Origin of the sequence: Bacillus sp. AP8 (genome assembly GCF_000321185.1) — a bacterium.
GTDB classification, from domain to species: Bacteria; Bacillota; Bacilli; order Bacillales; family DSM-1321; genus Bacillus_AD; species Bacillus_AD massilioanorexius.
Map to the genome: position 1 here is coordinate 1 of NZ_CAPG01000048.1, position 57,671 is coordinate 57,671.

Here is a 57,671-nt window from a genome sequence, read left to right on the forward strand (position 1 = left end):
TATAAAAAAAACTACGGAAATTATTTCCGCAGTTTTTTTATCAAAATTATACTTGTGCTTCGTCTTTATTCTTTTTCTTTTCTTTATATGTTTTCAAAACGCCTTTTTTCTTCAGCTCTTTTTCTTTTAAATCCACCCACAGTTGAGTAGCAATGAAGATTGAAGAATAAACGCCACATAATAGACCGATTAACAACGCAATAGAGAATGTTCGAATTGCTTCACTACCGAAAATACAAAGTGCAATAACAGCGACTAGTACTGTTAAGATTGTATTAATCGAACGAATCAATGTCTGGCGAATACTGATATTTGCAATTTCTTCAATATCCTCAATTGTTCGAAGTTGTCGTTTTTTCATTAGATTTTCACGAACACGGTCGAATGTAACAATTGTATCATTTATCGAGTATCCGATAATTGTTAATACGGCAGCAATAAAGGTCAAATCTACTTCTAATCGAAGAACACTAAATAACGTTATGATGAAGAAAGCATCATGTAATAAAGCTATAACGGCTGGTACACCCATTCTCCATTCAAATCGTACAGATACATATAGAATAATCCCAATAGAAGCGATAATAACAGAAATAAAGGCATTTTTCGCAAGCTCTTTACCTACTGTTGGAGAAACCGCACTTACATTTGGTTCATGTCCATATTTATCCTTGAAATAAGATTTCACTTCTAGAATTTCTTTCTTATCTAGCGTATCTACTGTTCGAATAACAGCTGTTTTATTGTTATCACCAGAGAAGACGATATCGTCACCTTTTATTTTCAGTTCATTCAAATCTGATTTAATCTGTTGCTCTGAAATAACTTTATTAGAAGTTACCTCTAAACGAGTACCACTAGTAAAGTCGATTCCTAAATTCAACTTAAATACGAACAAGAAAATAATCCCAATAATCGTTACAGCAACTGATAAGGAATAAAAGATCTTACGTCTCTTAACAAAATCAAACTTATCAAATTTAGTTGGTAAGTGTAAAGTATCATTGAAATCTTTTAGGTTGTGAATTTCTTTTTTATTCACACCGAACCAACCTGGACGTTTGTTTAGGAAGTTACTATTAATCCATAGTCCCATAAATAAACGTGTTCCGAATACATTTGTTAAAACACTCATGAAAATACTGATAATAAGCATTGTAGCAAAACCTTTTACAGAACTATTACCATAAAAGAACATAACAGCTGCAGCAAGTAACGTTGTAATATTTGCATCAATAATTGTACCTAACGAATGCTTATTACCAATTTTATAAGCCGATTTAATGCTTCTACCTACACGAATTTCATCCTTTATCCTCTCATACGTGATTATATTCGCATCGACGGCCATACCTACCCCTAATATTAAGGCAGCTATTCCTGGCAGTGTTAAGACAGCATGCATCCAATTAAATACTAACATTATTAAATAAATATAAACAGACAATGTAATAATCGCAATAATACCTGGGAAGCGATACACAGCTACCATAAATATAAAGATTGCAGCAATACCAATGATTCCAGCTAGAATTGTTTTATCTAAAGCAGTTTGTCCAAATTGAGCACCTACTGAAGATGAATAGATTTCTTCTAAATCAACTGGTAAAGCCCCTGCGTTTAGCATATTTGCTAAATTTTGTGCTTCTTTTATTGTAAAATTACCCGTAATTAAAACGGTATTTTGATCAAATACTTGGCTAACACGAGGAGCAGAAATTAAATTACTTTGCTCTTCTCCCTTACTTAGCGAGTTTTTACCTTCTTCAAAATCTAACCAAATAGCTAGTACATTTGTTGGTTCTGGCATAGAGGAAATCTTTTGAGTTACTTCTTTAAACTTTTTAGCATCCTTTAAAGTGACTTCAACAACAGGGCTACTTGTGTTTCCATCAAAAGTTTGCTTCGCACCATTTTCTTTCAAATCTTTACCTGTTAACATTTCTTTATCATTATAATCTCTGAAAGAAAGCTTAGCAGAAGTAGAAAGAATTTCTCGAGCGTTATTTTGATCTTTAACACCAGCTAATTGAACACGAATTCGATTCGTACCTTCAATTTGAATGCTAGGTTCACTTACTCCTAGTACGTTAACTCGTCGTTCTAGAGCAGCGACCGTGCTTTTTAAAACGTCATCCGTAACCTTAGAGTTATCTTCCGTTTTAACTTCATATAAAACTTCAAATCCACCTTGAAGGTCTAAACCAAGTTTTACATCTTTCAAAATTCCATTTGTTGTCGTTCCCATCACTGAAAAAATCAAAATGACAAGAAGAAGGAACGAAACAATTCTTGATCTTTTAACCATTATGTATAAGCCTCCTTAAAACTTTTAGGCCTGATCTTGCAGTATGAAAGAAATGATTATTATAGTTCATCAAATAATGATTTCATAGAGAAAGATATGGCACAAACAAAAAAGCAATCCATTTTCCATTTATTAAAACAGATCAAATTATATAGACATTTTTTTGAAATTCGTAATAAATCTCCTACATTATTATGATTCAATTTTTTTCGACTGTCAATTTTAGATTGTTATCAAATATGCGATTATTATGTAAATAAATCCCTAAAAGAATCTAAATCAGGTACATTATTTTTCTGTGCTTCTTTAAACGCTTCGACTGTTGCATAATGCATATACTCCCCTATTTTCACGGACAAAACATCATTTACTAACTGATGAAGTAACGCATCCTCGTTTGCTTTTTTCCATTTTTTCTTCGTCATAAAATCCCAAATATAGTCGTCTGTTACTTCTGTATATCCTAGTAGTATGAACTCTTCACGTTTACTTTGTAATGCCGGTTGTAATTTTGAACGATACTTTTCAAAACAATGACTTTTCTTCATCGCGTCCCTTTCTCCTTCATTTACAAGAATATACAGCTAGTTTGTCATGCTTTGTCCACCTTGTTGCATATAGTTAATAATAGATGATTATGACTATTTTGAGAAGGCAGGGAATACTAAAATGTCAAAGTTTTTTCAAGGTACCTTAATCCTGCTTACTGCCGGGTTAATCACTAGAGTATTAGGATTTATTAATCGAATTGTCGTTGCACGGGTTATCGGAGGAGAAGGTGTAGGCTTATATATGATGGCTCTACCATCTCTATTTCTTGTTATTACAATTACTCAACTCGGCTTACCAGTTGCCATTGCTAAATTTGTTGCTGAAGCAAATGCTGTAAGAGATGAAAAACGAATTAAAAAAATCCTTGTAGTTTCACTGAGTGTAACATTAGGTTTATCGGTAATTTTCACTCCCGCATTAATGCTTTTAGCTCCATGGCTATCACAAAATCTTTTTACAGACGATCGAATTTATTGGCCATTATTAACCATCACACCGATTATTCCAATTGTAGCTGTATCCGCTGTAATCAGAGGTTATTTTCAAGGAAAACAAAATATGAAACCTTCTGCCTATTCACAAATATTAGAGCAAATAATTCGGATTGCTCTAATCGCCTTTATGACAAAAGCTTTTCTTCCATATGGTATTGAATACGCCGCTGCAGCAGCCATGTTTTCTTCTGTAATTGGTGAGTTAGCTTCCTTAACTTATTTATTGACATTATTTAAATTAAAAAAGCATTTCAGATTTCGAAAAAACTTCTTTTTACAGGTATCAAATGGCAAGGAAACTCTTAAGCAATTACTAAGTATTGCCTTACCTTCAACAGGAAGCCGATTAATTAGTAATATTTCTTGGTTCTTCGAGCCTATCGTTGTAGCACAAAGCTTAGCGATTGCAGGTGTATCTACCGCTCTTGCAACTTCGCAATACGGTGAGCTTATGGGATACGCATGGCCACTGCTCATGCTTCCTTCTTTTATTACAATGGCTTTATCAACATCTCTCGTACCTGCTATTAGTGAGGCACAAGCTGTTGGAAATATTAAATTAGTGTCTCATCGTCTTCATCAAGCATTACGTATAACCTTTTTTACTGGCTGTTTAGCAATCGTCATTCTTTTCGTTTTTGCAGACCCTATTATGAACTTAATGTACGGAAAAACAAACGCGGCTATATTCATTACATATCTTGCACCTATCTGTATATTTGCCTATTATCAAATGCCCTTACAATCTGTGCTACAAGCATTAAATTTAGCCAGAGCAGCAATGATGAATAGTTTGATTGGGGCTATTGTTAAGCTTGCCTTAATTTTTATCCTTTCATCACAGCCACAGCTAGGAATAATGGGAACAGCTATGGGATTTGCGGCCAGCATTGTCCTTGTAACTTTTTTACATTTTGCAACTGTAGCTAAACGGATTCCGATTTTTTTAGAGTTCCGTAGCTATATATTAACGATTATCATCACTGTTATTTCAGGATGGACAGGTCATATGTTTTATAAATATATAGAGGTTACATCTTCGCTATATATCGCCATAGCCATTACAGTTTTGATCTTTATGACTCTATCTTTAATGTTAAAAGTGATTACTTTGAAGGAGATTCGATCTTTTCTACCTTTTAAACGTTAAGATTCCAACTCATCAATATAAAGTTCACCTTTATCTCCGAAGCTACAGTAAGAAATATTTTGTACCTGATTATAGCCTTGTTTTTGTAGCTGTTGCATTAACCATTCATTCGTTACATTCAAAAACGATAAATTTTCTTCTTGTACTTTACCATCAAGTATTAATGGAAGAGGTAAAGGTGTATTGTTCTTATTTGATGAGGAGGGCTTTTTCATAACAGATAATTCACCAGAAGGCTCCAAGATCGCATATTGAATGTCTGCTACGTTAAAAACATCTTTTTCTCGTAATTGCTCCAATAAATCATCAAAATTATATCTTTGTTTTCGCATTGCCCTTTCATCAATTTTCCCATTATTGATGATAATAGTCGGTGTACCATCAATTAGATTCCTGAATTTTTGGCTTTTTAATGAAATAAGAGACAATACAATTTGAATGATTAATAAAATAATCATAGGCAAAATCGCTTCAAATAACGGGAGTTTCAGATCATCTATTGCTACTACTGCTAACTCTGCAATCATCATAAAGACAATTAAATCTAGCACACTTAATTCTGCAATCTCCCTTTTTCCCATTAAGCGAAAAATAAGCAGAATAATAAAATACAGAAAAACCGTTCTTACAGAAATAAAAATCATACTTTCCACTTGTTAATTCCTCTCTTACGAAAATAATCATCATTAGTTTCCCACAGTTTTTGTAAAACATTACGCAATTATTGTTCTCCTATAAATGAAGACAGTTCTATTTGACTCAACCGCCTCATATGCTTGTACAAAAGGGAATTTTCATAGTTTAGAAAGGAGTTTCAATATGGAAACGAAAAAAATGGGATCTGCCATCCTTTACGGTACCATAACGATTTTTATATTTGCTCTAATTTTCAGCCTAATCTTTTCAATTTTATTACGCTTCACTGCTTTAACCGAATCTTCACTTTCATATATCATTTTAATTTTATCATTCATTTCTATTTTTATCGGAGGAATCATTTCAGGAGGAAAAGGAAAAAAACAAGGATGGCTGGTTGGTGGAGGCACTGGTTTATTATATACCCTCATCATTCTATTATTTCAGTATCTTGGCCATGACACTTCCTTTACAGCTAGAGAGTGGATTCAATCACTTTGTTATATTCTAATAAGTATGATGGGCGGTATCTTAGGGGTTAATATATCCGGAGGAACCGAGAAATAAGAACAGCGTAAACGCAGTTGTTACAAGGAGCAGAGGTTAAAAGCACCACTCCTGAGGCAACGCCTCTGTGACCTACATCCTGTAAGGCCTCCCGACCAACAGAAGACAAAAATAAAGAGGATGTCCAAAAGCAAAAAACTTTTGAACATCCTCTTTTTCATATCAACCAATAGTAGTACTCTTCTCAACAACATCACGAATTGCTGCGCGATCATATGTAAGACGGCTACCATCACCACATTTAATTACGATTGTACTTTCGTCAATCGAATCAACAAAACCATGTAATCCACCGATTGTAACGATTTTGTCACCTTTTTGAAGTTCATTTTGCATTGTTTGTACAGCTTTTTGCCTTTTTTGTTGAGGACGAATTAGTAAGAAGTAAAACAATACGAACATCAATAATAGTGGTCCAATCGTTGCTAATGTATTTGCCATAATTCCACTCCTTTCATTTAATAATATATAAGATTTTTAGAAATTCTTCGCATTCGGCTTGTTGAAACCATATTGTTCGAAAAACTCTTCTTTGAAGTCACCCAAACGATCATCCATAATCGCTTGACGGACTTGCTTCATTAAGTTTAACAGAAAATATAGGTTATGATAAGTAGTTAATCGAATTCCGAATGTTTCGTCACATCTTATTAAGTGGCGAATATACGCTCTACTGTAATTTCTGCACACATGACAATTACAATTTTCATCAAGAGGGCCAAAATCACGTGCATATTTTGCATTCTTAACGACTAAACGGCCATTACTAGTCATCAAAGTACCATTTCGCGCAATTCGAGTCGGTAATACACAGTCAAACATATCTACACCACGTAGTGCTCCATCTACTAGAGAGTCAGGAGATCCTACACCCATTAAATAGCGAGGTTTATCACTTGGTAATAGCGGAGTTGTATACTCTAACATTCTATTCATAATATCTTTTGGTTCTCCAACTGATAGACCACCAATTGCATATCCAGGGAAATCTAGTGAAACTAAATCTCTTGCACTTTGTTTACGAAGTTCTTCATATTCTCCACCTTGAACAATTCCGAACAACCCTTGATCATTTGGACGTTGATGTGCCTTCAAACATCTTTCAGCCCAACGTGAAGTTCTTTCAACAGACTTTTTCATATAATCAAAAGTAGCTGGAAATGGTGGGCATTCATCGAATGCCATCATAATATCCGAACCTAGAGCGTTTTGAATTTCCATTGCTTTTTCTGGTGATAAAAATAATTTATCTCCATTTAAATGATTTCTAAAATGAACACCTTCTTCTTCAATTCTTCGGAAATCACTTAAACTAAAAACTTGGAAACCACCTGAATCTGTAAGAATAGCACGATCCCAGTTCATAAACTTGTGTAAACCACCAGCTTCTTTAATGATATCATGTCCTGGTCGAAGCCATAAATGATACGTATTACTTAATATGATGCCCGCTCCAAGTTCTTTTAAATCCTCAGGTGACATTGTTTTTACCGTAGCTAGTGTTCCAACTGGCATAAAGCAAGGGGTATCAAAAGAGCCGTGAGGAGTATGTACTCTTCCTAATCTTGCCCCTGTTTGCTTACACGTTTTAATCAGTTCATAGCGAATTGCTGTCAAATTTATTTCTTCCCTTCTCTTTTTTCAACTTACATAATTAACATGGCATCGCCAAAACTAAAAAAGCGATATTCTTTTTCTACAGCTTTTTTGTAGGCAGCCAGTACATGTTCACGACCTGCTAACGCACTAATCAACATCATAAGCGTTGACTTTGGCAGGTGAAAATTCGTAATCATAGCATTAATAGCTTTAAATTCATAGCCTGGAAAAATAAAAATATCTGTCCAGCCACTTTCTGCGACAAAATGACCATTATGTCTGCTTGCAATTGTTTCTAATGTTCTAGTTGAAGTTGTTCCGACTGTGATGATACGCCCACCTTTAGATTTCACGGAATTTAATAAATCCGCTGTTTCTTCTGTCATATGATAATACTCAGCATGCATATCATGATCAGCAATATCCTCGACACTAACTGGTCGGAATGTCCCTAAACCTACATGAAGCGTGATAAAAGCAACATGCACACCTTTATTACGCACTTCATCTAATAGTCTTTCAGTAAAATGCAAACCAGCCGTTGGAGCTGCCGCTGATCCTCGCTCTTTAGCGTACACAGTTTGGTAACGGTCTTGTTCCGCTAATTGCTCTTTTATATATGGAGGAAGAGGCATTGTACCTAGTTGATCTAGTATTTCATAAAAAACACCATCATATTCGAATTTTACGATTCGACCACCTTGTTCTAACTCATCTTGACAAACTGCTTTAAGTGCACCATCACCAAAAACAATTGTTGTCCCTTTTCGAACGCGCTTCGCCGGCTTAACCAACACTTCCCAAACATCTTCCTCATCTTGCTTTAACAGAAGCATTTCAACTTTAGCCCCTGTGTCTTCCTTCATACCAAAAAGCCTTGCAGGTAATACTTTTGTATCGTTTAACACAATACAATCTCCCGGATTTAAATGTTCAACAATATTACTGAACACTTCGTCTGATGTTTCACCTGTTTGCTTATTTAATACCATTAAACGACTTGCTTCCCTATTTTTCAGAGGCGTTTGTGCAATTAATTCCTCTGGTAAATGGAAGTCAAATAAATCGACTTTCAATGTTGTCACATCCTGTTTTCATGTATGTCACTTTATCTAAGCTTTCCTATAATAAAAAGAATAGCAGATATAAGTACGCTAACTATTATACTCGTTACAATCGGAAAGTAAAAAGTTGCGTTTTCCTTTTTAATAACAATATCTCCTGGCAAACGACCTAGTTTAATAAACTGCATAAAAAAACCAAGAACCAAAAGCACGCCACCGATAATCATCAACAATTTTGGTAAGGAATTCATGATTCTGGTATCTCCATTCCAAAATGGTGATAAGCTGCTGAGGTAGCTATTCTACCACGAGGAGTTCGCTGTAAAAAACCGATTTGTAAAAGATAAGGCTCATACACATCTTCAATGGTAGTAGATTCCTCACCAATACTGGCTGCTATCGTTTCTACCCCAACTGGACCACCGCGGAATTTTTCAATAATTCCTTTTAATAGTTTATGATCAATATGATCTAACCCTAATCGATCTACTTGCATCAATTCTAATGAGTAGCGAGCAAGCTCAATCGTTATATCTCCTGAACCTTTTACTTGAGCAAAATCACGTACTCTCCTTAGTAAACGATTTGCAATCCTTGGTGTTCCCCTCGATCTTCGCGCAATTTCAAGTGCAGCCACATCATCTAACTCTGTTTGTAAAATTTCTGCTGTCCTTGAAACGATGCATTTTAATTGTTCCTCTGTATAATACTCTAACCGACTTAATACACCAAAACGATCACGTAGTGGTGCTGATAATGATCCTGCTCGAGTAGTAGCCCCTACTAATGTAAACGGAGGTAAATCTAGACGTACGCTTCTAGCCTGTGGACCTTTTCCAAGAACGATATCTAAGCAATAATCCTCCATAGCAGGGTATAATACTTCTTCAACGGTACGTGGTAAACGATGTATTTCGTCAATAAACAGTACATCTCCTGGTTCTAGAGCTGTTAGGATAGCTGCTAAATCACCAGGTCTTTCAATAGCAGGTCCAGACGTAGTTCGTATATTAACTCCCATTTCGTTGGCAATAATGGTTGCAAGCGTTGTTTTTCCTAATCCTGGAGGGCCGTAAAGAAGAACATGATCAAGTGTTTCTTGTCGCATTCTTGCAGCTTCAATAAATACTTGTAAGTTTTCTTTTACTTTACTCTGCCCAATGTACTGCTGAAGCTGCTGGGGGCGCAAGTTTTGCTCAAAGGATAATTCTTCTGACTCGACCTCTGATTGAACAATACGTTCTTCCACACATTCCACCTCCTATTTTAAAAGCAATTGTAACGCCATCTTAATATATTCTTCTGTAGTTTTATGTTCTTTCTGAAGAGCTTTACTAACTTTAGTTATTTCACGATCGGAATATCCTAATGCTTTTAGTGCTTCCATTGCTTCTTCTAATTCATCATTATTTCCACGATGAGTAGTTTCAAGTGCGTTATTAAATAAATTTGGGAAATAATCTGGCACGATATTTTCTAGCTTTCCTTTTAAATCTAATATCATTTGGGCAGCGGTTTTTTTTCCAACTCCCGGAAACTTAACTAGGAATTTATCATCTTCATTTTCTATAGCTTGGACTACTTGTTCAACTTGACCTGAAGCAAGTATAGCCAGAGCCCCTTTTGGTCCGATCCCTGTAACATTTAGTAGCTTTTCAAATAACGCTTTTTCTTCCTGTGTTTTAAAACCATAGAGTGCTATAATATCTTCTCTTACATAATGATACGTATAAACTTTTATCGTCTGATCACTTATAGAAAAAACAAAAGGATTAGGTGCCATTATCCGATACCCGATCCCACCATTTTCAATAACAATATAATGTGGTCCAACAAATTGAACCGAACCTTTAATATAATCGTACAAACTGCTTCGCTCCAATCTTTTTCTGTAAATCATTGTATCATAAATCACATAAAAAAAACCGAACAAGCATTTTTTTTATAAGAAAAGCATCAATCTCTCATTTCAATGATATTACTTTTTTTATAGTCTTTATTTCCTATAAATAAGTAGTAAGATCTCACTTTTACGTATCAACAGCAACTATCTTAATAAAAAAGCTTGATAGTTTAAAATTGAAACATCAAGCTTTTTGTCATTACTCCATATATTGTTCAAATACTTCTAACACAGATTCGTAATGTTTTTTATCTTTCACTGGTATACCTTCGACTAGCTCATTATGTTTTTTCGTTTCTAGCATTTCCACATCAATTTGAAAAAAGGATTGAATGACATCTGAATGTATAGGCTTCCCATTAAAAATCGATAAAGTACCATCCTCGGTAATTCCAAAATATCCATTTGCTTTTAACAATGGGGAAATATCATTAATTTTCTTTTGAAAAACAAGTTCTTTATCATTTTGCAAAACAAGCTCCCAATCTTTATATACTTCTTTAATTTCAGATACAGAGCCTACTTCCTTTACAATCGTCTCTTCTCCCATTTCTCCATCTAGGTATAATCTTTGTAAAGTTATTTTACGAATTTGATCTGCATATACAGAAGAATATTCACGTTCACTCCAAGCTGAAAACAAAAACAAGCCAATTACGCTGATAATAGCCGTTAAATATAGATGTTTACTAATACGTCTTTTGTGCATGGTTTCACCTCTAGTTTAACAATCTTTTTCATCATTAAACTAGGTTTCCCATTACAATGAATATTATTCTTGCGCTATATTTAATTTTACTATTGTGTTATAGTTCTTTGCTTTTAAAAGCTCTAATTCGTTCATTTTCCGTTAACGAGTGTCAAGATTCTAACTGTAGGTTTTATCTTTCTCTCTTTTCCGTCAAAAATCTCACGGATTTTAACCATTCATTTCTTGTTACAAATTAACTGCAATTAAAAATGGTTATTTAATCAGTTTGACGATATCTTTATAAATTTTCATTCTTTGCTTCGCTTCCTCAACAGTTAATTTCCAAACAGAATGGAGGTATCCTTGATCAAAGAATAAATCTTCTCTTACAATCCGATTCCACTCTCTAAATATATCTGTTGGAAATGTTAAGGCATATAAAAAAGCCGTATTCTCTTTGTATTTTTGGAGTTGTTTGTAACTCCATAATTCATTACTGTCACGAATATCTGGCATAATACGATTACAATATTGAAGATAATCAAGTAAAGGTGGCGCTTTACTAATTAAATCAAAATCAATTAAATACAAAACGCCATCGTTTCTATAAAAGAAATTATGGTGAGCTACATCACCATGTACGATACAATTTTTCTCTTTGTATAATAATTTCTCGTATTTTTCTAATCCTTTAAGTGAAAACTCTCCCCAATTAATCCATGATTGTAGATAATCAGACGAGACATATTTATTTATAATATGTTTGTTTCTCTTGAAATCTTTCAACCTTTCCTTCCATTTTTCTAATTGGTCAAAATGCTTTATAGATATTTCATCATAGAAATTACTTGTGGCATTATGAAAATCCTTAAGTATCTTTAACCCTTCTTTTCTACAGGTTAAAGATTCAAAAGTGAATTTATCTTTTTGGGGCTTAATATATTCAATCCAAGCATATATTTCACCATCATAAGAAAATGGAGCAAATTGATCAATAAAGTCATACGTACGATTAAAGCCATGTCGTTTTAATAACTTTGTTAGTTTTCTCTGAGCATCGTATTTTTTACGGCTTGAGAATCCCTTTACTACATATTTTTTGTGGTTCGTAGTTACAAAATATACATTATCTCTAACTTTCAATGCTTTTCTCAAGCCAGTACCACTATCCCTAGTACTTTTTAACAACCGACGGTGAAATTCATGACTTTCTTCGGAATATGAGCTACTCATAGGCTTTCATCCGCATATCTAGGCATCTTTAACGCATCTAGAGCATCCCCATCTTGAATTTGTTCTATATTCATTTCTTCTGCACTTAAATCAGTAGCATAATCGATTTCGTAGCTTTGAAAGTGCTTTTCTTCATAATTCATCATTTGATTATTTTGGTAAGGTTGCATCATAGATCTCATTTGATTTTGATATGGTTCTTGCTGCATACCATTCATTTGCTGAAACGACTGTGGTCGCATACCATCCATCGGCTGCTGATACGCTGATTGCCGCATACTACCCATCGATGCTTGATACATCGGTTGCTGCATACCGCTCATCGGTTGCTGAGATGCTGGTTGCTGCTGCATGCCACCCATCGGTTGTTGATACGCTGGTTGCTGCATACCACCCATCGGTTGTTGATACGCTGGTTGCTGCTGCATGCCACCCATCGGTTGTTGATACGCTGGTTGCTGCTGCATGCCACCCATCGGTTGTTGGTACGCTGGTTGCTGCTGCATGCCACCCATCGGTTGTTGGTATGCTGGTTGCTGCTGCATGCTACCCATCGGTTGTTGGTATGCTGGTTGCTGCTGCATGCCACCCATCGGTTGTTGGTATGCTGGTTGCTGCATACTACCCATCAGTTGCTGCGAAAACTGTTGTTGCATTGATTCCATTTCTATATTCATAGATTCTTGCATAGATGGAAAGTTCATATTTTGATTAGGATAAAATTTGGGTTGATTTCCATAATAGTCATTTGCAGTTTGATGCGGTGTTGGAGCCATTGATTCGGAATCTCCACAACCACAATCATCTTGATCTTCCATATGAACTTGCGCATGTAGTCCAGGGTGTGAAGATGACTCAAAATGATGATGTAAACCATGCGGTGATACTTCTGGTACGTGTCCCATGTACTCATGAGGAAACGGCATACCATATTGCTGGTGCATTTGTTGCTGTGAAGTTGGCATATTTGCTCCAGGCTGGTGGTAATACATGTTCGCATGTGGTTCACACATACTTGAGCTTTCCTCCATATACATTGGATGTATCATAAAGGATGGTGCCGGACCACAAAAATGATGATGCATCGGCATAAAGGGTGGACAAAAACCCGGTCCTGGCATCATTGGAGTTATTGGCACACACTCTTCTTGAGCTACTTGCATTTGTGGCTGATATGGCATTGGTGTTGGAGCAATGTTTGGTTGCACTTCTTTCACAGGTTGACTAACTGGTGCTGGTGGTTGTTCGACTGTCATATTGGCCATATTAACCATGTAATTATTATTCATTTCCACTTCAGGAATCACCGGAGAAGGCATTACAGGTTTTTGCTGCACGATAGGTGCTGCCTTTTTAGGAGTTGGTGCAATAATTGGTAATGGAACTTCTTTTACTGGAGTTGGTGCTACAATTGGCTTTGGCGTTTCTTTTACTGGAGCTGTTTTGGCAATTGGCTTTGGCGTTTCTTTTACTGGAGCTGTTTTGGCAATCGGCTTTGGTGCTTCTTTTGCTGGAGCTGTTTTGACAATTGGCTTTGGTACTTCTTTTACTGGAGCTGTTTTGGCAATCGGCTTTGGTGCTTCTTTAACAGGTGGAGTTGTTACGTTAGCTTTTGGTGCCTCTTTTATAGGCATAGTTTGTGTTCCTGTAATCGGTGCTTCTTTTTTAGCCTTTGATCCAACGTTAATAATTGTATTCGATTTAGTTGTTGATGGCGCTTTTCCAGAACCCATGCCAGGAATTTTAATTTTCATTCCAGGCATAATCATGTCAGGATTACTTAGCTGAGAATTTAACTTTTTTAACTCGTCAAATTTCACGCCGTACTTTTTTGCGAGTTTCCAAAGTGTATCTCCTTTTTGGACAATGTGTATCTTCACAATGCTTCCCTCCTATGCAAATGTCCATATATACTATGAAAAAATAGGCAAAATGCTAATCTTTTTCAAGAAAACTTATGCAAAGAGATGAACAAATATGTGTATCAGCTGCTTTCATTCAATACGTGAAGAGATAATTTAAAAAACACACTTTGAAATTATTGTAACATTAAATCACCATCGCAAACTGTCTATTATATCAATTCTAAATATTCATTAATAAAAAAGCGTTATATATCTCTTTCAAGAAAACAATCTGTTAAGCTATGTTATTACTTTTTATCGGACTGTTTTCTAAAGATTTTTGTTTTTTCGTCCAATTCGTTCACTTGGCGCTCAAAGTGCCAATCGCACGTCTCACGCCACGCGGAAAGCTAGTATCCTAGGGTAAATAAATAAAGGTGACTTCAAAACAGCTTTTTGCGAAGTCACCTTTTCTACATATATTAATATCTTTTTTGTGATGAAACTCTCTTTTTATTCGATGTAAATTTTTTTATAAGGATATAGCCCACTATAACAACCACTAATCCTCCAACAAGCGGAAATGAATATTCATCAAATATTTGACCAGCTTGCTCCCAATTTTCACCCAATTTTTTTCCTAAATACAGATAAAAATATGTAATAGGATACATCGCTAAAAAGGTATACACACTAAACTTCATGACATTCATTTTTGTCATCCCACACGGAATAGAAATAGCTGTTCGAACGACCGGTAAAAAACGAGCAAAGAAAGCTACTCCTGGACCATACTTCTCAAAAAATTGATCGGATGCTTTAATTTGCTTTTCATTCACTAAAAAAAACTTCCCGTATTTCACAACTAGCGGTCTACCACCATATCTTCCTAACGCATATAAAGTAAGTGGACCAAGAGTACCTCCCACTGTACCAGCTAATGCTAACAAATGAATATTATACTCTCCTTGTGATACCCAATATCCAGCCATCGGTAATACAATCTCAGCAGGAATAAACTCAAAACAAAGGGCTAATAAAACGCCAAAATAGCCAAATTGTTGAAAAAAATCTATGAACATTACAATATATTCTGACACGCCATCCCTCTCCTAAAATCCTAATCAAGATCTTTTCGTTTGACCTTCATAAATGTAATGATAAACAAGTAACAAACTCACTACAGTTCTAAAAGCCTTAATTTTATTGACAAAATTATTTAGAAAACAAATCTCAATAGATTTGCTTTCTTCCTTTAAAAGTTATAAGACAAATACCCTTCTAGCCATTATACACTTCTAAATTGAAAACCACTTTATTTTCGCATAATTTTCAACAAATTTCATCTTTTTTATATATTAGGAGTGTAAAATTTACAATTTCTTAACAAAAGTAAAAAACAAAATGAAAAGAAGTGTACCGTTTAAAAATCTGTTGGTACACCCCTTACAATTAAAAAGCAATGAAAATATTATTCCCTTTTAATATATTACGAACGTTCTAACATTCGATTGATTGCCAATTGTGCTTCTTCAGCAGTTTTCTGATCAACACGAATCACATTAACTGGATTATTTTCCACTATGCTATCTAAACTCCATAATAGATGTCTTGCATCAATTCGATTCATTGTTAAGCACGGACACATGTATGGATTTAAGGAAATAATAGTTTTATCACGATGACGATCAATAAGTCTTTTTACTAAATTCATCTCAGTTCCAATTGCCCATTGTGTGCCAGCAGATGCTTTTTCAATACAATCAATAATATATTTTGTACTTCCGTTATAGTCTGATAGTTCCACCACTTCCCTCGTACATTCTGGATGTACAAGCACATTAATGTTTGGGTATTTTTCACGTACTTGTTGAACGTTTTCAACAGTAAAATTTTCATGAACTGAACAATGGCCTTTCCAGAGAATCATTCTACTATTCTTTGCTTTTCCCTCATCTTGTAGTTCATTTTTGATTGGATCCCAAATAATCATCTGGTCGAGCGGAATTCCAAGATCCCATGCCGTATTTCTTCCCAAATGTTGATCAGGAAGAAAAAGAATTTTTTCCTTTTGACTAAAGGCCCATGTTAACATTTCTTTTGCATTAGAAGAAGTTACCGTAGCTCCACCATTTCGACCAACAAATGCTTTTATATCAGCTGTTGAATTTACATAGGTTAATGGAATAATAGTATCTCCAAATCTATGTTGCAATTCCTTCCATGCTACTTCCATTTGTTGAATATTAGCCATATCCGCCATGGAACAGCCGGCTCTCATATCAGGAAGCAACACCTTTTGATGCTCCTTTGTTAAAATGTCTGCTGTTTCAGCCATAAAATGGACCCCACAAAAAACGATATAAGATGCTTTAGCTTGTTTAGCTGAAATTTGTGCTAATTGCAACGAATCTCCAGTAGAATGACAATATTGTATGACTTCTTCACGTTGATAATGATGGCCAGGAATAAATAAATCATCTCCTAATTGTGCCTTTACTTCCTTAATTCGTTCATGTATTTCATTTTCAGACATTTGCTTATATTTTTCAGGTAGATGTGTCTGATTCATTATTTCTTCAAGCATACTCATGAATATTCTCCTTTTTTTCTAAAAAATTCACTTTTGCGCTAATATCAAGAGCTTTAGCCGAATGAGTTAAACAACCCAAGGAAATATAATTTACTCCTGTATTCCGATATAAATGTAAGGTTTCTAAAGTTATTCCACCAGAAGCTTCTGTTACAATATTTGCGGGAACTAACTTTACATACTCTTGAATCTGTTGCGGCGTGCAATTATCAAACATTATAACGTCAGCCCCGGCAGCGACTGCTTCTAATACTTCCTCTTTTGTAGATGTTTCTACTTCGATTTTTACCATATGACCGACTTCTTCTTTAGCTTTCGTAATAGCCTTTGTAATACCACCCATAAAATCAATATGATTATCTTTAATCATTACACCATCGTATAAGCCATAGCGATGATTACTTACTCCTCCACAGCGAACAGCATACTTTTCAAGCATTCGTAATCCTGGTGTTGTTTTTCTGGTATCACATGCTTTCGTAGAACTTTCTTTTAAAATTTGATAAGCCTTATTAGCTTCTGTTGCAATTCCACTCATTCGCTGAATAAGATTTAAAATCACTCTTTCTCCCATTAAAAGTGAAGATATTTCCCCATGAATTTCTGCTAATTTTTGTCCCACTTCAATTCGTTCACCATCCTGAACAAATAACATAACTTTAATTTGATCATTTATTACATGGAACCCCGTACGAATGACTTCCTCTCCACAAAAGATTCCACTTTGTTTTGCTAGAAACGTAAATTTTCCTTTTTCATTTCCTTGAAATAAAGCATTTGAGGTAAGGTCTCTTTCACCGATATCTTCTATAAAAAAAGCATGTAGTAATTCTTTAAGCTTTAACTTGTTCATAAACTACACTCCCTTCCATATCTATTAAGCTCATAACTATTGACGCATCCTGCCATTCTCGTTTTTCCATATCATAATCTATTCGAAAGTGTCCACCCCTACTTTCCTTACGTAGTAAAGCGGATTTCACTATACAGATGGCTGTTAACAACATAAATGCCGTTGATACTTCTTCTTTTGTTAACGAGCATAAATTATGGGACAGTATTTCTTCAGCACTGTACTGCTGAAGCCAGTTAAACATCTGTGATAACCCTTCTTCATTTCTAACAATTCCTACATATTTGAACATATTTCTCTTCATTTCCATAACATTCGGAAGTTTAAGAGATTGGCATACATCAAATGATTGTTCCATTCTAATCATTTGATGTTTAGGTAATTGCTGTATATAATTACCCACATCTTTCCCAAAAACCAATCCTTCTAGTAAAGAATTACTTGCTAAACGATTTGCTCCATGTACACCTGTACATGCTACCTCTCCTACTGCAAACAATCCTTGTACATTCGTTTGTCCATATTCGTTTGTTTCAACTCCACCCATAATAAAATGGCTGGCTGGTGCTACAGGAATAATCCCATCCTTCCAATTCAATCCATACTGTTCACATAAAGAACTAATGGTCGGAAATTTTTCGGAAAAATGATCAATTGAAGAAATATCAAGATATATGTCATTCCCTTTATTCATATACGAAAAAATCGTTTGAGCTACTACATGACGAGGAGCTAAATCTTTTAAATCATGGACTCCCTCCATGATTAACTTGCCTTCCGCTGTTACTAATTTCGCTCCTTCACCTCTAACAGCTTCTGACACTAACCCCCGAACTTTTCCATCTATATATAAACCAGTGGGATGAAATTGTATAAACTCCATATCTTTTAATCTAGCTCCTGCTTTTAGAGCTAGAGCAAATCCATCTCCTATAGCATTCTTGCCATTTGTACTAAACGGATATAAAGTTCCGCATCCTCCAGTTGCTAATACAGTTTGTGAAGCATAATACTTATTTATTCGACCTTCAGCATTCATGGAATAAACTCCTAAACAGCTTCCATCCTCTCCTAGGATTACATCCACTACCATTTCATTTTCTCGTATATCGATGTTAGAACTATATGCTTGATTTATTAAAAATTCTGCTAGTTCCTTCCCAGTTGAATCACCTTTACTATGTAAGATCCGCCTTTTACTATGAGCTCCCTCTAAACCATATAAAATTTGATTATAATGGTCACGATCAAATTGCATGCCTTGTGCTATTAATTCATTTACAACCTCTCCACCTTGAGAAACAAGGTGATGAACTGCATTTTCATTATTATGGAATCTCCCTGCTTCAATCGTATCTTGTAAATGGCTTGCAATATGATCACTTTTTGCGTGTACAGCAGCAATTCCCCCTTGGGCTAAATAAGTACTGCTGCTTCTTACATTTGTTTTCGTTAAAAGGACAACCTTTTTCGTTTTACTCGCGTGTAAAGCTGTTTGTAATGCAGCTACTCCACTGCCAACAAGTAAAACATCATAATTCATTTTATTCATCATTACCCTCCTAAACGACAGGTGTCTTGACACATATATTTACACATATTCTTTCATTTTTCAAGAAATATAATTAAAAAGCTATTTTCATAAACTGCGTTGCCTTAAATAAAAAGTACATACAAATCGAATTGAATTATACTCTAGAATGCTTACTTTCCTCAGGGCAGGTAATGAGCATTATCTGTGTATAATGAATTTTCATTCCTCGGCCGAACATTCTACCACCTAGCTTTAAAAAGTTACTTAAATATAAAGCGACGAATAAAAAGTAATCTCCAATTACTTTTTATTCGTCGCTTTGGCAACTACAGAGAAGCTATATATAAGAAGTAATTATGATCATAGTCATTAACCTACCTCTTTTTAATTATCTTTAATGATCCTATACGTATTAACGGCTTTTTTTCTAATAAAGTACACCCATACTGCATTTACTAATAAAAGACTGCAGGAAACAATGAATACAGCAGGTATTCCTAAGCCGCTAGCTATTTGTCCTCCACAAATCGGCCCTATAAAATTCCCCATGTATTGGGCTGTTTGATTAAAGCCAAATGCTTTACCAGTTAACTCATCTGGAACCACTTTCTTTAATAATGTATTTATCGCCGGAATTAGACCTCCTAAACCGAAACCAATGATAAATCGAAGAAATACTAGTTCCCAAACATTATGCACAATAGCATGTAACCCTAAAATGAAACCAACTATAACTAAACTAAACTGTAACACTTTTTGCGGCCCAATTTTGTCTCCTAATCTACCAAGAAAAGGAGCGGCTATTAAATTCGATACTCCAGATACTGCTGTCACGATTCCAGCTAAAAAAGCTAGATAAGAAACATTCCCTCCAAGATCCGCTACATATAACGATAAAAACGGTTGAATCGACATTAGTGCGGCTTGTAGTATAAATGTTGTTACGAAAATCCCACTTGTTATCTTCAAAAAAGCTTTTTTATCGATGCTTTGTTGAGAAATGTTACTACTTTTGGCTTTCACCATCGGTTTAAAATCTTCTTTAATGTATAAACAAACGAGAAAAGTAAAAAACAACATCGTTCCAGTTATCCAAAATACTTCTCTTAAACCGATTAAATCCGCAAGCAGTCCTCCTAATAATGGTCCAATTAATGTTCCACCAACACCACCAGTGGAAAGAAGACCTAGCGCCCAGCCACTTTTTTTGGTAGGAGCCTGGGAAGCGACTAGAATAATAGCCGCTGGAATAAATCCCGATACAGCCCCCATAAAAAAACGAAGTGCTACAAGTTGAAACGCATTTTGGGCAAATCCCATTAAAATCATTATAATCGCCATACCGATACTTGCTCGAATTAACATTGGCTTACGCCCAATTTTATCAGCTAATTTACCCCAAATCGGCGAAAAGATCGCCGCTGTTATAAAAGTACTGCTAAAAGCAAAACTAGACCAAACCTCAACATTATGATGTTCACCTAGCTGAGTAATATATAACGGAAGAAAAGGAATGACTAAGTTCATTCCTGCTGCTGTTAAAAAACATCCAAACCAACAAATATACAAGTTTCTTTTCCATGTACTCACTAAGAAGCCTTCTTTCTTTGAAAAGCGCAACCGCCTCGTTAGGACCAACGACTAAAATCCTATGTCCTATAGCAACGCTTTTTTGACCTATAAACTATCAGACTCCAATTAGCATAAGTCCCCTCCGAGGAACTGAAGCGTTGGAGCTAGACAATAAAACCCAACTGTATTCGATTGATTCTTTTTTATGAAAAAACTTTAAATCTATTATTTAGTTTCCTTCTCACTCTATTATTACATATGTAAAGAGAGCATTCAAAACATCAACTTTTGAATGCTCTCTCTTATTCTCTTATTTTTTAGCGTTTATATACAATTTACCTGCTGCTCTTTGGGTGGTTACATTTCCATAATCATCAGAGATTTTCACTTCAATCGCTGCCCCTGGAGCTTTTACATTTTTCGTTGCAGTATAATAACCCACATAATGTCCAGCTGATGTTTCTTTCATTGGAAGCTCAATAGCATTTGATGGATTACCTACATTTGTTAAAGGCATTAAAATTGAAAATTCTGCATCTAAACCTGGTTCGCTATCAAACTCAATTTTTACTGATTCACCACTTGTAAGGACTTTATCATCTGTTGGAACTAGGTTAGATACAGTTGGCGCTGTATACTTTACATCAATAGAAAGTGTCTCTTTCGCTTCATTTCCTGCTTTATCTTTTGCCAAAACTGTGATTTCATTTATACCTTCATCAAGAAGAAGTCTTAGGCTAAACTTACCATCTGTTACTTTAGCAGTTTGGCCATTTACTTGTACGACATCAAGATAATCATCAGCTATTGTTCCCGTAACTGTTGTTGACTCCCTATTTGTTTTTGTACCATTTACTGGTGCAGTTACAACTAGTACTGGTTTATCTTGATCTAGAGTAATTTTAACAGGAGCAGATGCATCAGTTGATCCATTTGATGCTGAAATTTTAGATGTTAAAACATTTTCACCTTTTTTCAATTTTACTTTAGTAGAATAGGTTCCTGCTTCAGTTGATGTTGTACTTGCTACTTTTTCACCATCATTGTAAACATCTACATTTGTTTTTGGTGCAGCATTTCCTTCAACAGTAACTTCATCTTGATTTGTAAAAGATTCATTACTTGGAGAAGTAATACTTGGTGCTGTAATCTCATAATTAACAGTCGCACGAATCATATAATTTCCTTCTGCTTCAGGAGATGGAGACCAAACTCCGCTGACACCTTGATAGCTCCGTTTTGCATTAGGGCCATCTTCATCTGTAGCAAGTCCAGGAGCATTTGGATTTGCTTTTGTTTGTGTATAAACAATAAAGAAATCACCATTTACCGTAATGCCATGCTCACTTAAATCAATATGCGTCCACGTTCCATCTCTTAATGCTGTTTCATTAAATGGTCCAGCAAGCTTTTTACCTGGTGTTCCATTTGTACCACTAGCATCATAAACGGAAACTTGGAATTCCGTTCCACCTGGATTTGGCCATTCTATATCCCAGAAGCGGAATAAAGCACCTGTTACATTTGCTTGCTTCTTCCCTTCCTCTAATGACATTTTAACCGCCCAACTATTTCCAGCAGCATTAAATGCACGAGCATTTTCCGCTGTTCCGTCATCATATTTAATTTCTCCTGAATAACCAATGAACGGCTTCAATTCAATATTATATTCAGAAGATTGACCACCTGCAACTGATACAGCTATTTCAGTACTATAATACGATTGTGCAGAAATCTTCAACGTATAATTTCCTTCATAAGCCTTAATAGAGTATTGACCACTATCATTCGTTACAACAGGTGTAACTGCAGCGTCTTCAACGACAAATACTGTTGCTCCTTCAATAGGTTGACCTGTTTGTTTATTAATAACAGTACCTGAAATAGTTCCTGATGGTGTTTCTTGTAACGTGAAATTAGCAGTACTTGTTCCATCCTGTGTTACATTTACAGATTTGTTTTGTGATTGATATCCATATGCCTCTGCCTTAACTGTATAAGAACCAGCAGCATGTGTTAATTCATAAGAACCATCTTGTGGATTTGTATACACGGAACGTCCAGATTCAAGAACACTAACCTCAGCTCTTATTGGAAGTAACATAGGAGTTGGTGTATCTTTTCCTGGTTCCTCTTTTATTGGTTCTTTTCCAATCACTGTTTGGTCTGGTTTAATTAGGCTTGGATCTACTTTTGGTTTAGCTTGAGTAGAAGGAGATTCCTTTTCAACTCCTAAAGATAAACCATTATTAGCTTTTTTCGTTGTCGTAATGGTTGTATCTGATAGCTGAACATCATCAATGAACCAACCTTGTTTTTGTACAGATCCATCTGAAGTTACGTTAAAACTAATGTAGATACGTTGACCAGCATAAGCACTTAAATCTACTTCACCATCAATCCAACCGTTTGATAGGTTATTAAATCGGGCTAACTGAGTCCAGTTCGTTCCATCTGTTGACACAAAAACGTGCCCAAAATCATAATTTTTCTCCAGTTCATACCAATGTTTGAATTGTAAATAGCTACTTCCTTCTGGCAGATCAATCGGAGGCATTTTTAAACTCATATTAGCTTTTGCTGCATATGTCCCAGACAAATTACTAGCATATACTTTTTCTCCAGAATGGGCTGCTTTAGGACCAACAGTTGGCAGACCTAACTCCCAAGCTTTTGTTCCAAATGAAGTCCACCCTGTTGTATCTCCCTCAAAATCTGTACTATAACCAACAGTAATTCCTGGTAACAACGAAACCGTGTAAGCATTTGATTCTATAGTATTACCGCCAAAATCTGTTGCAACAAACTTATAATCAATAGTATCTTCATTTAATACTGATCCAGGTATAGTCGCTACGTATGTTCCAGATTTGTAATCTCCTTCTGTTCTTTCAGTTGAAAGATCATTCCAAGTTCCATCTGCTTTTTTATACTTTAAAGTTACAGTTGAAACCGAAATATTATCTGAAGCAGTTGCTGACAATGTCAAATCTGTACCTTTATATGATTCTGAAACAGGATTATGAGTCAATGTAGGAGCTTCTGTATCTTCTCCTTCTTTCGTTACAGCTCCTTTAATCTTGCCTAAGCCGCTAACAATTGATGAAACAGCATCAAAAGCATTCACTAGCCCATGACCATATCCATTATTAGGAGAAGTTGGATAGGTACTATCCGTTAATGGAAGTGCAGTTGTTTCCAAAATTTCTTCAATCTCATCTACTGTTAAACTAGAATCTACTTGTTTTAGTAGAGCTACTACCGCAGAAACATGCGGTCCAGCCATAGATGTTCCATTCCAACCACCTTCATAGGAACTACCTGGGACAGCCGAACGGATGTTTACCCCTGGAGCTGATATATCAGGTTTTATTTCTCCATATGGAGATGGTCCCCTTAATGAAAATGACCCTACTTTATCATTTATATCCGTTGCACCAGTTGCATACGCCTCTGGATAGTTGGCTGGATTTGCTATCGATCCAGGGCCTCCTGGATTAAATAAAGTAGTATTTCCAGCTGAAAACTCAGGGAAAATTTCAGCTGCGCGCCATGTTTGTACCATAGGACGGAACCATTCATCTAGACCTGCTCCTCCACCCCATGAATTATTTACAACATCTGGAGCCTTTTCAGGATGTGGGTTTCCTGAAGAATCTTTCGGAGCTAAAATCCATTCTCCCGCCTCTAACAGATCAGCATCTGTTCCGCCATCTTCAGTAAATGCCTTAACTGCAATAAATTTAGCTCCAGGAGCAACACCAATCTGATTCGATCCATTTGCTTCAGAACCGACCATTGTTCCTGTTACATGAGTACCATGCGCGATATCATCATACGGAGTAGATGCATTTGTAGATGTAGCATCAAACCAGTTGAATTCGTGGTTTGGTGAATTCGGACTACTTGGATTGTAGCCACGATACTTTTCTTTTAATGCCGGGTGATCCCACTGAACACCTGTATCAATACTAGCTACAACCGTACCAGCACCATCAATACCCATTTCCCAGACTTGAGGAGCACCGACTTTCGAAATATTCCATTCTATGTTAGACGTTTCAGCTTTTGGTTGTACTTGTAGAGAAGCAGAACTTTTTGCATTTTTTTGTGTGGATCCTTTTGTAGCTTGTTCTTTTGTTTCTGCTGCTACAGGTTGAATTAGTTGTCTTGTTTCATTCGGTAAAACTTTCTCAACCTCAGGCATTAACGCTACTTGTTCCATAACTTCCTTTGTTGCTTTAACAGCAATCGCATTTACAATATAAAAAGATTCAACATTACTTGCATTCCCTGCTTTTTCTTGCTTTTTTAAATATTCGCGAATATTGTATTGAGATTCCAATGCCTTTGAACGAAGTTCTGTTACAATAGAAGATCTTTTGGCTAGTTTAGATTTTGAAGCTGATAGATTTAATTTATCCGAAGCCGTATCAGCTTTCTTGGCCACTTCCGTTGTATTTACTTGCTCTTTCATTTTAATTAAAAATGTAACTTGTTCATTGTTTTTAAATTGTTCTTTTAACTTAGATGAAATCTTTTTGGAGCCTACTACATTCACATTTGTCTTTACTGAGGTGTGTAGTGAATTAGTAGATTCTGCATTAAAATTGGTCGGAAATAACAAAGTTGGTACTAATACAGAAACTGCTATCAATGATGATAGTTTTTTACGCTTCTTCATCTTCATTTCCTTACCCCCTACAACCAAATTTTTGAAAACCCTCTGCCAAATTTCCCTCCTTTCTCTCTATTTTTCTATTGTTTTTTCATTAGCTGTAATTAAACCATATCTAAAAAATGAGGTCGAATAGTGCTATAATTTGACTGTTTCATAAGGGGTCAACTAAAAATGATTATTTCGAAGTGAACACTAGTTTTTATTGTAAGAAGAATGTAATAGACTAATATACAAAATCTTAAACATTTCACCATAATTCGTCATACCATTTAGCTCAAAAGCAATAAATATAAATAATTAATATACTTTGATTCTTAAAAAATAAGAAAAATGATATATACCTTCTTTATCTAATCATTATTAAACAACTTTTTACTTATTATATAATGATACGAAATAATTAGATTTAAAATAAAAATACTTAATAAACATGAAATGAATAGGAACTAGCGAATACTTTTAACCATAGAGAGGAGAAAATAAGAAAGTACAAAAAATAAAAAAGAATCAACATAAACTGACATTATCCGATCTCTCTACAAATTCTATTATGCTTTTTGTCCAAAAAAACCGTTGTAATTTTCAATGTTACTAATGGCTCCAATCCTTTTGCTTTCTACTGACAAGTGCAAGCCTTCTCGTTATTTCGGTTGGTCTTTCTTGCACCTTACACTCCAATCTTTTTAAGCTCACTTTATTCACTGAACTTATTTAAAATCGACAATTTTTTTTGAAAATAACCCAAAAAAAGACCGAAGTTCTTTCTTCGATCTTTTTTTCACATATTAAATTAGCTCTGTTTAACATGGTTGTATCTATCATTTAATGAAATAAAATCTATTCATTAAACTGTTTTCTTAATTGCTTAAACGGCTCTCTTGAGCGCTCTAAAACGTCTAATCCTACACTGAAGGACATACGAAAATGTCCGGGACGACCGAACCCTGTTCCTGGTACTAATAATATATTATAGTTTTCCGCCGCAAAATTACAAAATTCTATATCATCTGCAATAGGTGATTTTGGGAAAACAAAAAATCCACCTTGAGGTTCGATAAAGTCAAAATTTGCTTCTGTTAATATGTCTACTACTAAATCCTTACGAACACGATACTCCTCACAATCAGATACTAAATCATCCGTCATTGCAAGCACACGTTGTACAAATGCAGGAGCATTCACAAAACCGAGTGTACGATTACAATAAGTGAAAGCTGCAATTAATAAGTCATGACTAGGTATATCTTGATCTACTGCTATATATCCAATACGCTCTCCTGCTAACCCTAAATCTTTACTAAATGAACTTGCGTAAATAACACGATGATAAGCATTAAAAGGACTTTCATTTTTCACTTGATCGTACGTAAGCTGCGTATACGGAGCATCATAAATCATATAAATACAAGACTGATATTCTTCTTCTTTATCTTTTAAAAGCTTAGCTAGTCCATAAATAGAATCCTTTGTTAGAATCGTACCTGTTGGATTATGTGGCGTATTTACTATGATAGCTTTTGTTTTTTCAGTAATTTTTCCTTTTAATTGCTCTACGTCAATTTGAAAATCTTCGGCTAAATCACAGAATACTGGAGTCCCCTGTACATTTTCAACATAATATTTATATTCTACAAAATATGGTTTTAATATAATAATTTCATCACCAGGATTAACAATACTTTTAAGTACAACGTTAAGTGCACCTCCAGCTCCTACCGTCATTACGATAGAATCCGCAGTAAATGTTCGATCATAAAGAGTTTGTAAAAACTGTCCTACTTTCGCTCTTGCCTCGAATAACCCTTGATTCGAAATATATCCATGTAAATTCGCTTCTTTACTATTTGCCAATTTATTTAAATTTTCTTTAAATTCAACCGGCGGTTCGATAATTGGATTTCCTAATGAGAAATCAAATACTTTTTCTTCGCCATACTTTTGTTTAAGCTGGTTTCCTTTCTCAAATAGATCTCGAATCCAAGAGCCGCTTTGTAAATTTAATTCAATTTGATTAGAAATTAGACCCAATTGACATCTTCCTCTCACTACTCCATCCGTTTAGCTATCGTAAAACGAACGTATTTTGTTATACTTCTTTTATTTTAAAACAAAACACTTAATAATCCTAACTTTTTAAAAATTTAGTAGACAAAAAAACTATTTTCAAAATCGAAAATAGTTTTTTATACACATAAATAATTTTGTTTAACTAATGAAAAATCTGCAAATAATTGTTCATCATCAATATGATAATCTTCCATCTGAATTTGTCTCACAATTAATTGTAAAGCTTGTTCAAAATAAGAAGTTAGAAATGTTCGAATTTCATTTTCTGTTTTGTTTAACCATTTATTTTTAGGCATTATGATATCAACTGTTGCAAATCGTTGATTTTTATATAGTTTTACACCGTCACAACCTTCATATCCCCATGCTAATGATTGACCATCAATTTTTCCTAGTGGAGCAAATTTATCAAAGTGAGGTGAATAAACTTTATTGCAAAATTGATCTAATAATTTACTTAATGCCGTTATATGGGGATCTACTGTCAAAGCCGATTGCACATCTCCAAAACGTGTGCTGAATACGATATAAGGTTTACCCTCCATAATAATTCCCTCCTCAATTTATATTGCTCCAATATTATTATTAATAATCAGCATTTTATAAATAATAACATATAAATTTTTTTCATATATCAAATTATTAAATAATTCACATAATTTCTATCTTTATATGAAATTTCATTCATAAAATAGAAAAATACGACTACCTTACTGCGAGGACCAACTGCTAAATTCATCACTTCCCGTGGCAACATCTTTTCAATTTTCACCTGTTATATCCAACTAGCATAAGAATTGACTCATGAGTGAAATAAAAAAAGTTTTTGACTTTGACTTTTTTCTTATTTAATCATTATTCACATAGCCATTGTCTTGACAGATGTCTTTTCACGTTATTAAATAACTATATATGATTGTTAGATGAGGAGATAATATATGATTTATTTCGATTACGCAGCCACTACCCCAATGAGTAATGAAGCTATTTCTGCCTATACTGAGGCAGCTCGTTTATGTATAGGGAATGAGAGCAGTTTGCATGATGAAGGAAGTAAAGCCAAACACGTAGTAGAAGTTTCTAGACAACTCATTGCAGATGCTTTTCGAATCGACAGTCAAAGTGTCATTTTTACAAGCGGTGGTACTGAAAGCAATCAAATAGCCATTCGAACATTATTGAAGAACTGTGCACCACACAAAAAACAAATAATTTGTTCATCCATAGAGCATTCATCTGTTAATAATGAGCTTATACTTTTAGAAAAAGAAGGATATGAAATTAAATATCTTCGTCACTTAGAAGACGGAACCATCTGCTTACAACATTTACAACAACTCGTAAATGAAAATACTTCCATTGTAATCATTCAACATGTTAATTCTGAAATAGGAATCATACAGCCTCTTGAAAAAGTTTATAAAATTATAAAAGGAAAAGAACTTTTTTTACATGTCGATTGTGTTCAATCTTTTGGAAAGATAGATTGTAGTCCCATTGGCAAATGGGCAGATAGTATAGCTATTTCTAGTCATAAAGTATTTGGACCTAAAGCTGTTGGCGCTATTGTTTTTCCTTCTATACATAACCTACGTCCAATTAATTTTTCCATTACACATGAGAACGGATTTCGTGCTGGAACTGTCAATGTACCGGGAATTTACTCTTTTGCTATTGCTGTACAGCAGGCACAAGCCTCCTTAAGTCATGACTATACTATAATTACAAGACTACGAAATAGATTGCTTCAATTATTACATACCTCTAGTAGCAGACTAACGATTATTCAGGGTAAAGAAGGGTATCAGCTTCCGCATATCATTTGCTTGCTATGCTCAAAAGTTCAAGGACAATATGTTATGATGGAATTAAATCAGTTAGGATATGCTATTTCTTCAGGTAGCGCCTGTCAATCAGGTTCGAAAGAGCCTTCTAAAGTCTTATTAACTATCGGAAAAGATCATAATGAAGCGAAAAGTTCGATTCGAATTTCTCTCGGAAAATATACTACTGAAGAACAATGCTTGAAATTAGCAGAAGATTTACTAAAAATAATGAAAAAGTAAAGACGTTATCAGTAAGATTTATCATCTTTCACTGATGGATTAATTATACTAATTGGGTTCTTTCTAGGTTGCTTCAAAAACGCTTTATTTTGAAGTATGGTCATAACTCTAGTTTGAACAGACTAAAGATTGCCTAATAAATACAAGGAGAAAAATATGAAAAAAGCACAAAAATTATTAGGAGAGGAAAGACGCACATATATTATCACTCTCTTAAAAAGTCGAACATCACCTATTACAGGTAGCGAATTAGCCAAAAAGGCAAATGTCAGTAGACAAGTTATTGTCGGTGATATTACTTTATTAAAAGCACAGAATGAGCCCATTATTGCTACGAGTCAGGGTTATATATATTTAAATCAAACTAGCCAAGAAGAAATGATTGAACGAACCATTGCTTGTTTCCACAAACCAGAAGAAACAGAAGAAGAATTACTGTTACTTGTAGATACAGGTGTGACCGTAAAAGATGTAAAAATCGAACACCCTGTTTACGGGGATTTATCTGCATCGATTATGGTCAATAACCGCCGTGAAGTGAAGCAGTTTTTACAAAAAATACAAGAAACAAAGGCTACCTATCTGTCACAACTTACAAACGGAATTCATATTCATACAATTGCAGCTACTTCTGACCAAATTCTAGATGAGGCAGAAGCCGCATTAAAAGCAGCAGGCTTTCTAGTAACAGAAAATCATTAAAAAAGTAGCACCTCATAATCATACGAGAGGTGCCACTTTTTATTTTACGAAAGCGTATCGCATGTTTGTAGTCCCTGAATAGAAAAACTTCGATAACTACCTAGAATAGATACCGAGCAACCTAACGCTTCAAGCTCTTGAATGGCTCCTGGAATTAAAACTTCATCCATTGCCATTTCGATATCAATTAAAAAGAAATAATTCCCTAGTCCTGTTTTCTTCGGGCGTGATTCTATTTTGGACATATTCAGATTTCTCCAAGAAAATGCAGATAAAACCTGATGCAATGACCCTGGATGATTTTCTGGTAATTCTATCATTAAGGTTGTTTTTGGTCCATTTTCTATTGCATTCGTATGTGTAAATTCTACTTCCTTTTTTGACACAACAATAAATCTAGTTGTATTGTGATCATAGTCATGAATATTCGGTTTAACAATGCTTAGCCCATATTCATAAGCAGCTAACTCACTAGCAATCGCAGCTATTTTCAATTCTGGATTTTGCATGACATATTCCGCTGCTGCAGCTGTAGAAGTAAAGTTTTCACTTGGCACTCCTCTTAATTCTTTATGAAGAAACTTATGACACTGAGCAATAGCATGTGAATGTGAGTATACATTCGTTACTGCTTTCCACTGATCTTCATTTTGAGGATGAACCATAAAATGCTGTTGGATTGGCGTATTAATTTCTCCCTGAATAGGTAGCTTCACTTCATGCACTAAATAATCTAGCGTAATGGTCACCGAACCCTCTAAGGCATTTTCTAATGGGACAACTGCCGCATCTGCTTCATCATTCATAACAGCATCCAAACACTCAGGAATCGTCTTCATCGGTTGAATTTCTTCATTTGGAAATGCCTTTACAACCGTATAATGATTAAAGGTCGCTTTTGGACCTAGAAATACAATTTTCATTCTTCCTTGAAGCCTCCCTTTATCAAACGTTTATATTGCTCTATGTTAGGTTATTTTTAGAATTTTGACAATGTTTTTGCTATATAAAATTTATTATATTTTTCCCAAAAAGTAGGTTGTTTATCATATATCTACTTCCTTCTTTTTCTGATTAAGAGACTCTTTTCCTAATCTAATATAGGAAAATTTATCTACAATTTGCATGAATATGTTAATATTTGTCGATATTTGACGATATTTAATGTGTTTACCTCTTTTTCCAGATTGATTAATGAATGAAGGAGATATTGTAATGAAGAAAAAGTTTATTTCAATTCGACGAAAGTTAGTTATTTTATGTTTTTTATTATTATTAATACCAACCTCCATTATCGGAATCAGTATTTTTACTATTTCGAAATCACAATTAAATGAAGCTGGTCAAGAACAGCTTGAAAAAAGTACAAATATGATAATCGGAATGATTGCTCTATTAAATAAAGATGTAGAAGCTGGAAAGATGACATTACCTGAAGCCCAGGAAAAGCTTCGACAAGAATTATTCGGTGAAAAAGATGAAAATAATATTCGACCCATAAAAGAAGAATATACATTTGGGAAAACAGGATATGTTTGGGCTATGGACGAACACGGAGTAATGGTCATGGATCCTGCAAATGAAGGAATTAGTATTTTAAACACAAAATCCGTAGATGGAAAGAACATTGCTCAGGAAGTATTGAAGCATGCTGATAAAGGTGGCTTCATTTCTTATAAAGTAAAAAACAATAAAACAGGTAAAGTCGAGCAGCAATTCTCTTATGTCCAAAAAGACCCGTATTGGGGGTGGAATATCGGATCAGGAGCCTATGACTCTGAATTTAACAGCGATGCATCAACAATAGCGAATATTATGACCATCATCTCCATTGTTTCCATCATCATAGGAAACATTATTAGTTACATGTATTCAGTTCGTTTAACGAAACCACTAAATCAAATTAGCCATCAATTAACACTTGCTTCAGCTGGTGATTTTACTGGTGATGGCGTCAAGATTTATACGAAAGATGAGCTTGGTCAGTTGGCGAAAGATTTTAATAATATGAAGAAAAAGCTAACAGAATTAATTCGTGAGGTTACTAGCTCTACAGAGCACGTTGCTGCCTCGTCTGAACAATTATCGGCAAGTGCAGAAGAAACAAGTAAGGCATCTGAAGAAATTTCAAGAACAATTCAATTTTTCACAAGTAGTGCTGGTCACAGTAATACAAGCTTAGGAGATAGTGCACAATCGTTAGAACAAGTAACTTATGCCATTCAAAACCTAGCTGAAAACTCTTCACTTATTTCAGAGACGGGTTCAATGATTGTGGAGCAAGCTCAAATAGGTAATGAACATGTAGAAAAAACAGTGCAACAAATAAACTCCATTAATCAGCGTGTTATTGAAAGTTCTGAAGTTCTTCAGCTTTTAGATAAAAGCTCCAATGAAATTGATGAAATATCAAAAGTGATTAATGATATTGCTAATCAGACGAACCTATTAGCTCTCAATGCTGCTATTGAAGCAGCTAGAGCCGGTGAACATGGAAAAGGCTTTGCTGTTGTAGCAGATGAAGTGCGAAAGTTAGCTGAGCAGTCACAAGCTTCCTCAAAGCAAATTTCTGAGCTTATTAGAGAAATTCAAACGAACATGGAACGCTCTACAGCATCTATGGATCAAGTAAAAATAGAAACAAAAGAAGGATTAAAAGTTGTTGAACAAACAGAAATAAGCTTTAAAGAAATCGTTAATGCAATGGATAAACTAGGAGCTAAGATTACCGAAATGGCGGCAACAGTAGAGGAAATGTCAGCAAGCTCACAGGAAGTTTCAGCAACCGTAACCAGTATATCCAATGCCACAAAAGATGCCTCTTTACAATTCAAGAAAGTAGCTGCTTCAACCGAAGAGCAATTGGCATCAATGGAGGAAATCACTACTTCTGCTAATTCTTTATCTACACTAGCAGCAGATTTACAACTAATGGTAGGTAGATTTAAAATTTAATATTTTTACTAATGTACATAATAGAGCGATAAAAATCTCAATCTCTATTATGTACACTTCATTATTAATAAAGGCTATGTTAAATACTGATTGTTGATAATGGTTCCAATCCTGTTCACGGATTTCTATCCATTTTTTCATTCAACAGTAACAAACAAAGCCTTAATAAACGGTAAGGAGAAGAAAGTATGAAGAAAAGGTTTTTCACTTTAAGGAAAAAGCTTGTAATTTTTAGCCTTTTATTATTAATTATCCCTTCTTGGACTATTACCCTAATCACCTATTTTATGTCACTCAACAATTTTGAATATTCAGTCATTTCAACGGTATGTACGTTTACATCCTATTCATTTCTTATAATTGGAGGTATTTGTGCCTTTTTTTACTCAGGAAAGCTTACATAACCAATAATAAAAATAAGCAACGAATTGACTAAAACGGCTGCAGGTGATTTTACAGGTGAAAATGTTCAAATTCAATCCAAAGATGAACTTGGACAATTAGCTAAGGACTTTAATCATATGAAAAAGCAATTAAAACATTTAATTGGTGAGGTAGCCAATTCAGCTGAACAAGTGGCGGCTTCTGAACAATTAACAGCTAGTGCGGAAGAAACAAATAGAACAGCAGAAGAAATGACACAGTCGATTCAATTAATCGCTAACGGTGCTGAACGAAGTAATCAACATCTAATTGAAAGCTCTCATTCATTAGATGAAATTACGTTAGCTATCCATAATTTAGCTAAAAATTCTTCTACCATTTCAGAAACTGGTTCTATCATAATTGACCAAGCTAAGTTCGGAAATTCAGATGTAGATCAAACTGTCAAACAAATTCACTCTATTAATGATAAAGTCATAGAAAGTAGTAACGTATTACAACTACTCGACACTCGCTCTAATGAAAAAGAGGCTGTCTCAACGTCAACCGTTTAAAACAGCCTCTTTTAGTAGCTTTGTTCTCTCTTATGCTCCTGAGCCTAATACTTCTACCTTATCTACAAATTCTAATCGTTTTAAATTCGTTAATAATCCATCTATCGTCGTATTCATGGAGCTTACATTTAATGATAAAGTCACATTCGCTCTTCCTTGGATAGGAATCGTTTGATGTATGGTTAATACATTACAACCTGATTCAGCCACAATGCCTAATAAATTAGACAATGTACCCGAACGATCTTCGAGGTGAAAAAACAATGTGATGATCTTTTCTTTTACGATCGTATGAAATGGAAATACTGTATCACGATATTTATAAAACGCACTACGACTTAAATCAACCTTCTGAACCGCTTCCCACACTGATTCTGCCTTCCCACGTTGAATAAGCTCTTTTGCATCCAAAGTCTTTTGCATCGCTTCAGGTAACACATCTTCACGAACTAAATAAAATTTATGATCGTTCTTTTTCAAAGTATCCACCCCAAAATGTTACTCTACAAATTCAAACTCAAATTCACAAATTTTAACGATATCACCATCTTTTGCTCCTCGTTCTCTTAATGCATCATCCACTCCATATGAGCGAAGTTGTCTTGCAAATCGAGCAATAGAAGCATCTCGATTGAAGTCAGTCATGACAAACAATCTTTCAATCTTATCACCAGTAACGACAAAGCGACCATCTGGTTCACGAGAAATTTCAAATTCTTTTGTATCATCTTCAAATTTGTACATAACACGATGAACACCAGCTTCCTCAGACTCATGCTCAAGAGGAAACTCAGGAGTTTCTTCAAGCTTATCTGCTACTGCAAATAATAACTCTCGAATACCCTCACGTGTGAATGAAGATATAGGGAAGATTGGTAGATCCTCTCCAACTTTTTCTTTAAAAGCTTTTAAATTTTCCTCTGAATCAGGCATATCCATTTTATTTGCTGCAATAATCTGTGGTCTTTCTGTTAAACGAAGATTATATTCTTTCAACTCATTATTAATGGTAACATAATCTTCGTATGGGTCTCTTCCTTCTAGTCCCGACATATCTATAACATGTACAATTACTCTTGTTCTCTCGATATGTCTTAAGAATTGATGACCAAGCCCTACTCCTTCAGACGCACCTTCAATCAGACCTGGAAGATCAGCCATAACAAAGCTACGATTATCCTCAGTTGCTACCACTCCTAAATTAGGTGTAATCGTTGTGAAATGGTATTCAGCGATTTTCGGTTTAGCCGCTGAAACGACGGATAGTAATGTAGATTTACCTACACTCGGGAATCCTACAAGACCAACATCCGCTAATAATTTCAATTCTAAAATCACATTACGTTCTTGACCTGGTTCTCCATTTTCAGCAATTTCTGGTGCTGGATTGGCTGGAGTAGCAAAACGAGTATTCCCCCGACCTCCACGTCCACCTTTCGCTATAATGGCCGTTTGACCGTGCTCAGTTAAATCAGCAATAACCTGATTTGTTTGTTCATCACGAACAACAGTACCCGGTGGAACCTTTACAATCATATCCTCTGCATTTTTTCCATGCATACCTTTAGACATGCCATGCACTCCACGATCTGCTTTAAAATGCTTTTTAAAGCGAAAATCTACAAGAGTACGTAGTCCTTCTTCAACCTGAAACACAACATTTGCACCTTTACCGCCATCTCCACCTGCTGGTCCACCATTTGGAACATATTTTTCACGACGGAATGCAACCATTCCATTTCCGCCATCTCCACCTCTAACATATATCTTAACTTGATCGACGAACATTAAATCACTTCCTCTTTCGAATAAAACTTTTGCTGATTTCTATGTAGCTATTATTAAGAGTGACAATTCCAGCTTATATCAAACACAAGTTCTTCATTTGTGAACGATGCCATTGTAACTGTTGCTAATGATGGCACTACTTTAAGAAAAGAATCAATAGCATCCATATCTATAATCTTACCCTCTAAATCGAAGGTAAATCTAAGATGATTTTCACTTTCATAAATGACTACCCTTAAATCATTTTGTTCATAAGAATCTAATGCAGCTTGAAGAACACCAAAAAAAGATTCCATCCAGCTATACATTAAATCATCTACATTGAGAGAGCCCTTTGTTACTTGCAGAACTTCATAATTCAATATAAAAGAAAAGTCTCTCCATTTACTAGTAATGAATAGTTCTGTTAGTTTTGGCATCTGTAAATTAGAGAGCTTTGCTTCGTTCTTAGCCTCACTAATTATTGTTTCAATTATTTCCTTTACATAATCCCCTTTGTCTAATTCTAAGTTGCCCTTTATTAACTGTATCTTATTTAGCCAATCATGTCTTGCATAGCCTAATAATTCTACAATACCCCATTTTTTATCCATAAAAATAATCTCCCAACTTAAAATTACACGTTTGTAAAATTTTAAATCAATCCCATTTGCTCACATATGTTTAGTATATCAGAAAAGAAATAATTGTTAATGAGTAATATAATGAGGGTCTAATAATGAGGAAACATTATAAGAACATAAGCGCAAGCGCCTTGCAAGTATGGAACAACAGCTTGCACATCAATTCCAGTGACTACACCGCTGTGACTTGGCTGTAACTTACATCCAATTGGCCTCTGACTAGCATAAGACAAGCCATCTAGAGATATTTTGCCTCTCTGCTTAGATGGTTTGGCTTATGCTTTCAAAGGGCTAGACGCTGTTGCTAGACTTCAACATATTCCAATAAAAAAGTGATACATAAGTCTAGAATATATGAATTTCGCTAACTACAAAGAAAACTCTAACCTAAAAGGCTAGAGTTTTCGGTTAAAAGCAATTAAGCTTCTTGTGCAACTGGATATACGCTAACTTTTTTGCGGTCACGACCGAAACGCTCGAAACGAACTTGTCCGTCTATTTTCGCAAATAAAGTATCATCTCCACCGCGTCCTACGTTTTCACCTGGATAAATCTTTGTACCGCGTTGACGGTAAAGGATTGAACCACCAGATACGAATTCTCCATCTCCAGCTTTAGCGCCTAGACGTTTAGCTTGAGAATCACGACCATTCTTTGTAGAACCTACTCCTTTTTTAGAAGCAAAGAACTGAAGATCTAATCTTAACATATGTTCCACCTCCTATTTATTGAGGTTAATTTTTATATATTTCCCATAATCTCTTTGAATTGTTTGTAAAGAAACAAGCATTGCTTCTAATAAAAGCTGTACCTTATCTTGTGTATCCGCTGATAAATCAGCTGGAATTTCACAACGTAGGTAACCACCGTCACCGTTCGTATCAATAATGGGCTCAACATCCGTTAAGCTTATTATGCTATTCACGGTTCCAAAAGAAACTGCTGATGCTCCTGCACAAACAATATCCGAACCATGTTTTGCAAAATTAGCATGACCATTCATAGTGAAAGAAGCAATCTTTCCCTGCTTATAATCAAATTTTACAGTAATCATCGTTCACCTTACGCGTTGATTGCTTCGATAACAACTTTAGTGTATGGTTGACGGTGACCTTGTTTTTTATGATAGTTTTTCTTCGCTTTGTATTTGAAAACGATGATTTTCTTTTGTTTGCCTTGTTTTTCAACTTTACCTGTTACAGTAACGCCTTCAACAGTTGGGCTACCAACTTTCACGTTTTCTCCACCTACGAATAAAACTTTGTCAAATGTAACTGTTTCGCCTTCAGCTGCGTTTAGTTTTTCAACGTAAACTACATCTCCAGCAGCTACTTTGATTTGTTTACCACCAGTTTCGATAATTGCGTACATACTTGCACCTCCTCATAATAGTTAAGACTCGCCGATCACAGGTGATTTACAGAAAAGCAAATACTTTATACCTGATCTGAGCGGTTGTAGCTAAGGTGCGCTACAAACATAACAAGAGAATACTATCATAAAAACAGCAAAGCTGTCAACTTGTTTTCATCCTAATTCACTTTCATCCATCACTTTATTCAAGTAATTGTTTAATAGTGAAATACGGTTTCTCCGCTTCTATAATATTCGCTTTCATTTTTATTCCTGAGTCTGTTTCTAACTTCTCCTTATACCAATGATTTCCCCCTGAAAACCATTGCCAAATATCATTTGTTAAATCAATGATAGCTGTTCGATAATCGCTATTTCGATACATCAATAATTCACGCTCTAAACGAAACGCTGCTGCCTGAGCACTTTCCACTCTCCCGACTCCCTTACAGGTTGGACAGATGGAAGTAGAGTATTGTAATAAAGACGAGGATGTTACCTTCCTAGTTAATTGCAATATACCCAATTCTGTAAATCCCATTATTTTCGTTGTGACAGAATCTAACTTTATCACTTTTTTTATTTCTTCAATCACTAATTGTTGATCACTTTTGTTGGTAAAATTAATAAAATCAATCAAAATCATGCCACTAAGATTACGTAATTGTATTTGCTTCATACTTTCTTTAGCAGCCAAAAGATTGACGGATAATAAGGTATTTTCCTTATTGTTCTTTCCTGTAAATTTGCCTGTATTAACATCAATTGTAGTCATAGCCTCTCCTTCTTCAATAACGAGGAAGCTACCGTTCTCTAACCAGACAATTCGTTTTTTCAACCTTTCGATTTTATCTTCAATATCAAAAGCAACAAATATATTTTCTTTCTCTCGACTGTAAACAAACTCCCATTGGTCATCTGCTAGTTCTTTTAGCATTTGATACATGGAAAAATCATCAAGATAAACAACACCTTGTGCATTCTTCATTTCAGAACGGATCAATTGAAAAAGTTTATTTTGTTTCTGCACCATACTCGGTACTTTCACATTACTTATTTTCTTTTGCAACTCTTGGTATTGTTCACGACAATTCTTCAACTCGTTTAGAAAAAATTCAACATCCTTTGATACCATTTCTGTCCGAATTAACATACCTTCCTTAGGTTGTAGGTTCTCTTTCGCTATTTTATTCCATTTACTACGCTCAGTTAGCGAAACCTTTTTTGAAATAGCAATATAATTCTGATGCGGTGTATACACCATAAAAGGAGTAGATATTTCAACATAACCAGTAACTCTTGCACCTTTATGCTCTGTCTCATCTCGGACAACTTGGACAAGTATTTTTTCACCCTGAGTTATAACCTGGGAAATGGATGTACCTTTTTCTTTTGATGCATAAGCAATAATATCTTCCTTATGAAGAAAGCCATTTTTATTACTACCAAAATTAACAAAAGCTGCATCCATTCCTGGTACAATTTTTTCCACTCGAGCAATATAAATATTTCCAACGAGACTTTCTTCGTATGTATTCATTAAATGCAGCTTTTGAAGCTGATCATCCTCTAAAACAGCGATTCTTTTTTCTCTAGACAAACTATTAACAACAATTTTCCTCATAAAAAATCCCTTCTTGTGAGAAAAGCGCAAGTGCCTTGTTCAGCCCTGACCGTCATAAGCAAGTAGCATAGAAGGATTTTTTCTATTCTTCTATGTTACTTGCTTATGACCTCGAATGGCTAAGGCGCTGGAGCTAGACAATAAACAAAGTTCAAATTCTCATACTTTTTATCTTGTTAATCGATCCTATTTGGTAAAACTTCTATCTGTGTGAAATCTTACATCTTCTATTCTTTTCATGCAACATTTCCCTTTCAATCAAAAAGGAATCGTCCAGGAAGTCGAAAAGCTGAAGTAATATTTCAACTTCGGCCAACATAAGGCAATCCGTCAAGAACGTTAATTTTGACGGATTGCTTATACCCTTGTTGAGTTAGCTATTAGAACTAAACAACTTAAAAACAGCTTTTTCCCATAAGCCTTACCAAACCGTATTAGCATAAAAAACAGATAACTTGTCTTATTTTTCTCCTACTATTCTGAAGAAAGGATAACATATTTGCTATAAGTATAATAGTTCCCCTATTTTGATTGACGTCTTCTTTTCGGAAAAATAGGCATGCAATATTTCATTTTCGTCAAGAGCGCCTCTTTCTTTACCATTCTTTGTAACAACAATTGGATGCTTACAGCCTCGCTGAAACTTCTGCAAGATGGAATGGAGTCTTTCACTTTCATCGACAGTAATCGGCTTTAGCTGTACGAAGTCCATTTGTTTGCCATAATGTCTTTCTAATAAGAAACGCATGAAGATATACTGTCTTTGCCTCCAGTCCATTACAATCGAATAAACAATAAAGGCAAAAATAATGAGAGCATTCAAGCTAGACCAACCTAGTGAAATCATAACTAAGAACAGTAGAACGGATATGGTTAACGATAATTGCAAAGCTAGTTTATGGCTTTTAATAAAGGAATAACGGAATGATAAAAACAAAAATAAAATTTTTCCTCCATCAAGTGGCCATATTGGAAGAAGATTAAATAAACATACAGCTCCATTCACATAAGAAAACGTTGTAAAAGTATCATCTTGAATAAGACCTACAAAATGAAGTGAAAAAGCCAGTAAAAATAACCATAAATGCTGCAAAGGACCAAATAGAATGACAAACAAGTCTTCCTTTAATGTCCTATTTCCATACTCGTCCGTTTCCATCATTCCTCCAAACGGAAGGATCATAATCGATTTAATTCTCCATTTATAGTAAGTCGCACAGCAAGCATGTCCCATCTCATGAACGAATATAACCAAAAACAGCATCAATATCGCTTGGAAATGTGCCGTTAGAACAGCAATTCCTATCACAATCCATAAAGTAGGATGGATTTTCACTTTATTGATAAGCTTAAAATATTTATTCAAATGACATCACCTGATTTGGATCGATAAACTTATCATCTTTTTTTATGGCAAAAAACATCTGACCCTTGGAGTCATCTGTACTATTTGCTACAATGCCCAATTTTTCTCCTTTTTCTACAGCATCATAAACCTGAACATTTGTATTATCTAGATTTCCATACCATGATTCACTAAAGTCGCGGTGCTGTATGATAACTGTATTCCCCCATTTTTCTTTTTTTCCAACAAAGACAACTGTTCCCTCTTGAACAGCAGCCACCTTTACATTTTTATCAGTATCTAATATAATTCCTTCACCGTTACTAGCAAAATCTTGCGAGACAACACCATTTATAGGAATATCATACTTAGAACTAACTTGCTCACTGTCTGGCGATGTGTTTTTACGGTCCGAAGGTAAAAATGCGATAGGTTTGCCGAAAGTATCCTCATACCAATTCGTTACAAATGCAAACTGAAGTTCTTTTTCGAAGGAATTCGTAACTATTGTTTTTACCGATTGTAAACGATCATTTGGATACTTATAAAGAAGGGCGATGCCAACAAACAAAATCCCCGAAATTAACACCTTTAACAAAAAAAGATCCTTTCGAAATAACGGATGATTTTTCTCATCTTCCATATCATAGGATGTTACATAAGATGGATTAAAAGAAGAGCTAGCAGAGTCGATTTTGTTATGTCGATTATCCATCATTTTTTTCTTTTCTTTATACGTTTTTTTATTTCTCTCCTTCTATCATTCATCACTTCGTCGTACTCCTTTACAAAGCAAAATGTTATTAACACTATATGAGAGACTTGTCCTCTCTATTCCTAAAAATAAAAAAACAGAATTATAAAAATAAAGCTGTTATCGCATACTTTGTTTCCTATGAATAAGTGAGAATATAAGTAGATTTGATTCTGCTCAGGATACTCGCTTTCATCTTCTGTCCCTCTGCTCCAATCAACCTTTTAACGCTATTTTATTCACCGAACTTATTTAGAAACAACAATCTTATAAAAAACAGCAAAAATAAAAAAGGTATCCTAAAATAAACTTTTAGAATACCTTTACTTATGTATTATTGGTTAACGAACACCAAACATTTTTTTAATTTTCGCAAACACACCCGTTTGTTGACTTTCTAACGGCTGTAATGGAATGGATTCGCCTAAAATACGACGAGCAATATTTCTATAAGCAATAGAGGCTGGATTATTCGGATCCATCGCTATTGGCTCTCCTTGATTCGAAGCTTTAATTACTTGATCGTCATCTGTAACTATCCCTAGTAATTCAATAGATAGATGCGTAGTAATCTCATCAATATCAAGCATATCTCCATTGCCCATCATATGACTACGAATACGATTAATAATGAGCCTAGGAGCCGCAACATTTTCTTCCTTTTCTAGAAGACCAATAATACGATCCGCATCACGTACAGCAGCCTTTTCAGGAGTTGTTACAACGATAGCTTGGTCTGCACCAGCAACTGCGTTTTTATATCCTTGCTCAATTCCTGCTGGACAATCGATAATGATATAATCATAGTCTTGCTTCAATTCTGAAATTAACTTTTTCATTTGTTCTGGAGAAACGGCAGATTTATCACTTGTCTGTGCTGCTGGTAATAAATATAATAACCCTTCAAAGCGTTTGTCTTTAACAAGAGCTTGATGAATCTTACATCTCTCCTCCACTACATCGACAAGATCATATATAATTCTATTCTCAAGTCCCATAATAACATCTAGATTGCGCAGACCTATATCAGTATCTACAAGGCAAACTTTCTTTCCCATAAGGGCAAGTGACGTTCCAAGATTTGCAGAGGTCGTTGTTTTTCCAACTCCACCTTTGCCTGATGTAATAACTATTGCTTCACCCACGATTAGAGTCCCCCTTCTAATCTATTTAAATTAGGTCTAAGTTCTTTTAAAGCTTGAATTCTATCGAAGACTATCTGTTGTTGTTCATTATTTAAGTAGGCACAATATAAACTTAAACTATCCTCTGATACAGATGTAACAGTTGTAGTGTTCACTTCTGCAATACTAATTTGGGCAGAAGTCATGAAGCTCGCTGCAACAACGGCTTCTTTATTACCATCATAGCCTGCATGCGCTCTTCCTTTTAAAGAACCGATAATAAAAATATTTCCACCTGCTAGTATAACTCCACCAGGATTCACATCACCAATCAACAATAAATCTCCTGGGACTTCTAGTACCTGTCCAGAACGCACCATTCCAACAATCGACTTGATTTCAGTAGCCATTTTCAACTGCATGGCTTCCTGTCGCATAATAACATTAGATAATATTTTTTCTACAACTAATTTATTATTACTTTGGATAGTAGAAATAATTTGTTCTTCTTCTTCTTTAGAAAATTGTCTATTTCCTGTATGTACATTGACACTCATTGACGGAGCGTCTTTTTGTAATCCGGCAGAAGAAAAAAGCTTTTCTTTTAGTTCTTCAATAATCTCTTTAAAAGAACTAGAATCATCGAGATGAAGCGTAAGTCCATCTTTTGTGCCTTTGATTATAACATTTTGTAAATTTCTATTATTTATCACGCCATGCCACCTCAACAATTCTATATTCTACACTGTCATTTCGAAATCCTTTAAAGCCATAAGAAAAATAGTAGTTAAGAACGCTTTCTAAAAAAAGAATCTTGACTTTCATCCGTTGCATACTTTACAAATAATTGTTTGAACGGATAAGCAAATATAATGATAAACACTAAATTCAATAGCAGAGTCGGTAATAAACGGATCATCATAAACTCTTGTAATGTCTCATTTGCAAAACCTAAAATGTAATTAACACCATACATAATAAATTCTAAAAGCACGACTGTGACCAAAGAAATCAGCGATACCATAAATATATTATTTTGTAACACCTTCATTGCTTTTGACACTAAATAAATAATCACAGGAAATACAAATAAGTAAATTCCTAATATTTCGGTATAAGTGATATCAAAAATAAGTCCAACAATTGCACCATACACAATTACAGAACGTCGATTTCCATATACTACAAAGAAGACAAAAAAGATAATCAAAAATCGAGGAACAAATAAATAATCACTATTAAAAAAGCCTTCTGAAAAAAGATTCAAAAACAAACTTTCAAATACAAATAATAAGGCTAAACATATGGGGATGTATAGCTTTTTCACAAGCCACCCTCCCCAAATTCTACATCTTCTAGTCCTGCTGTGACTTTCTTTTTATCCAGTTTTGGGTCTACTACCATTACATGATTAATATCGTAAAAATCAGCGAATGGTTTAATATAAGCTGTTTGAGTTAAACCATATTGATCGATTTTAACTTCTTCAACTTCACCAATTGGTAATCCTTTTGGAAAAACTCCACCTAAACCTGAAGTTATAACATATGAACCTTTTTTAACTTTTGTATCAAATGGAATTTTCTTCAAAAGCAATCGTTTTTTCTCTTGATCGTATCCTTCTACTAAACCGTAAATTTCTTTGTTACCACCTAACTGAATAGCAGCTGAAATACGATTTTTTGGATCCATTGTACTTAATAATTGTACAGTAGAGGAAAATTGATTTGATGATTTTACTTTCCCGATTAAACCTTTCGATGTCATCACGGCCATATTTTTCTCAATACCATGAAGTTTACCTTTATTGATAATAACTAGCTCCTGCCATCTATCAGGGTTTCTACCAATTACAGTAGCTTGAACAGGTGAATAATCACGCAAATCATCTTGCTTGTCCAAGGCATCTTCTAGCTCTTTTTTCTCTTTTTCAAGATCTTGAACTTGTGTTTTAAGCTGTACATATTCGTTCAAGCGAGCTTTTAGTTTTTCATTCTCTTCATAAGTATTTTGAAGATTACGTAAATCTTCAAAAACACCAACTATAAATTGTGCTGGTGTATGAAAAATTTGCTGAAAAAAACCAGTTGTATCCTTTACAAATTGTTCTGGCCAACTACGGCTATCTTTTTCTTTTAATGAAAAACCAATCAATGCCACGAGAATAATTATACTTATTAAAAGCACGATAAGTTTCTTATTTAGGAAGAACTGTGGCATGAGTACACCTCTATTAATGATAATCTTATTTAATTTTCGGCTTTACGATATTACACAGTTAATATTATAGAACATTTCAAATATTCTCTTCTCATTAAAGAGTATTTATTGTCAATAGAGACATACTCTCAAGAAATGACGACTATATTTGTGATACCAACCATTCATATATACAAAGCCATGTTTCTAAAACATTATAAGAAAAGCGCAAGCACATTGGTAAGCCCCGACCAGCATCAGATGAGCCGGCTAGAAGGATGCTATTGCCCTTCTGGATGGGTTAACTGATGTCCTTAAGGGACTAGTGCTCTGTGGCAAGAAAGAGGATATAAATTTATATCCATCATTATCTGATAAAAAAACGTAAAGAAATCTCTTCACATACATAAGTATACCTTAGAATGTGAAGAGCTTTAAGTCTTATTTATTATATTTTTGCACGATTTCTAAATTCATGGATATGATCTAACGCTTTACCTGTTCCGATTGCTACACAATCAAGTGGATCTTCCGCAATGATAACTGGCATTTTTGTTTCATCACTGATTACTTTATCTAAATTGCGAAGTAAAGCTCCTCCACCTGTTAACACGATTCCACGATCCATAATATCTGCTGCTAATTCTGGCGGAGTTTTTTCCAATGTATTCTTTACGGATTCAACAATTGCAAATACTGTGTCATGTAATGCCTCACAAATTTCTTTTGCAGAAATTTCAATTGTTTTTGGTAATCCTGTCAGTAAATCTCGACCACGAATTTCCATATTTTCAATACCTTCAGCATCTCCTGCTGATCCAATTTCCACTTTAATTGTTTCAGCTGTTCTTTCACCAATCATTAAATTATACGTTTTTCTAATGTAGTTTACAATAGACTCGTCCATTTCATCACCAGCAACACGTACAGATTGACTTGTTACAATTCCACCAAGTGAAATAATGGCTACCTCCGTTGTACCACCACCAATATCAACTACCATGCTACCAGTTGGCTCCCATACAGGAAGGTTTGCACCAATTGCAGCTGCAAAAGGCTCTTCAATCGTATATGCATCACGGGCTCCAGCTTGTCTTGTAGCATCAATAACAGCACGTTTTTCAACTGCAGTAATACCAGAAGGTACACAAACCATTACATAAGGATTACGAGCAAAAACGCCCTTCTTCTGTGCTTGATTCATGTAATATTTCATCATTTCTTTTGTAGTTTCGTAATCAGCGATAACTCCGTCTTTCATAGGGCGCATAGCCACTACATTACCTGGAGTACGTCCAATCATATTTTTCGCATCATTACCTACGGCAACAATTTGTTTAGTATCTGTATGAAAAGCTACTACAGACGGTTCACGCACTGCAATACCTTTTCCTTTTAAATATACAAGTGTATTAGCTGTCCCTAAATCTATCCCAAGGTCTTTCGTACCAATTCCAAACATAAATGTATCTCCCTTTCTGAACATCAATTCAAAACAAGTTAAAGTAATTCACAATTATTAGTATAAACCACTGTTTTTATTATCATTATTTTTCATTGTTTTACTAAAAAATCACAAATTATATTATAGTACAACGGCTTTTAATATGAAAGTGTCATAAATATCCTTTTTCTTTTAAGCTAACATATTTTTTCTCACCAATAATCAAATGATCCAAAACATCAATCCCTATTATTTTACCACACTCTATTAATCTTTTTGTTACCTCAATATCCTCCTTACTTGGAGTTGGGTCTCCTGATGGATGATTGTGAATACATATAATAGAAGCAGCAGAACGACGAAAGGCTTCTTTAAACACTTCACGAGGGTGCACAATGGATGCGTTCAAGCTACCAATAAATATTGTCTGCTTATGGAGCACTTGATTTTTTGTATTTAAATAAATACAAACGAAATGTTCCTGAGTTAGAAAACGCATATCATTCATACAATAATTTGCACAATCCTCAGGTGAACGAATAACATATCGATCTGTATAGCATAGATTACTCACTCTCCTGCCAATCTCAACAGCCGCTAATAATTGAATAGCTTTTGCTTCGCCAATTCCATTAATGCTTGTAATTTCTTCTATCGAAGCATCTTTTAACATTCTTAAACCATCAAAATGGGCGATTAATCGTTCAGAGAGCTGTAATACAGATTCATTTTTCGTCCCTGTTCGTAAAAGTAACGCAATTAATTCTTGATTCGACAAACTTTGCGGCCCTCCGTGAATAAAACGTTCACGTGGCCTTTCACTATTTGGAAAATCACGTATCATCATAGATCCGCTCAATTGAAAATTCATCCTTTCTTTTTTGTATTTCCATGACAAAAAAGAAAGCTATTATTTCGTATAGGTGTATTAACGAAACTGTGAAAGTTCTCGAGCCAATCGAGATACAGGTAGACCTACAACATTGTAGTAATCACCTTGTATTCCTTTAACAAATAGAGCTGCTTTTCCTTGAATCCCATATGAGCCAGCTTTATCAAATGGCTCACCGCTGTCAATATACGTTAAAATATCCTGCTGTGTAAGCTCCCAAAATGTCACTTCCGTTTTCTCATAAAAGCATATACTACTGTCTTTAGTCATAATACTAACACCAGTTAAAACAGAATGAGTGTGACCAGAGAGCTGTGATAACGTATTGATAGCATCTTCGGCATCCTTTGGCTTACCAAGTATATTGCCGTTATGCACAACTATTGTATCACAGCCAATGATGATTGCTTGACTATGTGTTTGAAGAGCAGCATATGCTTTTTTATATGCAAGCTGTTGAACAGCTTCCTCAGGTGCAGTATTAGGTAAAATGGTTTCATCAATATCAGTGGAATACGATAAAAAGGGAATATCTAGTAGAGTAAGAAGTTCTTTTCTTCGGGGTGATGCAGAAGCTAATATAAGAGAAGTCATGTAGTTCACCTTAACCTTTAATTTTTATTCATACAGAGAGATACAATATAATCGTATCAAATTTAGACTTTTTCTACAATAACCGCTTAGAGCAATCCGTGCAAACACAACAATATCCGTCATGCTACTTAAATGAGCTAAGAAGTAGTATGACGGATATTTCCCTTACCCTCAGATTCCTACTTTACTGATTTAGTCTATCACTTTATCCTCTCAGAATGAATCATAATAAATTAACGGTTTCATTACATTTACATTTCATACTATATAATGGTAAATAACACATAATTAGACCTGCGAATATTGTCTTATTTCCCAGAAAATAATTGAATTATGACTTTATTAACTCAGTATATAATGTAATGTACTGTAATAATTGTGATTGAATGTTAATACTATCTTCAAAAGAATTTGCATTTTCTTTTATTTCACTGATGGCACTAGATAAAATAGAAACCAATTCGTCAATCTTAACATTATCCGCCTTCATTTTTTGTACATCTTGTAAGGTTGATTGCAACTTACTCGTATCCACTTGACCTGTCGATAGCATAACGTTAGTAGAAACTTTCGTTAACTGTTTAAATAGTGCATTAGTTGCGACAATTTTTTGAATATCCTGCTTAGATAACTTTGATGTTCCTCCTTCAAGCGTAAACTCTTTCCAGTAAGCATCAGAAATCTGATTCTTATATTTTGTTGAAATCTCTTTAGCATGTTCTAGAGAATCACTAGCGAAAAGGACAATATAATACTTGTCCTTTTGAGTAATAACCTCAGCCGGAATTCCTTGATTAATAAATTGAAGTTGCTGATCCTCAGCAGCAACTTTACTACTAAAGACCCCTCCTTGAACCACATTTATTACCATTGGAAATAAAGAAATAGATTCTGATGGCTTTTGTGAGTTAACTGGCTTCGTTTCTTCTATTTTAGTTACCGGTAAATCCTCTTTAGCTGTTATTGTTTTTAAAACAACATACATAAGTCCAAAACCTACAAAAATTGCTACTACAACGGATAAAACAAGTTTTTGAAATCCTCGATTCTTATTTACTGTTTTTTCTTTACTAGTATAAGTAAAAATACTACTTTCCACAGTCGGTTGCTCTTTATATTCTTCAGATGGTAACACCCATTCAAAACTTTCATCTTCCTTATTATTTTCCTCGTTAGATGTACTGGTTGCAGCTGTTTGGTCAATATCTTCTTGACTTTCTTCTGGTTGCTGTGAATGAACGACTTTTTTGTTCTCAATCTCCTCTTCTTTATATTGCTTTCCTTTATTATTTAATTTGATTTTAATCGTATTTTGACGGTCGAGCTTGTCCATTGAAAGCTGCCTCCTCTCGACTTTTTGTTTCATCCTATCATAGTCGAAAAAAAAAATAACAAGACTTTTGTCGTCTTGTTATCAATAGCTTTCGTCAAATAAATCTAAATAGCGAGATTTTTTGATTTATTTCTCTAAAATCGGGAGAAAATATATTAAATTGCCATTCGTATCATAATCTACACGACCCTATTATGAATAACAAATTCCTACCTATTATTTAGGGTTGCAGAGTAATTCCAATGACAAATAAAAAACTCGAACTTATTTTTACTTTTCTTATGAATACAAATTTAAAACAGTTATCTTTATATTTTGATGCAAGCTCGCTATGATATTTCATTTCCTTTTTGCAAATGATAAACCGATAAACTCTTTTTATCTAATTGATATAATCTCCTCTGTTGCTTGATTTAGGTTGACGAACCAATTTTAGTGTCATTGGACTTGTACTCAACGGTTTTTTCTTTTCACTAGGCTTCGTAGCTTCCATTTGTGGTAAATCTTTTTTCAAATCTTCTAATATTTCGAAACCACCACATAAGATCCTTAGTAAAATACAACTCTAAACTGTTAGCACTAGCACTTTTCTATTACTTAAAACCAAAAATTTCCACTAAATAAATACACCAAAATACCAATTAACAATTCTTCCCCCAAAGAAATAAGCCGTTAATGATCCAATTGTAATAAATGGACCAAATGGCACTGGTTGCTTACTTTTCACGAATCCGAAACCCATTAAAAAAAGACCGATAAAAGCACCGTAAAAAATAGAAAAAAATAAAGCTAATAGTGTAAGCTTTAAACCTAATATAAAACCTATGACAGCAAATAATTTGATATCTCCTCCACCCAAACCGCCATTACTAATTAAAGCTATAAGAAATAATATTCCAAAACCAATTACAGCTCCAGCAATAGAATCCAGCCATGACGGCATCGATAAAAAAAAATGCAAAATAATAAATACAACTAAAAAAAACAGGAGAATCTTATCTGGAATTACCATATACGCCATATCAGATACCGTAATGATCATAAGCATTGAAATAAACAGATATGCAACAAAAAGTTGACTATTCCATCCGATAATTAGAGGGGTAACAGCAAACAATAGGCCCGTTAGTAATTCCATCATTGGATAGATAAAAGAAATTTGCACGTGACAGTTCCGACATTTTCTCCTTTGTATCAAGTATGAGAAAACAGGAATTAATTCCTTACTAGTAAGTACACGCCCACAGTTTGGACACGATGATCTTGGATGCACAATAGACTGTTTCTTTGGAATTCGTAAGCCAACTACATTAAAAAATGAACCAAAAATCAAACCGACTACACCAAGATAAAAAAATACAAATAACTCCATATTTTCTCCTTAGAACTATTATTTTCCATATTAACTTCAAACCGTACTATTACACTATTATAACGTATTTTATTCTACCATTAAGACAATATAGCAAAATTATCCATATAATACACAATTTTGTAAAAATTAAAATTTCAAAACTAAAACAAATAAAGCACCTCCAAAAGTCCATCCTAGAATTTGGAGCTGCTTTATTCATGTAGATTAAGCATCATACACTATTATACTTCTTACTTTTCAATCAGTATTTCATTAGATAAGGTCTAGCATAATATAAAAAGTAAAGTGAACCTGTCACAACGATTAATGAATCATCATCCACCATTTCTAAGCTTTTTTCTAAAGCTTTCTCCCAAGACATCTCGATACTACACGGTACATTTTTACAATGTGTTGCTAGCTTTTCAGCCTCAAGTGCACGGTCCATTTCAAATTGAGTACAAATCATGTGGTCCGCTACTTCTTCAAGCATGGATATCATAGAATCCACATCTTTATCAGCAAGCGCTGCTGTCACGATAATAATCTTCTTGTCACGGTATCTCGCTTTTAGTGTATCAATTAAAGCAGAGATTCCTGCTTCATTATGTGATCCATCAACAATAATTTTTGGAGTCTCACTAATCGTTTCTAAGCGACCTTTCCAGTTAGCAGCTAATAAGCCAGTTCTAATCGCCTCATTAGTAAGGGTAACGTTATATTTATCACGTAGTACTAAAGCAGCTGTTATTGCTAAAGATGCATTGTCAATCTGATGCTTCCCTAACATCGAAATCATACAGTCTTCAAATGTATGATTTCCAAAACAGTAATGAAATACTTCGCCATTTTGAGTAGGCATTTTACTTTCAACATAGAAGTTCTCATTAATGACAAGTATTTCACTATTCATTTCTGAAGCTTTTGCTTTAATAACTGGTAATGCTTCTTCATCCTTTACTCCAGTTATGACAATAGAATCTTCTTTAATAATTCCCGCTTTTTCAGCTGCAATGCCACTTATTTTATTCCCTAGAATATTAGTATGATCTAACGATATATTTGTAATAATGGAAATAAGTGAGTGAATTACGTTCGTTGAATCAAGTCTACCTCCTAGACCTGTTTCCATTAATACATAATCAGGTTTTTTCTCTTGAAAATACATAAGTGCAATAATAGTCAAAATCTCAAACTGGGTAGGAAAAACATTCTCCTGCTCCATACTTTCAACATATTGAACCACTGTATTGAATAAACGTAAAAAATCTTCTTCCTCTATATATTCATCATTAATCATAATTCTTTCTTTAATACTTTCAATATGCGGAGAAGTAAACGTCCCAACTCTATAGCCTTGTGAAGATAATATTTTCTTCAGATAATGCAAGGTTGATCCCTTACCATTCGTACCAGCTAAATGAATAAACTTTTGCTGATTATGTTGTATATGTAGCCCCTCTAATAATGCATCCATTCTTTCCAAACCAAAATTCATTCCAAAGCGTTGTTCTCGTTTAGCAAAATAATCGTACATATCCTCTATTTTTTGCAGCATAATAATTCCCCTTTTGAATAGTCAATCCGCTTTATTTATTTTAGCACTATCTTTTATCATATATGAAAAAAAATACACTGTACAATAAGAAAAGCACACACTATAGTGTAGAGATGTATAGACTGAACCTCTCCACATAAATGAAAACCCCTTCTTATTGTACTTACAGTTTGCCTAACATTTTCACTTAAAATAAATCAAAATCAACGATATTATTTAACTGAGCTATACAAAAAAACGACCTTCCATTCATATATGGAAAAGTCGTCTTTTTATATTCATCATTAAAAATATTTCTTCTTCCAAAATACTAAACCAACAATAATAGAAAGCACAGTTGAGGTAATCATGATCATAGAAAATGCATGTAAATGTCCTTCAAATGGTAATTTTACATTCATACCATATATACTTGCTAACATTGTAGGAATAGCGATAATGATTGTTACCGAAGTAAGCATCTTAACAATATGATTTACATTATTCGATATAATGGAAGCAAACGAATTAATCGTAGATCCTAATATCGAGCTATAAATTTGCGCCATTCGTATCGCTTGTTTATTTTCTATAATAACATCATTCAATAAACCTTGATCATCTTCATACATTTTCAAATGATTTTGTGATAAAAATTTCTCCATAATAAAATGATTAGATTCTAATGATGTTGAAAAATAGACTAAACTTTTCTCTAAAGTATATAATTCTAGCAACTTAGAGTTCTTTAAAGCTAGATGTAGCTCTTTCTCAATACTATTAGACATTTTATTTATTCTTCTTAAGTATCTTAAGAAGTAGGAAGCGATTTGCTGAAAAAGCTGTAATACAAATCGGGTTTTCAATTTAGGATTAAAATTCTTTAATTGGTTATTCGTAAATACATTCATAATTTCATTTTCTTGTGCACAAATGGTAATCATGATATCATCTTTTACAATTAATCCCAACGGTATGGTTCCAAACTCTTCATTACCTTCATCATCTTTTGAACAAATTGGAATTTCAACAATGATTCTGAGTTCATTCTCATCTTTTTCAACACGAGCTTGTTCTTCCTCATCTAGCGCATCTCTAAGAAAATCAGTATCTTCCAATTGAAAGTCTCTTTCTAGTCGATTAATTTCTTCAACTGTTGGATTAACTACATTTACCCAACATCCTTTTGTACTATTAGGTACTTGAATTAATTTTTCTTGTTTATCTACACAATAGATAGACAGCATGCAATCACCCTCTTACAGCTGTTCACCTCAAATGTGAGGAACAGCTAAGTAATAATTCTTCAATGTTGGTACTATTCGGCGACGGGTCCTCACTACTCACGCTCCTCACATCCTTTCCATTCTTCCAAGCTCTAAAGCTTGAATTCGTTAATATTCACGATTTACATGGGCGCAAATCCTGATAAAAAAATAAAAACCTTTATTCACGAAAGAGAAATAAAGGTTAAAATCCTAGTTAAATAAACACCATAAGCAGGGTTAAATATATAACTCACTTACAGTAATATTCTATTCTCCATCGTTGAGCTTTGGCACTGTATAGCATAGGTTAACAACCAGCTACGTTAAAAAAGGCCTTCATCCGACCTTTCTTGTTGACCCATTGGCGTCTCTCGACATTTTTGGGCAGCAGCTTATCTCTAATACAGGAGCCTCACCTAACAGAGTATTCAATTTGTATAATACTACAAAAAAAACATACCACCATTAAATCCTACTGTCAATACAGTGATCCTCTTTACTTTTTAGAATTAAAGTTCATCGTATTGATTATGTTTCCAAATTGATTTCATGCTCAAAGCTATATTCCGTTGATGGTTATATTTGCATACCATCTGTATGAACAAGCAAAGAAAAAGCATGTTAGGTTAACCCTAACATGCTTTTTCACATCATTTAAATATTTTGTAATTCTTGAATACGACGAATAACCGCATCGCGTTTTTCGCTGTAATCTTTTTCTTTTGCACGCTCTTCTTCAATAACCTTTTCAGGTGCTTTCTTCACAAAGCCTTCATTGCTTAATTTCTTCTGAACACGCTCTACTTCTTTGTTCAACTTATCAAGTTCTTTCTCTAGACGCTTCACTTCTTCTTCAACATTAATTAACCCAAGAAGAGGAAGAACTACTTCTGCACCTGTTACAACAGCTGTCATTGCTTGACTTGGCTCTTCAACATCTGTACCGATTGTTAATACTTCAGGATTACAGAAGCGTTCGATGTAGCCGCTGTTATCTTTCAAACTTTGAGCAATCTTTTCGTCTTTCGCTTTTAAGATTAAGTTGATTTTCTTGCTTAGTGGTGTATTTACTTCTGCACGAATATTACGTACAGAGCGGATGATTTCCACTAATAGCTTCATATCTTCAGCCGCTTGGTTGTCAGTAAGATTTTCATTCACAGTTGGCCATGCTGCTTTTACAATTGTTTCCCCTTTGTGAGGTAGGTTTTGCCAGATTTCTTCTGTGATAAATGGCATGAATGGGTGTAGCAATCTCATTGTGTTATCTAATACATAAGCAAGGATAGAACGAGTTGTTTTCTTCGCTTCTTCATCTTCACCGTATAGTGGAAGCTTCGCCATTTCGATATACCAGTCACAGAAATCATCCCAGATGAAGTTATAAAGCACACGACCAACTTCACCAAACTCATATTTATCAGCTAGACGAGTAACTGTTTCAATTGTTTCATTTAAGCGAGTAAGAATCCATTTGTCTGCTACTGATTTTTTACCAGTTAAGTCAATTTCTTCGTATGTCATGCCATCCATGTTCATTAACGCGAAACGTGATGCATTCCAAATCTTATTCGCGAAGTTCCAAATGCTTTCTACTTTCTCAATCGAGAAACGTAAATCTTGACCTGGTGAGCTTCCTGTTGATAAGAAATAACGTAATGAATCACAACCGTACTTGTCGATTACATCCATTGGATCAACACCGTTGCCAAGAGATTTACTCATTTTGCGTCCTTCACTGTCACGAACTAGACCGTGAATCAGAACATCTTTAAATGGACGTTGTCCTGTAAATTCCCTACCTTGGAATATCATACGAGAAACCCAGAAGAAGATAATATCATAACCCGTTACTAAAGCAGATGTTGGATAGTAACGCTTGAAATCTTCACTGTTTTCATCTGGCCAGCCTAATGTTGAGAACGGCCACAACGCTGAAGAGAACCAAGTATCTAATACGTCTTTGTCTTGAGTCCAGTTCTCAGCATCAGCAGGTGCTTCTGTTCCTACATACACTTCACCTGTTTCATTGTGATACCAAGCTGGAATACGGTGTCCCCACCATAATTGACGAGAAATACACCAATCGCGAATGTTTTCCATCCAGCGTAAATATGTTTTCTCGAAACGCTCTGGTACGAAGTTAACTTTCTCTTCTTCTTTTTGTTGAAGAGCAATTGCTTCGTCAGCAAGAGGTTGCATTTTAACGAACCATTGAGTAGAAAGGTATGGCTCAACAACTGCGCCACTACGTTCAGAATGACCTACAGAGTGCATATGCTCTTCAATTTTGATAAGAACGCCTTGTTCCTGAAGGTCTTTTACGATTTGCTTACGGCATTCGAAACGATCCATACCTTCATATTTACCAGCTTTTGCATTCATTGTTCCATCTTCATTCATTACAAGAATACGTTCTAAATTATGACGGTTACCTACTTCAAAGTCATTAGGGTCATGTGCTGGAGTCATTTTAACTACACCAGTACCGAATTCTTTATCTACATAATCATCGGCAACGATTGGAATTTCGCGACCAACGATTGGAAGGATTACTGTCTTTCCGATTAAGTGCTTATAACGCTCATCTTCAGGATGTACAGCTACACCAGAATCTCCAAGCATTGTTTCTGGACGAGTTGTAGCAACTTCAACACATCCTGAACCATCTGCTAAAGGATATTTCATATGATAGAAAGCACCTTGAACATCCTTGTAAATAACCTCGATGTCGGAAAGAGCTGTTTTCGTAGACGGATCCCAGTTGATGATGTACTCACCACGATAGATTAAACCTTTTTTGTAAAGAGAAACGAATACTTGGTTTACGGCTTTTGATAAGCCTTCATCAAGTGTGAATCGCTCTCTTGAATAGTCTAAACCAAGACCCATTTTTGCCCACTGTTCACGAATGTGACCAGCGTATTCTTCTTTCCATCTCCATGTTTCTTCAACGAATTTCTCACGACCGAGGTCATAACGGCTAACACCTTCATTACGTAGCTTCTCTTCAACCTTGGCTTGAGTAGCAATACCCGCATGGTCCATACCTGGTAACCAAAGAACGTCATATCCTTGCATTCTTTTCATACGAGTTAAAATATCTTGTAAAGTCGTATCCCAAGCGTGACCTAGATGAAGTTTACCTGTAACGTTTGGTGGTGGAATAACAATTGTATATGGCGATTTCTTCTCATCGCTTTCTGCCTTGAAAAAGCCACCTTTTACCCACCAGTCATAGCGACCTTTTTCAATCGTTTGCGGATCATACTTAGTCGGCATTGATGTTTGATTATTGTCCATTATGTCTTCCTCCTAATCATTCAATTGAACATAAAAAAACTCTCTTCCTAAAAAAGGACGAAGAGAGTTGATTCGCGGTACCACCTTTATTCCAATTAAATCTATGTACACTTAATTGGCGCTTAAAATAATAACGGCTCTACACCGGCTTTTACTACTAACTATTTCATAAAAGCAGCTCCTGGGCTACTTCAGTTTGCTCTTACTTAAAAAGCCTTTCAGCTATTGGCTTTTCTCTCTTAAAGTAGACTTCAAACTTACTACTCCCATTCTCAGCTATTGCTATTATTTAATTATTACTATAGTACAGAAAAAATGGTTCTTTCGTCAATCATTCTTACCATTTTTCTTTATAATATTCAATTGTTTTCTACTTGACTACAATATATTCACATTTCCCGCCCTTTTCCATAAAATATCAAGGAACGTAAAGATTAAGCATGATTGACCAATTGAAAAAAGGAAGTATAAACCAATAACCTCAAAAGAATTGTATAGATATCCTTGAGTTCATTATGTACTTTCAACTTTTTTCATAAAGGAGACAAAAAGATGAAAAGACGATATAGTCCGTATAATAAACCACCATGGGTCCGAAACTTAATGAATATGTGTAAGCCTTTTATTATCCCAATTTGTATATTTCAGGCCATACGAACTTTTTTCTTTCCAACAACTTTTGATGTTTTATTACTATTGGTCTTAGTTTGTATAGCAGCAAGCATCCGATTCAACATTTTTTAAAGGCACACTCTGTTAAAGTATTATATTAATAATGGCTTTAATCCGTTCGCTTAGTGGCTAGAAAATGCAAAGCCTTCTCCGCTCGTTCCTCACATGCAGGTTTTGTTTATCATACTGATTTTCAACATTTATTTCTTATTAGTTTCAACTGTTCATAATAATACAACTAATAAATGTTCAACAAAATGATTGTCAAATTAATAATCTGTCTAAAATTATTTGAGCTGTTTCATAGTTTTGAAACAGCTATTTATTTTAGGCATTTTCCACAAACTTTGTTACAAATCAATAGTTGTTAATTAAGTCTTCGAACAAATCCAACATCCTTTTCTTAAATTGTAAAAAAGATGCCTGAATGAATAACATTTCAGACACCTTAGCAACCCTAGC

The 57,671-nt window shown here is 34.8% G+C and carries 49 protein-coding genes, 1 riboswitch and 2 other annotated features; of the genes, 7 read left to right on the forward strand and 42 right to left on the reverse strand.

All coding sequences use genetic code 11. The features are described from left to right. Positions 1–46: 46 nt before the first annotated feature. Together secDF and BN349_RS12840 are read right to left on the reverse strand one after the other, a co-directional pair. A complete protein-coding gene (gene secDF, locus BN349_RS12835) occupies positions 47–2,308 on the reverse strand; it encodes a protein translocase subunit SecDF (RefSeq protein WP_019242728.1) in 2,262 nt (753 codons plus the stop codon). A gap of 248 nt (positions 2,309–2,556) precedes the next feature. After that, the gene (locus BN349_RS12840; protein ID WP_019242729.1) at positions 2,557–2,856 is read right to left on the reverse strand and encodes a post-transcriptional regulator; all 300 of its coding nucleotides are present in this window, start codon (positions 2,854–2,856) and stop codon (positions 2,557–2,559) included. Between the two features lie 121 nt (positions 2,857–2,977). Between BN349_RS12840 and spoVB the strand changes: the two genes are divergently transcribed. After that, positions 2,978–4,504, forward strand: coding sequence for a stage V sporulation protein B (gene spoVB, locus BN349_RS12845; protein WP_019242730.1), 1,527 nt, complete (start codon positions 2,978–2,980; stop codon positions 4,502–4,504). Here spoVB and BN349_RS12850 read toward each other — a convergent pair. Continuing rightward, positions 4,501–5,148, reverse strand: a complete 648-nt coding sequence (locus BN349_RS12850) for a YetF domain-containing protein (RefSeq protein WP_019242731.1) — start codon at positions 5,146–5,148, stop codon at positions 4,501–4,503. The genes spoVB and BN349_RS12850 overlap by 4 nt on opposite strands. Positions 5,149–5,323: 175 nt before the next feature. Between BN349_RS12850 and BN349_RS12860 the strand changes: the two genes are divergently transcribed. Next, positions 5,324–5,707, forward strand: coding sequence for a TIGR04086 family membrane protein (locus BN349_RS12860; protein ID WP_019242732.1), 384 nt, complete (start codon positions 5,324–5,326; stop codon positions 5,705–5,707). Between the two features lie 162 nt (positions 5,708–5,869). Here BN349_RS12860 and yajC read toward each other — a convergent pair whose 3' ends face one another. The 17 genes from yajC to BN349_RS12945 all read right to left on the reverse strand — a co-directional run bounded on the left by yajC (position 5,870) and on the right by BN349_RS12945 (position 27,886). Then, entirely contained in the window at positions 5,870–6,148 is a 279-nt protein-coding gene (gene yajC, locus BN349_RS12865; protein WP_019242733.1) for a preprotein translocase subunit YajC, read from the reverse strand. A gap of 36 nt (positions 6,149–6,184) precedes the next feature. After that, on the reverse strand, positions 6,185–7,324 hold the full coding sequence (gene tgt, locus BN349_RS12870; RefSeq protein ID WP_019242734.1) for a tRNA guanosine(34) transglycosylase Tgt: 1,140 nt from the start codon (positions 7,322–7,324) through the stop codon (positions 6,185–6,187). A gap of 29 nt (positions 7,325–7,353) precedes the next feature. After that, a complete protein-coding gene (gene queA / locus BN349_RS12875) occupies positions 7,354–8,382 on the reverse strand; it encodes a tRNA preQ1(34) S-adenosylmethionine ribosyltransferase-isomerase QueA (protein WP_019242735.1) in 1,029 nt (342 codons plus the stop codon). A 32-nt stretch (positions 8,383–8,414) separates the two neighbouring features. After that, positions 8,415–8,621: a DUF2905 domain-containing protein gene (locus BN349_RS12880; RefSeq protein ID WP_019242736.1), complete on the reverse strand. Its 207-nt coding sequence runs from the start codon at positions 8,619–8,621 to the stop codon at positions 8,415–8,417. Further along, positions 8,618–9,619, reverse strand: a complete 1,002-nt coding sequence (gene ruvB, locus BN349_RS12885; protein ID WP_019242737.1) for a Holliday junction branch migration DNA helicase RuvB — start codon at positions 9,617–9,619, stop codon at positions 8,618–8,620. The genes BN349_RS12880 and ruvB overlap by 4 nt, the downstream gene beginning before the upstream one ends. A 12-nt stretch (positions 9,620–9,631) precedes the next feature. Next, positions 9,632–10,237: a Holliday junction branch migration protein RuvA gene (gene ruvA / locus BN349_RS12890; RefSeq protein WP_019242738.1), complete on the reverse strand. Its 606-nt coding sequence runs from the start codon at positions 10,235–10,237 to the stop codon at positions 9,632–9,634. Between the two features lie 235 nt (positions 10,238–10,472). Next, a complete protein-coding gene (locus BN349_RS12895; RefSeq protein ID WP_019242739.1) occupies positions 10,473–10,982 on the reverse strand; it encodes a BofC C-terminal domain-containing protein in 510 nt (169 codons plus the stop codon). Positions 10,983–11,237: 255 nt separating this feature from the next. Next, a complete protein-coding gene (locus BN349_RS23925; RefSeq protein WP_019242740.1) occupies positions 11,238–12,197 on the reverse strand; it encodes an aminoglycoside phosphotransferase family protein in 960 nt (319 codons plus the stop codon). Beyond that, positions 12,194–14,077: a SafA/ExsA family spore coat assembly protein gene (safA, locus tag BN349_RS26765; protein WP_019242741.1), complete on the reverse strand. Its 1,884-nt coding sequence runs from the start codon at positions 14,075–14,077 to the stop codon at positions 12,194–12,196. The genes BN349_RS23925 and safA overlap by 4 nt, the downstream gene beginning before the upstream one ends. 446 nt (positions 14,078–14,523) lie before the next feature. After that, positions 14,524–15,141, reverse strand: coding sequence for a DedA family protein (locus BN349_RS12910; protein WP_019242742.1), 618 nt, complete (start codon positions 15,139–15,141; stop codon positions 14,524–14,526). A 389-nt stretch (positions 15,142–15,530) separates the two neighbouring features. Beyond that, positions 15,531–16,634, reverse strand: a complete 1,104-nt coding sequence (gene nadA / locus BN349_RS12915; RefSeq protein ID WP_019242743.1) for a quinolinate synthase NadA — start codon at positions 16,632–16,634, stop codon at positions 15,531–15,533. Further along, a complete protein-coding gene (nadC, locus tag BN349_RS12920; protein ID WP_019242744.1) occupies positions 16,621–17,487 on the reverse strand; it encodes a carboxylating nicotinate-nucleotide diphosphorylase in 867 nt (288 codons plus the stop codon). The genes nadA and nadC overlap by 14 nt, the downstream gene beginning before the upstream one ends. Continuing rightward, entirely contained in the window at positions 17,468–19,039 is a 1,572-nt protein-coding gene (gene nadB, locus BN349_RS12925) for an L-aspartate oxidase (RefSeq protein ID WP_019242745.1), read from the reverse strand. Before nadB ends, nadC begins: the two co-directional genes overlap by 20 nt. A 366-nt stretch (positions 19,040–19,405) precedes the next feature. Continuing rightward, the gene (locus BN349_RS12930) at positions 19,406–20,611 is read right to left on the reverse strand and encodes an MFS transporter (protein WP_019242746.1); all 1,206 of its coding nucleotides are present in this window, start codon (positions 20,609–20,611) and stop codon (positions 19,406–19,408) included. Between the two features lie 292 nt (positions 20,612–20,903). Next, positions 20,904–25,283: a S8 family peptidase gene (locus BN349_RS12935; protein ID WP_019242747.1), complete on the reverse strand. Its 4,380-nt coding sequence runs from the start codon at positions 25,281–25,283 to the stop codon at positions 20,904–20,906. Between the two features lie 828 nt (positions 25,284–26,111). Next, positions 26,112–27,302 carry a pyridoxal phosphate-dependent aminotransferase gene (locus BN349_RS12940; protein WP_019242748.1) on the reverse strand — a complete coding sequence of 397 codons (1,191 nt, stop codon included), beginning with the start codon at positions 27,300–27,302 and terminating at the stop codon, positions 26,112–26,114. A 155-nt stretch (positions 27,303–27,457) separates the two neighbouring features. Then, positions 27,458–27,886 carry a hypothetical protein gene (locus BN349_RS12945; protein WP_019242749.1) on the reverse strand — a complete coding sequence of 143 codons (429 nt, stop codon included), beginning with the start codon at positions 27,884–27,886 and terminating at the stop codon, positions 27,458–27,460. 393 nt (positions 27,887–28,279) lie between these two features. Here BN349_RS12945 and BN349_RS12950 point away from each other — a divergent pair, with 393 nt between their 5' ends. Both BN349_RS12950 and BN349_RS12955 read left to right on the forward strand, forming a co-directional pair. Continuing rightward, the gene (locus BN349_RS12950) at positions 28,280–29,407 is read left to right on the forward strand and encodes a cysteine desulfurase family protein (protein WP_019242750.1); all 1,128 of its coding nucleotides are present in this window, start codon (positions 28,280–28,282) and stop codon (positions 29,405–29,407) included. Positions 29,408–29,563: 156 nt separating this feature from the next. Further along, positions 29,564–30,109 carry a transcription repressor NadR gene (locus BN349_RS12955; protein ID WP_019242751.1) on the forward strand — a complete coding sequence of 182 codons (546 nt, stop codon included), beginning with the start codon at positions 29,564–29,566 and terminating at the stop codon, positions 30,107–30,109. Between the two features lie 44 nt (positions 30,110–30,153). On the opposite strand, the gene pheA is transcribed toward BN349_RS12955, so the two are convergent. Continuing rightward, positions 30,154–31,032: a prephenate dehydratase gene (gene pheA, locus BN349_RS12960; RefSeq protein WP_019242752.1), complete on the reverse strand. Its 879-nt coding sequence runs from the start codon at positions 31,030–31,032 to the stop codon at positions 30,154–30,156. 292 nt (positions 31,033–31,324) lie between these two features. On the opposite strand from pheA, the gene BN349_RS12965 reads away from it, so the two are divergent. After that, a complete protein-coding gene (locus BN349_RS12965; RefSeq protein ID WP_019242753.1) occupies positions 31,325–33,064 on the forward strand; it encodes a methyl-accepting chemotaxis protein in 1,740 nt (579 codons plus the stop codon). Positions 33,065–33,480: 416 nt separating this feature from the next. Next, positions 33,481–34,002, forward strand: coding sequence for a methyl-accepting chemotaxis protein (locus tag BN349_RS23935; protein ID WP_332306679.1), 522 nt, complete (start codon positions 33,481–33,483; stop codon positions 34,000–34,002). Positions 34,003–34,032: 30 nt separating this feature from the next. Here the strand turns inward: BN349_RS23935 and BN349_RS12975 are convergent, their stop codons facing one another. From BN349_RS12975 to BN349_RS13080, 21 genes are all read right to left on the reverse strand, one after another. Then, complete coding sequence (locus tag BN349_RS12975; protein WP_019242755.1) at positions 34,033–34,482, reverse strand: ACT domain-containing protein; 450 nt, start codon at positions 34,480–34,482, stop codon at positions 34,033–34,035. An 18-nt stretch (positions 34,483–34,500) separates the two neighbouring features. Beyond that, the gene (obgE, locus tag BN349_RS12980; protein ID WP_019242756.1) at positions 34,501–35,790 is read right to left on the reverse strand and encodes a GTPase ObgE; all 1,290 of its coding nucleotides are present in this window, start codon (positions 35,788–35,790) and stop codon (positions 34,501–34,503) included. A gap of 53 nt (positions 35,791–35,843) precedes the next feature. Continuing rightward, positions 35,844–36,383, reverse strand: coding sequence for a Spo0B C-terminal domain-containing protein (locus BN349_RS12985; RefSeq protein WP_019242757.1), 540 nt, complete (start codon positions 36,381–36,383; stop codon positions 35,844–35,846). Between the two features lie 448 nt (positions 36,384–36,831). Then, on the reverse strand, positions 36,832–37,122 hold the full coding sequence (gene rpmA / locus BN349_RS12990) for a 50S ribosomal protein L27 (RefSeq protein WP_019242758.1): 291 nt from the start codon (positions 37,120–37,122) through the stop codon (positions 36,832–36,834). Positions 37,123–37,134: 12 nt separating this feature from the next. Next, positions 37,135–37,467, reverse strand: a complete 333-nt coding sequence (locus tag BN349_RS12995) for a ribosomal-processing cysteine protease Prp (protein ID WP_019242759.1) — start codon at positions 37,465–37,467, stop codon at positions 37,135–37,137. A gap of 8 nt (positions 37,468–37,475) precedes the next feature. Continuing rightward, a complete protein-coding gene (gene rplU / locus BN349_RS13000; protein ID WP_019242760.1) occupies positions 37,476–37,784 on the reverse strand; it encodes a 50S ribosomal protein L21 in 309 nt (102 codons plus the stop codon). Between the two features lie 14 nt (positions 37,785–37,798). Continuing rightward, positions 37,799–37,880, reverse strand: a sequence feature (ribosomal protein L21 leader region). Between the two features lie 88 nt (positions 37,881–37,968). Further along, complete coding sequence (locus BN349_RS13005) at positions 37,969–39,390, reverse strand: Rne/Rng family ribonuclease (protein WP_019242761.1); 1,422 nt, start codon at positions 39,388–39,390, stop codon at positions 37,969–37,971. A 502-nt stretch (positions 39,391–39,892) separates the two neighbouring features. Then, on the reverse strand, positions 39,893–40,756 hold the full coding sequence (locus BN349_RS13010) for a M50 family metallopeptidase (protein ID WP_019242762.1): 864 nt from the start codon (positions 40,754–40,756) through the stop codon (positions 39,893–39,895). After that, a complete protein-coding gene (locus BN349_RS23940) occupies positions 40,749–41,453 on the reverse strand; it encodes a M23 family metallopeptidase (RefSeq protein WP_019242763.1) in 705 nt (234 codons plus the stop codon). The genes BN349_RS13010 and BN349_RS23940 overlap by 8 nt, the downstream gene beginning before the upstream one ends. Before the next feature lie 377 nt (positions 41,454–41,830). Further along, complete coding sequence (minD, locus tag BN349_RS13020) at positions 41,831–42,634, reverse strand: septum site-determining protein MinD (protein ID WP_019242764.1); 804 nt, start codon at positions 42,632–42,634, stop codon at positions 41,831–41,833. A 2-nt stretch (positions 42,635–42,636) separates the two neighbouring features. Continuing rightward, positions 42,637–43,326, reverse strand: a complete 690-nt coding sequence (minC, locus tag BN349_RS13025; RefSeq protein WP_019242765.1) for a septum site-determining protein MinC — start codon at positions 43,324–43,326, stop codon at positions 42,637–42,639. A 74-nt stretch (positions 43,327–43,400) separates the two neighbouring features. Next, positions 43,401–43,940 carry a rod shape-determining protein MreD gene (gene mreD / locus BN349_RS13030; protein WP_019242766.1) on the reverse strand — a complete coding sequence of 180 codons (540 nt, stop codon included), beginning with the start codon at positions 43,938–43,940 and terminating at the stop codon, positions 43,401–43,403. Continuing rightward, the gene (gene mreC, locus BN349_RS13035; RefSeq protein ID WP_019242767.1) at positions 43,937–44,833 is read right to left on the reverse strand and encodes a rod shape-determining protein MreC; all 897 of its coding nucleotides are present in this window, start codon (positions 44,831–44,833) and stop codon (positions 43,937–43,939) included. Before mreC ends, mreD begins: the two co-directional genes overlap by 4 nt. A gap of 427 nt (positions 44,834–45,260) precedes the next feature. After that, entirely contained in the window at positions 45,261–46,274 is a 1,014-nt protein-coding gene (locus tag BN349_RS13040; RefSeq protein ID WP_019242768.1) for a rod shape-determining protein, read from the reverse strand. Between the two features lie 154 nt (positions 46,275–46,428). Beyond that, positions 46,429–47,103 carry a RadC family protein gene (radC, locus tag BN349_RS13045; protein ID WP_232423559.1) on the reverse strand — a complete coding sequence of 225 codons (675 nt, stop codon included), beginning with the start codon at positions 47,101–47,103 and terminating at the stop codon, positions 46,429–46,431. Positions 47,104–47,184: 81 nt separating this feature from the next. Further along, positions 47,185–47,742 carry a Maf family protein gene (locus BN349_RS13050; RefSeq protein WP_019242770.1) on the reverse strand — a complete coding sequence of 186 codons (558 nt, stop codon included), beginning with the start codon at positions 47,740–47,742 and terminating at the stop codon, positions 47,185–47,187. Between the two features lie 331 nt (positions 47,743–48,073). Further along, a complete protein-coding gene (locus tag BN349_RS13055; protein WP_019242771.1) occupies positions 48,074–49,075 on the reverse strand; it encodes a hypothetical protein in 1,002 nt (333 codons plus the stop codon). Positions 49,076–49,691: 616 nt separating this feature from the next. After that, positions 49,692–50,447, reverse strand: a complete 756-nt coding sequence (locus BN349_RS13065) for a prepilin peptidase (RefSeq protein ID WP_019242773.1) — start codon at positions 50,445–50,447, stop codon at positions 49,692–49,694. 244 nt (positions 50,448–50,691) lie between these two features. Further along, complete coding sequence (locus tag BN349_RS13070) at positions 50,692–51,987, reverse strand: bifunctional folylpolyglutamate synthase/dihydrofolate synthase (RefSeq protein WP_019242774.1); 1,296 nt, start codon at positions 51,985–51,987, stop codon at positions 50,692–50,694. 284 nt (positions 51,988–52,271) lie between these two features. Beyond that, positions 52,272–53,213, reverse strand: coding sequence for a magnesium transporter CorA family protein (locus BN349_RS13075; RefSeq protein WP_019242775.1), 942 nt, complete (start codon positions 53,211–53,213; stop codon positions 52,272–52,274). A 287-nt stretch (positions 53,214–53,500) separates the two neighbouring features. Then, positions 53,501–53,665: riboswitch (M-box (ykoK) riboswitch) on the reverse strand. 223 nt (positions 53,666–53,888) lie between these two features. Then, positions 53,889–56,537, reverse strand: coding sequence for a valine--tRNA ligase (locus BN349_RS13080; RefSeq protein WP_019242776.1), 2,649 nt, complete (start codon positions 56,535–56,537; stop codon positions 53,889–53,891). Positions 56,538–56,587: 50 nt separating this feature from the next. Then, positions 56,588–56,820: a binding site (T-box leader), on the reverse strand. Between the two features lie 269 nt (positions 56,821–57,089). Between BN349_RS13080 and BN349_RS26385 the strand changes: the two genes are divergently transcribed. After that, a complete protein-coding gene (locus tag BN349_RS26385; RefSeq protein WP_081591241.1) occupies positions 57,090–57,281 on the forward strand; it encodes a hypothetical protein in 192 nt (63 codons plus the stop codon). The last annotated feature ends 390 nt before the right edge of the window (positions 57,282–57,671 follow it).

Coding starts and splice junctions, on each gene's coding strand:
- BN349_RS13070 (WP_019242774.1), bottom strand. CDS start 51,987: ATGCTGCAAAAAATAGAGGATATGTACGATTATTTTGCTAAACGAGAA.
- radC (WP_232423559.1), bottom strand. CDS start 47,103: ATGATGATACGTGATTTTCCAAATAGTGAAAGGCCACGTGAACGTTTT.
- BN349_RS13080 (WP_019242776.1), bottom strand. CDS start 56,537: ATGGACAATAATCAAACATCAATGCCGACTAAGTATGATCCGCAAACG.
- BN349_RS13040 (WP_019242768.1), bottom strand. CDS start 46,274: ATGTTTGGAATTGGTACGAAAGACCTTGGGATAGATTTAGGGACAGCT.
- BN349_RS12880 (WP_019242736.1), bottom strand. CDS start 8,621: ATGAATTCCTTACCAAAATTGTTGATGATTATCGGTGGCGTGCTTTTG.
- BN349_RS12995 (WP_019242759.1), bottom strand. CDS start 37,467: ATGATTACTGTAAAATTTGATTATAAGCAGGGAAAGATTGCTTCTTTC.
- BN349_RS12945 (WP_019242749.1), bottom strand. CDS start 27,886: ATGGAGGGTAAACCTTATATCGTATTCAGCACACGTTTTGGAGATGTG.
- BN349_RS13075 (WP_019242775.1), bottom strand. CDS start 53,213: ATGCTGTCTATCTATTGTGTAGATAAACAAGAAAAATTAATTCAAGTA.
- nadB (WP_019242745.1), bottom strand. CDS start 19,039: ATGAATAAAATGAATTATGATGTTTTACTTGTTGGCAGTGGAGTAGCT.
- BN349_RS12950 (WP_019242750.1), top strand. CDS start 28,280: ATGATTTATTTCGATTACGCAGCCACTACCCCAATGAGTAATGAAGCT.
- mreC (WP_019242767.1), bottom strand. CDS start 44,833: ATGCCACAGTTCTTCCTAAATAAGAAACTTATCGTGCTTTTAATAAGT.
- BN349_RS12935 (WP_019242747.1), bottom strand. CDS start 25,283: ATGAAGATGAAGAAGCGTAAAAAACTATCATCATTGATAGCAGTTTCT.
- BN349_RS13055 (WP_019242771.1), bottom strand. CDS start 49,075: ATGGACAAGCTCGACCGTCAAAATACGATTAAAATCAAATTAAATAAT.
- rpmA (WP_019242758.1), bottom strand. CDS start 37,122: ATGTTAAGATTAGATCTTCAGTTCTTTGCTTCTAAAAAAGGAGTAGGT.
- BN349_RS13005 (WP_019242761.1), bottom strand. CDS start 39,390: ATGAGGAAAATTGTTGTTAATAGTTTGTCTAGAGAAAAAAGAATCGCT.
- BN349_RS26385 (WP_081591241.1), top strand. CDS start 57,090: ATGAAAAGACGATATAGTCCGTATAATAAACCACCATGGGTCCGAAAC.
- BN349_RS12860 (WP_019242732.1), top strand. CDS start 5,324: ATGGAAACGAAAAAAATGGGATCTGCCATCCTTTACGGTACCATAACG.
- BN349_RS13050 (WP_019242770.1), bottom strand. CDS start 47,742: ATGACTTCTCTTATATTAGCTTCTGCATCACCCCGAAGAAAAGAACTT.
- BN349_RS12840 (WP_019242729.1), bottom strand. CDS start 2,856: ATGAAGAAAAGTCATTGTTTTGAAAAGTATCGTTCAAAATTACAACCG.
- obgE (WP_019242756.1), bottom strand. CDS start 35,790: ATGTTCGTCGATCAAGTTAAGATATATGTTAGAGGTGGAGATGGCGGA.
- BN349_RS23925 (WP_019242740.1), bottom strand. CDS start 12,197: ATGAGTAGCTCATATTCCGAAGAAAGTCATGAATTTCACCGTCGGTTG.
- BN349_RS12955 (WP_019242751.1), top strand. CDS start 29,564: ATGAAAAAAGCACAAAAATTATTAGGAGAGGAAAGACGCACATATATT.
- BN349_RS12850 (WP_019242731.1), bottom strand. CDS start 5,148: ATGATTTTTATTTCTGTAAGAACGGTTTTTCTGTATTTTATTATTCTG.
- secDF (WP_019242728.1), bottom strand. CDS start 2,308: ATGGTTAAAAGATCAAGAATTGTTTCGTTCCTTCTTCTTGTCATTTTG.
- BN349_RS12965 (WP_019242753.1), top strand. CDS start 31,325: ATGAAGAAAAAGTTTATTTCAATTCGACGAAAGTTAGTTATTTTATGT.
- yajC (WP_019242733.1), bottom strand. CDS start 6,148: ATGGCAAATACATTAGCAACGATTGGACCACTATTATTGATGTTCGTA.
- rplU (WP_019242760.1), bottom strand. CDS start 37,784: ATGTACGCAATTATCGAAACTGGTGGTAAACAAATCAAAGTAGCTGCT.
- BN349_RS12895 (WP_019242739.1), bottom strand. CDS start 10,982: ATGCACAAAAGACGTATTAGTAAACATCTATATTTAACGGCTATTATC.
- nadA (WP_019242743.1), bottom strand. CDS start 16,634: ATGAGTATGCTTGAAGAAATAATGAATCAGACACATCTACCTGAAAAA.
- pheA (WP_019242752.1), bottom strand. CDS start 31,032: ATGAAAATTGTATTTCTAGGTCCAAAAGCGACCTTTAATCATTATACG.
- spoVB (WP_019242730.1), top strand. CDS start 2,978: ATGTCAAAGTTTTTTCAAGGTACCTTAATCCTGCTTACTGCCGGGTTA.
- nadC (WP_019242744.1), bottom strand. CDS start 17,487: ATGAACAAGTTAAAGCTTAAAGAATTACTACATGCTTTTTTTATAGAA.
- BN349_RS13065 (WP_019242773.1), bottom strand. CDS start 50,447: ATGGAGTTATTTGTATTTTTTTATCTTGGTGTAGTCGGTTTGATTTTT.
- BN349_RS23940 (WP_019242763.1), bottom strand. CDS start 41,453: ATGATGGATAATCGACATAACAAAATCGACTCTGCTAGCTCTTCTTTT.
- BN349_RS12985 (WP_019242757.1), bottom strand. CDS start 36,383: ATGGATAAAAAATGGGGTATTGTAGAATTATTAGGCTATGCAAGACAT.